This window comes from Streptomyces sp. NPDC091416 (assembly GCF_044756845.1).
In the GTDB taxonomy this organism is placed as follows: Bacteria; Actinomycetota; Actinomycetes; order Streptomycetales; family Streptomycetaceae; genus Streptomyces.
The window spans coordinates 55,601-110,551 of the sequence record NZ_JBIVTU010000014.1; the positions used below are offsets into that span (position 1 = coordinate 55,601).

Below are 54,951 nucleotides of genomic sequence, written 5' to 3' on the forward strand. Positions count from 1 at the left end.
CGGCCCGCGTCGACGCGTGCGTGAAGCTGCTGGAGGAGTACGGCTACCGCGGCTACTACAGCCTGGAGCCCCATCTGGCCCACATTCCGCACCTCGGACTGTCGGGCGATCCCGCCGCACTCGCCGACGGCTACCGCGCGTACGCCCGGCGCTGCGCCGCACTGCTCGGCATCGACATCACGGACAGCCGTACGTACTGGGAGGAGAGCCACCATGGCTGAGACGGCCCGCACGACCCGGACCGAGGGCGGCCTCGCCGCCGCGGACCTCCGGTGGCTGACCGAGCTGATGGCCGTCGACTCGGTCTCGCCCCTGGAGGGAGGCCCGCTGGACGGGGCGGCCCGCGCGCAGCGGGTGTTCCTGGCCGGCGCCGCCGAGCGCGGCTTCCGCACCGTGCTGCACGGACCGCCCGCCGCCGAGCTGCTGGAGCGTCCCGAAGTGCCCGCCACGGTACGGGAGGTGGCCGGACGGGACCTGTCCGCGTTCCTGGCCGGGCAGCCCTCCGCGGTGGTCGCCTACGGGTCCCCGCAGCCGCAGGCGCGCCGCCTGGTCGTGAACTTCCACATGGACACGGTCGGACCGCACGTCGCGCCGCGCCTGGAGGGCCGGGTCCTGCACGGCCGGGGCGCCGTCGACGACAAGGGCCCGGGGGTCGCCGCCGCGGCCGGGATCGCCGCGGCCTTCGCCGAGGACCCGGGGCTCGACGGCCGGATCGAGGTGCAGATCGCGTCCGTGCCCGGCGAGGAGGGCGGCGCGATGGGCACGTACGGGACGCGTGCGCTGATCGACGCGGGACACACCGGGCGCCTGATGGTGTTCGCCGAGCCGACCGGCAACACCTTCATGGACGGCTGCACCGCCGCGATGACCCCGCGCATCACGGTGACGGGCCAGGACTCCACCGACGACCACCCCGCGGACGGCCACAACGCCACCGTGCTGCTGGGCTTCCTCGCGGACTTCCTCGCCCGCCGGCTCGGCCCGCTCGCCCACGGCATGGGAGCCAAGCTCTGCGTCTCGGGCCTGCACACGGGTACCGCCCACAACCGGGTCTACGGCTCGGGGCAGTTGCTGCTCAACATCGCCTACCCGGCGACCGAGCAGGCCGAGCTGCTCGCCGCCTCGCTCGAAGTGCTGATCGAGGAGGCCCGGACCGAGTTCGCCCATCTGCACGCCCACGACCCGTTCAGCCGCCGCACGGTGAAGGACTGGCGCCGGATCGTCCGCCTCGACTGGCTGAAGCAGGGCCTGCCGACACTCGACAACCGAGACCCGGAAGCCGAACTCCTGCTGAATGAAGCCGGGTTCGTCCGCCACGACGGGCTCGCCGACGGTTCCGCCTTCACCTGCGACGCCATCTGGGCGCCGGGGCCGGGCCGCTATGTCGTCGCCTGCGGTCCCGGCCGCCTGGACGCCAACGGGGCGCACACCGCCGATGAGTTCGTGCACCTGGACGACCTGGACACGTACGCCCTGCGCATCAAGGACCTGGTGCACGCGTTCGCCGCACACACCGCCTGACCTTCCGCCTTCTTTCCCCGTATCTCCTTCGAATCAGAGGACCTGCCATGACCGTCCGTGTTCCCCTCGCCGACCTCACCGCCTTCGTCCGCAACGTCCTCACGGAGTGCGGCCTGGACGCCGACTCGGCGCGTACCGCCGCCGACGTCATCACGTACGCCGACGCGAACGGCTTCACCACCCACGGCACCAACGGGCTGGTGAACATCTACGCCCCCCGCCTGCTCGACGGCCGCATCGATCCGGGCGCCGCACCGCGCATCGTGCAGGAGACCGCCGGGGCGGCCCTGCTCGACGGGGACCGCGGGCTCGGTCTGGTCACCATGGACCTGGCCATGGACATCGCCATGGCCAAGGCGCGGCAGACCGGCATCGGCATGGTCGCCGTCCGCAACAGCACCCACTTCGGCAGCGCCGGCTACTACACGCAGAAGGCGGCCGCCGCCGGGCTGATCGGCCTGGCCATGACGAACTGCGGCGCGCAGGGCGTCGCCCCGCCGCTCGGCGGCACCGTGCGGATGCTCGGCACCAACCCGCTGAGCGCGGCCGTGCCGGTGACCGAGGGCGCGCCCTTCGTCCTCGACATGAGCACCACCGTCGTCGCCACCGGAAAGATCAAGGCCGCCCACCGGGAGGGCCAGGAGGTCCCCCAGGAATGGCTGGTCCGCCACGACGGCACCCCGACCTCCGACCCGGCCGACTTCATGGCCGAGGAGGCGGACGTCGCCTGGCTCGGCGGGCCCGCCGCGACCGGTGGCGCCAAGGGCTTCGGGCTCGCCCTGCTGGTGGACCTGCTGTGCGGCCCGCTCTCCGGCGCCGCGTACGGCCCCCGGCCCGGCGTGCTGAAGGGCGAGCCGGCGGGCGACGACAACGTCGGCCACACCGCGATCGTGATCGACCCGTCGGCGTTCGGTTCCGCGCACGCCATCGCCGCCGAGAACCGGATCCTGCTCGACACGGTCGCGAACTCCCCGGCCGCCGCGTACGCGACGCGCGGCGTCACCTACCCGGGCGCCCCCGAGGCCCTGCGGTACGCGCAGTCGCAGCGCGAGGGCGTCGAGCTGCCGGGGCCGGTGGCCGAGGGCCTGGCCGCGCTCGCCGAGCAGCTGAGCCTCCAGGCACCCGCCGCGCTGACCGGGCGCAGCCTCCAGCCGGTCGCCTGAAGCACCGGGGGCCTCGCGGCCCCGCCACCCGAAACCACCACGGACACGGAGAGGACCGAACCATCATGCGTATCGGAGTCATCGGAGTGGGCGTCATCGCGCCCTTCTTCCTTCAGGCCATCGAGGACGACCCGCAGCTGCGCCTGACGGCGGTCTGCGACCTCGACCAGGCGAAACTGACCGGATTCCCGCCGGGGACCGTCATGTTCACGGACCACCGCGATCTCCTCGCGTCCGGTCTGGTGGACGGTGTCGTCGTCACCCTGCCCAACCACGCGCACGCGCCGGTCGTGGCCGACGCGCTGCGGGCCGGTGTGCACGTCTGCTGCGAGAAGCCGCTGACCGTCCACGCCGAGGACGCGCACCGCCTGACCCGGCTGGCCGACGAGCACGGCACGACCCTGTTCACCGCGTTCCACCGCCGCTACAACACCCATGTCCAGGACCTGGCGGAGCGGCTGCCCGAGCCCGCGCTCATCTCGCACGTCACCAGCCGCTACCAGGAGAAGATCGAGGAGCACACCGGCGCCGACCGCTGGTACCAGGACCTCGACCGCTGCGGCGGCGGCTGCATCATCGACAACGGCCCCAACGCCCTGGACGCCCTGGAGACCGTGCTCGGCCCGCTCACGCTGACCGACGCCACGATCGGGGACGTCAGGTCAGGCGTCGAGTTCTGCGCCGAACTCGGCCTGGTCACCGCCGGCGGCATACCCGTCCACGTGGACCTGGACTGGGCGCTGGAGACCGGTGAGCGCAAGGACATCACCGTGCACCTCAAGGACGGCCGGGAGCTGCACGCCGACATGCTGGACGGCTTCGAGGCGTTCAAGTCCTCGCTCGACCACGAGTACGCGGGCATCATGGCGGACTTCCACCGGGTCGTGCGGGACGGACGCAGCGGACCGGACCGGGGCCCGCACATCGTCGACCTCGTCGAGGAGGCGTACGGCATCGGGCGGACCAAGGAACAGCGGCTGAGGATGACCGTCAAGGAGCCGGTTTCGGCCCACTTGGTGAAGCTGCTCTTCCACCGGCGCACGGACCGCGGCATGCGGCTGTCGCCCTGGCAGTCGCGCTGTGTGCGGGCCGGCGACGTCCACGAGCTGGTCACCACCACCGACCGGCCGTCCGCCACCGGGGACCGGGTCGACCACGTGGGATTCCTGGGCTTCGCCGAGTTCCCCTCCGGCACGGTGATCGACCGGGGCGACGTGGTGTCCGGACCCCACGGGCCGATCGGACGGGTGGCCGGATTCGACGAGTGCCACGCGCCGAACCACTACAACATCCTCATCGACACCGAACGCGTCCTCACGGCCGAGGACCTGGATCTGCAGACGCTGGACACCTTCACCTTCTCCGGAGGAACCCGATGACCACGCCCACCTTCCGCAAGGTCGCCGTGACGCCCGAGGCCCGCGCACTCGTGCCCGGGGTCCAGGTGCTGACCCTTCAGGCGCAGATCCCGGCCGCCGGCCCCGCACCGGCCGACGACGTCTGGGCCGAGGCGCACGCGCGGTGGACCGGGGCGAGCCGCGCCGAGGTGCGCGCGGCCCCGAACGTCGCCGCCTACCGCGAGCTGAGCCGCCTGCTGGGCAGCCACCCCGACAAGCGGCCGCCGTCCGTGCAGGCGCTGATCGACCGGGGCCTGCGCGCCAAGCCGCTGGGTGCCTGGCCGAGGATCAACCCGGCCGTCGACGCCGTCAACGCGGTGGCGGTACGCGACCTCGTCGCGCTCGGCCTGTTCGACCGGGACATGCTGGAGGGCGAGGTGGCGCTTCGGCTGACCGACGGCACCGAGGAGTTCACCGCACTGGGCGCGGACGGGCCGGTGACCCTGGAGGCCGGCGGGCTCGTGCTCGCCGACGAGAAGCGCGTGCTGTCGCAGTTCGCCCACCGCGACGGCGTCCACCAGGCGGTGACCGCGCAGACCCGCAGGGTGCTGCTGCTGGCCTGCTCGGTCCCCGGCGTCGACGAGGACAGCTGCCGGGACGCGCTGCTGGCGGCTGCCGCGCTCCTGGGCGCGTCAGCGCGGTAGGGCGGGCCCGAGGGTCCCGGGCAGGGCGGCCAAGTGGTCCGCCGCCGGCCCGGAACAGTGGACTGCCCGGCGGGTACGCGCCGTTGGTTGGCTGGGAGCAAGCCGCTGACCGACCCTCGTACCGAAATGAGACCGCCCACGATGACCATGACCGCCGTCGAGCCCGCCGCAGCACCACCCGGGACGGCCGCCGAGCCCGTGCGGGTGACCGTGGCGCGCATCCCGTTGCCGCCGCACGCCCCGCTCGCCCTGGGCGCCGAGCTGCGCCGGCTGCTCGGCGAGGACCAGGTGTTCCTGTTCGAGAGCCTGGCCGGCCCCGACGAGGACTGCCGTTTCGCCGCGGTCGGCGCCGAGCCGCTGGCCCGGATCACCGTGCGGGACGGACGGATCGCGCTGGACGGGATCCCGGAGCTCGTGGAGCGGCTGCGCCCGCTCACCGACCGCGCCCGCGGCGACGTCCGGCGTCTGCTGGAGGCGGTGAACGGGGCCTTCGCCGTGGAGACCGACGTCCCGCTCGACACCTACGCCTTCGGGTTCCTGGCCGTGCTCGGCTACGAGGCCGCCTGGCACCTGGAGCAGCTGCCGCCCCGCGCCCCCGGCCACGACCCGGAGATCACCCTCACCCTCTTCCGGTACGTCGTCACCTACCACCTGGAGAGCGGCGAGAGCCACCAACTCCTGGCGCAGGCGTCCGAGTTCGGAGGTCCCGGCATCCTGGGCGCCGATCTCCCCGCGTTCGTGTCCACCCTGCCGCCCGAGCCGGAGGCGGACCCCGTGCCGCCCGCCCCGCCGGCGTACAGCGTGCGCCGCACCGTGCGCCGGGGCGAGTTCACCGACCGGGTGCGGCGCTGCCTGGAGCACATCAGGGCGGGCGACGTCTACCAGATCCAGATCGGCCACCGCATCGAGGTGAGGACCCCGCTGCCGGCCATCGACGCCTACCGCCGGCTGCGCCGGAGCAACCCGTCGCCGTACATGTACCTGGTGCCCTGGGCGGGCCGCACCCTGGTCGGGGCCAGCCCCGAGCTGCTGCTGCGCATCGAGGGCCGGACCCTGGCGATGCGGCCCATCGCCGGCACCACCGCACGGGCCGCGGACCCCGCCGAGGACGCGCGCCGCGTCGCCGCGCTGCGCGCCGACGAGAAGGAACGCGCCGAGCACATCATGCTCGTCGACCTGTGCCGCAACGACGTGGCCCGGGTCTCCGTGCCGGGCACCCTGGCCGTCGAACGGATGCTGGCCGTCGAGCACTTCGCCCAGGTCCACCACCTCGTCTCCACGGTCCGCGGCGAACTGGCGGACGGCGCCGACGTCTGGTCCGCCCTGCGTGCCACCTTCCCCGCGGGCACCATGACCGGGGCGCCCAAGGTCCGCGCCATGGAACTGATCCAGGAGATCGAGGGCCGGCCGCGCGGCGCCTACGCGGGCGCGCTGGGCCTGATCGACGTACGCGGGCACGCGGCGACCCTCGCCCTGTGCATCCGTACCGCCGTCCACGATCCCGACACCGGGACGTACGCGCTTCAGGCGTCCGCCGGGGTCGTCGCCGACTCCTCGGCCGACGGCGAATGGCGCGAGACGCTGATCAAGATGAGCGCGGTGTACGCCGCCCTGACGGGCGAGGTGCTCACGGCATGAGGATCCTGCTCGTCGACGCACGCGACAGCTTCGTCCACATCATCGACCACTATCTGCGCGAGCAGGGCGCCCGTACGGACGTCGTCACCGCGCTCGCCCACTCCCCGGCCGAGCTGGACGCCCGCCGTCCCGACGCGGTGGTCCTCGGTCCCGGTCCCGGGCACCCGGCCGACTCCGGCCACCCGGAACTCGTACGCCACTTCGCCGGCCGGGTACCGCTGCTCGGGATCTGCCTGGGCCACCAGGCCATCGGGCTCGCCTACGGCGGGCGGATCGAACGGGCGGCGCGCATCGTGCACGGCAAGACCAGCCGCCTCGACCACGACGGCTCCGGGATCCTCACCGGACTCGCCGACGGCACCGAGGTCACCCGCTACCACTCACTGGCCGTCGCCGACCCGCTGCCCGCCGAACTCCTGGTGACCGCACGGGCCCGCGAGGACGGCTGTGTGATGGGGCTGCGCCATCGCCGCCTGGCCGTCGAAGGCGTGCAGTTCCACCCCGAAAGCATCACGACACAGACCGGATCCGCGTTCATCGCCAACTTCCTCGAAGGGATACAGCCATGGTCGACCACGGTCCCTGGGCGTCGATAGCCGCCCTGAACGGCTCCGAACGGCCCGACGGTCTCACCGGAAGGGTGCTGCGGATGCTGGCGGCCCAGGCCGCCGAGCACGGGGTCCACCTCGATGTGATCCCGCTCGCCGAGTACGACATCACGCCCTGCGGGCCGTGCGGCGACTGCAACGTACGCCCGCTGCCGTGCGCCCTGGACGACGACGTGCCGGCCCTGGTGGACCGGCTCGTGCGGGCCGACGGGGTGCTGTACGCGGCGCCGGTGCACGGCTTCGGGCTGGCGGGCGTCATGCAGAACTTCATCGAGCGGGCCGGCGTCGGCCACCTGCGCTTCGACCGCCCGCTCGCCAACAAGGTGGCCGGCGTCGTGGTCACCGGACGGCGCTACAGCCACGACCGGGTCTACGGGCAGCTCATCGACAACGTCCTGCTCAACCGGATGATCGTGCCGGGCAGCGGCTTCCCCGCCTTCGTGCACGACCAGTTCGCGCCGGGCGAGGACCAGGAGGGCCTGGCCGCCGCACGCGGACTGATGGACCGGATGATCGACCTGATGCGGATCCTGCTGCTGCCGCACGGCGGCCGCGGCGACACCGCGCGGCTGCTGTCACTGCCCCGCAACGAAAGGGCCGGGCTGCTCAGCCCCACGGGGTGAACAGCCCGGCTCCGACGCGCCTCTCAGGATGCGGGCGGCGCCACCGGACCCGCCGCGTGCCGCCCGCCGATCAGTACCGACCGCAGCGCCTGCTTGTCCTGGAGCACCGTCAGGTCCGCCGCCGGGTCGCGGTCCCACACCACCAGGTCGGCGAGCCGCCCCGGCGCCACCACCCCGGCCTCCGCACCGCGTCCGGCCAGCTCGGCCCCGTTGGCGCAGGCCCACTTGATGACCGTCTCGGGCGCGATCCCGGCCCGCTCCCCGTACATGACCAGCTCGTCCGCGTACGTACCGTGCGGGGTCCAGGCGAAGCCGAAGTCGTCACCCGGCACGATCTTCATGCCGCGGGCCTCGGCCGTCGGGAGGAAGCGCAGGGTGTTCTCGATCTCGTCCCGGAAGTCCAGCGACTCCAGATAGTCGGGAGCCTTGCCGAACCGCTCCCCGAGCGCCAGCAGCCGGTCCGGCTGGAACAGGCTCGGCACCACGAACACGCCGCGTTCGGCGATCTCGTCGAGCGCCCGGTCGTCCGCGTACGTGGCGTGGTCGATGACGTCGACCCCGGCGGCCAGCGCGTTGCGGATGCCGGCCAGGCCCCGCGAGTGCGCCCGCACCCGGGCGCCGCGCCGGTGCGCGGTCTCCACGACCGTGGACAACTCCTCGCGGGTGAAGAGAAGTTCGTCGGAGCGGGCGTTGGGGAACGTGTCGTCGCCCGACGAGAACACCTTGATGATCTCGGCGCCCTCGTCGATCTCCTCCTCGGTGTACTTCACCAGATCGCCCAGGACGTCCACGACCGGCATCAGCTCGCGCGGCATCCGCTCCTTGAGCTCGGGCGAACGCCGGCCCGGCGGGCCCGACACCATCAGGTCGCGGCTGCACGGAGTGATGCGCGGACCGGCGATCACACCGGCCTCGATGGCGTTCTTCAGCGCCATGTCGATGCCGGCGACCGATCCGGCCCCGACGAACGCCGTGTAGCCGCAGCTCAGCAGGTCCGCCGCGTGCCGGGCCGCATGCAGCGCGACCTCGGGCACCCGGTACTTGAACAGCGTCTCGCGGCCCGTGGTGACGTTGACGTACGCGATGTGGGTGTGGCCCAGCGTCATGCCGGGCAGCACGGTGGCCCCGGCCAGGTCCCAGCGGACGAAGCCGCCCTCGGCGGGCGCCTCGGCGGCCGGCAGCACGGCCTCGACGCGCCCGCCCGACACCAGGACGGAGCGGGCGGGCAACGAGGCGCGGCCCAGGCCCTCCTGGACGGTGACGTCATGCAGCAGCAGTCGGCGCTCAGTGGTCACGGCCGGCTCCCCACGGACGGACGGGCATCCTCGGAACGGGCGAGTACCGCGGGCCCGAACACCATCCACACCATGGGGACGCCCGGCCGTGAGACCTGGAACTCCAGCCGGTGCGCGGCGCGTCCGGGCTCGTTGGTGACGGCGGCGTCCGCGCGTCCCTCCGAGACCAGTTCGGCGGCGTGGATGGTGGACTCGGCGGGCACCCAGGCGATGTCGTAACCGCCCCGCCCGCCCTCGGCCCCGTCGAGCAGCTCCACCAGACGGCGGGTCTCGTGCAGGGTCGCGAGGCGCAGGATGCCCTCGCGCAGCCCCGAAGGACCGGTGGCGATGCCGTACTCGGGGGTCGGTGAGGAGAAGGTGGCGTCCAGCCGCAGCCGGGGCGACCAGAAGAAGCGGGTCGCGCACTCGGCGGCCCCCGGTACCAGGGCGTAGGCGGGACCGCCGCGGCTGCCGACGGCGGCGAGCAGCTCCTCGAAGGAGTCGTACGGCACGGGCTCCACCACGGGGCCGCCGAGGTGGGCGAGCCGGTAACCGAGACGGGAGAGGGCGACCATCGACGTGGTGCCGTCCGGGCCGAGCGTGCCGACCCGCAGGGTGCCGGGCCGCAGCAGCGGCGAGTGGGGTATCCGGGCGGGCTCCCACAGGATGGGGAACGGTGTCGTGTCGGCGTCGGCGTCGGAGCCGTCGCCGAGGACGGCCTGGGCGCGGAGCAGGGGCTCGGTCATGCGCGGTGCCCCCGGGCCCCGGCGAGCCGGCGGGCGGCGGCCGTCTCGTGGTCGACGGCGGTACGCCGGTCATGGATGCGGGCGGCCTTCCAGCTGACGAAGGCGCCGGTCGTGGTGACCGGGTCCAGCTCGTCCGGCAGCTCCACCCGGCAGCGGACCCCGAGCGCGTCGGCGACCCGGGCCGCGTGCGCGGCCTCCAGCCCCGGCACGCGTTCCCCGGGCAGGTCGAGCCGGACGGTGATCAGGTCCTCGCCGTCCTCGGCCCGGTCGATGACGACCTGGTAGCCGTAGCTGTGGTCGATCCGGCGCAGGACGGCCTGCTCGATCTGCCAGGCCTGGAAGCTGTGACCGCCGAGCACGATCCGGTCGCGGGTACGGCCGACGACCCGCATGACGGGGCCCCGGATCCCGCAGCCGCACACGTTGTCGGAGAGCTCGACCAGGTCGCCGGTCCGGTAGCGGATCAGCGGCTTGATGCCGTCGATCAGCATCGTGACGACCAGCTCCCCGGTGCCCCGGTCGCCGAGCGGGGCGCCGGAGTCCGGGTCGACGAGCTCGGCGATGTAGTTGGGCCGGGCCAGGTGGAGACGGCCGTGGGCGCAGGCCGAGGCGATGACCAGGGTCTCCTGGGAGCCGTAGAGCGCGTTGTACGTCCGGGCGCCCCACGCCTGGTCGATCTGGCGGGCCAGGTCGGGGGTGCACATCTCGCCGGTGACCAGGAAGACCTTCACGGCGAAGTCGCGGCGCGGGTCGAGCCCCTGCTCACGGGCGGCCCGCGCGAGCGAGAGCGCCACGTTGGGCGTGCAGAACACGACGTCCAGGGCCAGGTCCCGCATCAGCTGGAGGGCCTTGGGGAAGCCGATGACGGGGGAGTACGGCCAGATCTTGGCGACGGCCGAACCCACGTTGCGCGCCACGTCACCCAGGGTGTCGCCGAGCGAGTGCACCTCGGTGGGGCCCATCACGCCGACGCGCGGGGCCCGGTCGCCGAAGACGTCCGCGAAGATGTTCCGCCAGCTCTCCGTCACATGGGCGTTGGAGGCGATCACCTCGCGCGGATCGCGGGGACAGGGCGTGGCCGGTCCGGTGGTGCCGGTGGTCTCGTAGAAGAAGCAGGCCTCGTCGAGATCACGGCTCAGGACGTCGGACATGGCCGTGCGCAGATGGTCCTTCGTGGTGAAGGGCAGCGAGCGCACGTCGTCGAGGGTGAGCCGGCCGGCCGGCACGCCGGCCAGGTGCCGGGCGTAGAAGGGCGAGCCGTCCTGCGCGAGCGCGACGACCTCGCGCAGCTGCCGCTGCGCCCACGTACGCCACTCCTCCTCGCCCAGTTCACCCGCGGTGTACCGGTCGTGCAGCGTCAGATAGCGCTCGATGAAGTCGCGGTGCTTCCCGGATGCGGGCAGCCACATGGATCCCCCAGGTGATTCGGCGGGTGCGGTGGACGTCAGTGCCGTGCACCCGGCCCAGGGCCGGGTGCGCCCGTACGCGTCCGGGAAGCGGCTATCCGATACTGCGGGCCGCACCGATGCGCCCTCAATTCGCCTTAGGAGGCAGTGGCTTCACTCTTGGTGGCAGTGCGCCGGGACCGGTCCGGTCAGGCGGCCGCCGCTTTGGCCGCGGCGACGAACCGCCTGATCAGCTCCGGGTCCTTCACGCCACGGGTGCGCTCGACGCCGCTGGAGACGTCCACGCCCCAGGGCCGCAGTCCGGCGACGGCCCCGGCGACGTTGTCCGGGGCGAGACCGCCGGCCAGGAGCCACGGACCGGTGGGGGAGACGCCGAGTGCGGCCGGGTCCCAGCGCTCGCCGGAGCCGGGCCGGGGCGAGTCGATGATCAGCAGGTCCTCGCCGTACGCACCGGTCTCCAGCGGCGCCCCGCCCTCCGGGGACGTGGCCCGGATCAGCCGGAACCCGTCGGCGCGCAGCGCGGCGAACGCCTCGGGCGGCTCCGCCCCGTGCAGCTGGACGGTGTCGACGCCCGCCTCGGCGGCGGCCCGGCGCACCTCGTCGAGCGGCTCCCCGCGGAACACGGCGACCGTCGCGGTGCCCGCGGGCACCAGGGCGGCCAGCGCGCGGACATCGGCGGGGGCGACCCGGCGGGGGCTCGGCGTGAGGACGAACCCGATCGCGTCGGCGCCGGCCTCGACCGCGGCCGCCACATCCTGCGGGCGGCTCAGACCGCATACCTTGACGTACATGTCTTCTCCTGGATCCGGAACGGGGACATCGGTGCTGTCGGGGTCGTCCATGCTGTCAGGGCCGGCGCTCATGACCGGACCGCGGTACGGGAGCACAGGAAGACCAGCGCCGCCGCGGTCAGCCCGCCCGCCGTCACGGCCAGCGCGGTCCGCGGACCGGCCGCGGACGCGAGCAGCCCGCCGAGCAGTCCGCCCACCGGGATCACCGCCCAGGTGAGGAAGCGGAAGGTGGCGCTGACCCGGCCGATGAGTTCGGTGGGCACGGTGGCCTGGCGCAGCGTGATCGAGTGGATGTTGAAGATCGCGATGCCGAAGCCGTTGAGGACGTAGCCGGTGGCCAGGAGCGCGTATCCGGGCCCGGTGCCGGCACCGGCCGCCAGGGGCAGCAGCAGCGTCGCGAACGAGGCGACGGCCATGCCGGTCACCATGGCGCGGCCCACTCCGAGCCGCTTCCCGAGCCGGCCCGCGGACAGCGCGCCGCCGAACGCGCCGACACTGCCGACCGCGATGACCAGGCCGAGGCCGGCCGGGCCGAGGTGCAGGACGCGGATGGCGTAGAGCGGGAAGACGACCAGGACGACGTCCCAGAGCAGGTTGTACAGCGAGGCGTGCAGCATGATCACGCGCAGCAGTCTGCTGTTCAGCGTCATGCGCAGCCCCGCGGCGATGTCCTTGCGCACCGAGGACCGGGCCCCGGCCGCGCGGACCGGCCGGGCCTCCGGGGTGCGGATCCGCAGCAGCATGGCCGCGCCGAAGAGGTAGCCCAGGCAGTCGACCAGGATGGCGACGGGCGCGGTGAGCACCTGGATCAGTGTCCCGCCGAGCCCCTGGCCCGCCGTCTCCGCGACCGAACGGCTGCCCTGGAGCTTGCTGTTGCCCTCGACCAGCTGCTCCTTGGCCACCAGGGACGGCACGTACGCCTGGTACGCCACGTCGAACAGGGCGGTGAGCACCCCGGTCGCGAACGCCACGGCGCACAGGGCCCAGACGCCGAGCCCGCCCAGCCAGGCGAGCAGCGGCACCGCGGTGAGGATCGCGGCCCGGCCGAGGTTGGCGGTGATCAGGAGCGGACGGCGGCGCACCCGGTCGGCCAGCACCCCGGCGAACAGGGTCACGCACAGCACCGGCAGGTACTGGGCGCTGTTCAGCAGTCCCAACTGGGCCGGGCTCGCGTCGAGCAGCACGATCGCGGTGACGGGCAGGGCCAGTTCGGTGACCCGGGAGCCGAGCAGGGAGACCGTCTGTCCGGCCCACAGCCGGCGGAAGTCCCGGTGGTGCCAGAGCCCCTGGGGCGGCGGCTCCGGGGACGGGGGCCCGGCCCGGTCGAGGAGCTCAGCCGACGACATGGAGGGCCTCCCGGGCCGTCGGCCCTCCGGCGTCGGCGGGCTGCCCGCCCTGCGGGTGCCAGTCGAGCCGGTAGGCGGCGAGCGTCTGCCGGATGGCCTCCTCGACCTGCTCCGAGCGGTCGGCCCGGTAGCGGAACGTGCCGGCGGTGTGGACGGCGCCGCCGTTGCCGCTGAGCACCGTGCCGGGAGGCGGCAGGGTCTCGGAACAGAGCGCGGGCACCCGGCCCACCAGCGAGGTCACGGCGTCCACGACGGCCGGGCGCACGGGCGGCTCGGGCATCATCAGATACCCGGCGACCGGGCCGTCCAGGTCCATCGGCGCGATCGTCAGGTCCTCGCCGAGCTGCACCCGTGCGGAGGCGGCGACCAGGTCGACCCCGTAGACCTCCTCCCAGACGACCCGGACCTGACCGCCGCCGGCCCGGGCCCCGATCTCCAGGAACACCAGGTCGTCGCCGTCGCCCGAGGGCCGCGCGGTCCGGAAGACCTCAAGGTGGAAGACGTCGTCGGTGAGGTCCAGGGCGGCGCACACGCGCTCGGCGAAGCCGGTCACCCGCTTCTCGAAGTCCGGGTCGTCGTTGGCGACCGAGCTGAAGGCCGTGCCGGTGGCGAAGTCGAGGCAGCTGCCGCCGCAGCGCCAGGCCCGCGAGGTGAGCAGCCTGCCGCCCTGCACGACCCCGTCGATCTGGTAGAGCGCCCCGTCGATGAACTCCTCGCACTGGGCGTCGGCGAGGCCGGTGCCGTCCAGCAGGGTCTCCAGCTGCTCCTCGGAGCGCACCACGTGCACGCCCTGGCTGTCGGCGCCCGCGCGCGGCTTGAGGACGAACGGATAGCCGTGCCGTGCGGCGAATTCCCGTACCCGGGCGGCCGTGGGCGTCTCCTGGAAGGCGGGCACCCGCAGGCCGGCCGCCGCGACCAGGCCCTTCATCACGACCTTGTCCCGCACGGCGGCGACCTCCCCGGGGCCGCGGCCCGGGATGCCGAAGTGCCGGCGGATCTCGCCCGCGGGCTCCAGGTCGAATTCGGAGAGTGCGAGGACATGGGTGAACGGGCCGTACAGCTCGATCAGTTGAGCGGTCTGCGCCAGGACGTCGGCGGTGTCGGAGAGATCGGACAGCACGCGGATGTCCTCGGCCAGCTCCCCGTCGAGCGGCGGGCGGCCCGCCGCGGTGGTCAGATAGGCGACGCGGTCGACCGTGTGGTCGAAGTAACGGTGGTACTCGGCGAAGGAGTTGGTCCAGCGGTTGAGGATGAGGACATGGCGGTTCATCGGGTCTCCGGATGGTTCGTGGACAGTCCTGCGGATGGCTCAGCTGAAGGTCACGGCACGCTCGGCGCGTCGCAGCACCCCCGCCGTCTCCCGGTACGAGGCGCCCGCGGCGAGCACGTAACCGAGCCGGCCCGCCGAACTGCCGGGGTCCGGCAGGGCGCTTCCCGGCGGCAGGAGGACGCCTATCTCCCGCACCCGCGGATCGGACTCGATCACCGGGTCGACGCGGAACTCGCGGTAGGTGTCGAGGCCGGGCCGCAGGAAGTAGCGGATGCCGGCCCGGGCGCCGGTACGGGACACGGCCGGTTCGGGGTTGGGAAGGCCCAGGTAGCAGCGCAGCATGATCTCGTACAGATCGTGGCCGCAGGCCAGGCGCAGCAGGTCGGGGATGCGGTCGCCGGGCAGCCGGGCCGCGACCTCCATCAGCAGCGGGCCGCGCGCGGACATCCGCAGCTCGGCGTGGAAGGGCCCGATGCCCAGGGCGACGGCGTCCAGGACGCGGGCGATGTACGTCCTGATCTCCCGGGCCGCCGATGTCCTCAGCTGGGCGGGCACGATGTGCCCGACCTCGACGAAGTGCGGTTCGGCCCCGAGGATCTTCTCGGTGATGCCGAGGATGTGCACCCGGCCGTCCTCGACGTAGCCCTCGACGCTGTACTCCGGCCCCTCGACGTACTCCTCGACCAGCACCAGTCCGAGGCCGCCGCGCGAGCCGTCGGCCCGGCCGGAGCGCAGCGCCCTGCGGAACGCGGCCACGGCCTGCGCCTTTGAGCCGGCCCGGCGGACGTCGAGGCTTCCCGACTGGTCGACCGGCTTGACCACGCACACCGGTCCGAGCTCCGCGTAGGCCGCGGCGGCCGACCGTGCGCCGGAGACGATCCGGTACCGGGGCTGGTCGAGCCCCGCCGCGTCCACGGCCCGGCGCATCCGGTGCTTGTGGCGCAGGAACTCCACTCCCGCCGGGTCGATGCCGGGCAGGCCGAGCGCGGCGGCGGCGTGGGCGGCGAGCGAGACGAAGTGCTCGAAGCCGGGCAGGACCGCGTCCAGCGGTGTCTCGGCGTGCAGGGCGCGGATGAGGCCGAGCACGGCGGCCTGGTCGGAGGTGTCGGCGGTGATGACCCGGTCGGCCTTCGCGGGGGCGGTGCCGGGCCCGGTGCCGGCGGTCAGCACCAGGGCGGTGTGCCCGAGTTCATGGGCCCGGGTCACCAGCTCCAGTCCGGAGGAACGGGGCTCGATGATCAGAACGGTGCTCATGCTGCTTCCTGCGGGGCCGGGGTGGCGGAGTCGGCGAACGCGGCGGCGCGGGCGGCGTCGAGGAGTTCCATGGACTCCAGGTGCAGGGCGAGATCGCTGCGCGGCGCCGGGGACTCGTCGCGGAAGTGGGCGTACGCCTGCTCGATGAACCGGGTCAGCGGGGCGTCCTGGACGACCTTGCGGACCGGCCGTCCGGCGATGCGCACCTGACCGAAGTCGTCGTCGCCGGAGACGGGGTAGTCCGCCACGAGCGTGCCCTCGGTGCCGTGGATGTGGAGCCGCCGCCGGCGTACCGGCGAGGCCAGATCGGTGTACAGCGTGGTCCGTACGCCGGAGGCGTGCCGCAACGTGACCTCGGCACCGCCGAGGCGGGCGAGCCGGCCGGACGGCAGCGGCAGGTCCCAGCCGCGCGAGCCGGTGACCTCCGCGACGGGCCCCGCGAGATGCAGGGCGAGCAGCAACTGGTGCGGCAGCTCCACCTCGAAGGCGCTGCCGTGCCCCTGGGTCTGGAGCGAACGGCGGAAGCGCGGCTTGCTCTGCTCCATGTGGTACGAGACCGGCTCCCCGATCGTCCCCGAGGCGACGAGCTCCTCGGCGGCCTCGGTGACCCTGCTGGCCGGCCAGACGCTCATCGGCAGCACCACGGCCCCGGTGGCCTCCGCGAGTTCCACCAGATGGGCGGCCTCCTGCACGGTGTGCGCGATCGGCTTCTCCAGGATGAAGCGCTGCGCCCCGGCGTGCAGGAGCTGCTCCAGGCAGTCCCGGTGGGCGTCGGGCGGCACCGCCACGTGGAAGACGGCGTCGGCCACCCGGTGACCCTCCGCCCACAGCGCCGTCACGGCGCCGCGGACGTCCGGCACCCATTGCCCTCCCGCCACCTCGGCGGGACGGGGATCGACGGCGATCACCGTCGACCGGCCGCCCGTGAGGTCCCGCAGCGCGCGATGGTGCAGATCGCGGCCCGCGTGTCCGTATCCGACGATGACGGAAGGTGAACTGCCTTTCTTCCTCATCTTTTTACCGCCCTTCGCTGTCGTAGTGAAAGGAGCTTCGCAGCGGGCCGGGAACGAGTTCCAGGCCAATTCCCGAGACCCCCGGCGGACCACTTGAACGACGTTCCCGCGGCCGGTCGTGCCTGGTGGTGCCTCGAAAGGAACATCGTGGGCGGCCGAGGTGGTATCGGTCGGCGGCAAGGTCGACAGGCATGCTGAATAAGCGTGTTCGGCGTATTCGGAATTGCGGCACGCATCCCATTCGCCTGGAGAAGGAGTCCATTGATGAGCCTCGAAGGCCGGGCCGCCCTGGTCACCGGTGGTTCCCGCGGCATCGGACGGGCCATCGCGCTCCGTCTCGCGGCCGACGGTGCCGCGGTCGCCGTGAACTACCGCTCCCGCAAGGACGAGGCCGAGCGGACGGTCGAGGAGATCACCGCCCTGGGAGGGCGGGCGATCGCCCTGCGGGCCGACGTGTCGGACCCGGACGCCGCCCAGCGGCTGGTGGACGAGACCATGGCCGGGCTCGGCGGGCTGCACATCCTGGTGAACAACGCCGGAGTGGCGCGGGACGGGCTCATATTCGACCAGTCGCCCGAGGACTGGTGGGAGGTGCTCAAGGTCAACGTCGGCGGCGTCTACCACTGCACCCGGGCCGCAGCCGGCCACTTCATGTCGCAGCGCGAGGGCAACGTCATCAACATCTCCTCGGTCATGGGCGAGGGCGGCTGGGTCGGGCAGTCCAACTACTCCGCCTCCAAGGGCGCCGTCAACGCCTTCACCCGGGCCGCCGCCGTCGAACTGGCCCGCTTCGAGGTCCGGGTCAACGCGGTCCTCGCCGGGTTCACCGCCACCGACCTGATCGGCGGACTGCTGGAGAAGGACGGCGGCAGGGCCATCAAACGGCAGCTGCCGCTGCGCGAGTTCGCGACCCCCGAGCAGGTGGCCGGCGCGGTGTCCTTCCTGGCCGGCGAGGACTCCACGTACATCACCGGTGAACTGCTGCGCGTGGACGGCGGCTGGGCGGGCCAGCTCGGCCTCGGCCGGGCCAAGTAGGACGGTTGTCCCGCGCGGACGGCGCGGGAACGCGGGAAGCCCCGGGGATTCGCTCCCCGGGGCTTTACGCGTTCCGTCCATCAGCCGATCCGGGCCAGTCCCCGGGCGCCCTGCCGGGCGGAGCCGCGGGAGACGGCCAGCGGGTCCCAGCCCTCCGCACGCTCCGGAAGGAGGTCCGGGTCGCCCAGGAGCGCGCCCCGGTGGACCTCGGCCATCAGACCGCGGCCCAGGAGCTGCCCGGCCAGCGCCATCCCGCCGGCCGCGGAGCCCGTGATGCCGGTGCCGTGCCGGGTGTTGGTCCCCACCATGTGGAGGCCCTCGATGCTGGTGCGGGTGTCGGGACGGCTGCCCGTACCGCCCCACTCGGCCAGCCCGTACGGTGTCCCGCCGGTGGCGAGCGTGTAGCGCTCGTGGGTGATGGGGGTCGCCGTCTCCAGATGCACGATGTGCTCCCGGAACGGGCCGAGCGCCTCCTCCGCGGTGCTCAGCATCGCCTCGGTCAGCTCGGCCTTGCGCCGCTGGTAGCCCTCGTTGCGCCGGTAGCGCTCACCGGCCGCCGGGCCCCGGTCCACACCCCAGTACTCGTATCCGGGCGGACACAGCGTCATCACCTGGAAGTTGCTGTGCCCCGGCGGGCAGACGGCCGCCGTGCCCGGGTCCTTCAGCGAGGCGAACGACGCGAAGAGGAAGGGAACCGGGCTGATGGTCTCCTTCGCCACCTGCTCGTAATAGGCCTCGATGTCGTCGTCCCGGTACCACCACAGATTGGCGTTCGGACGGGCCGGCAGCTCCGTGTCCGTGGCGATGTAGAGCGTGGCCAGCGGCAGCGCCATCTTCGCCTGCCGGGTCCTCGACACCACCCTGCGGCCGAAGTGCTCCTCTCCCACGAGGTCGAACACGGTCCGCGAGTAGTCCGCGTTCGACACCACCAGGGGAGCGCGGTGGACGTCGCCGTCCTTCATCCCCACCCCGGTGACCCTGCCGTCCTCGACGAGGATGCGCTCCACCCGGCTCCTGGTCCGCAGCTCCCCGCCGTGCGCCTCCAGCGCCTCGACCAGCGCCGCGGCGAGCACCTGGCCACCGCCCTCGGGGTAGTACGCGCCCCGCAGATAGTGGTCGGTGACGGCCGCATGGGTGGAGACGGTGGCCTGGCGCGGACCCATCCCGTAGTTGGGCGACTGGGCGGCGAGCACGGTGCGCGCCCGCGGGTCCAGCCCGCAGTGGTCGAACAGCTCGGAGAGCGTACGGCGGCCCCACTCGGCGGTGACCGGGGTACGCGCCAGCAGCTCGGCCAGGGACGGCTCACCGTCCGACAGCATCATCGAACGGGTCTCCGCCCCGACGGCCGCGCAGATCCGGGTGAACCGCTCGATGCCCTCGCGCTGCGAAGGCAGCGCCTGCGTCAGCCGTTTCGTGTACGCCTCCCAGCCCACGGGCACATCGACCGTGAGACCGGGCAGCACGATCCGGTCGAAGCCGCCCCGGTCCATCTCCCGGTAGGTCACCCGGCCGTCGAGGCCCAGCCCCGAGAAGATCGCCGGGAGCAGCCCGCCCGGACCGCAGTCACCCAGGTAGTGCACGCCCACGTCGAACTCGTAGGCCCGGCGGCGGCGGAACACATGGCTGTTCCCGCCCGCCACGTCGTGCTGCTCCAGTACGAGGACGCGACGGCCGCTCACAGCCAGGTACGCCGCACACACCAGGCCGCCCATACCGCTGCCGACGACGACGGCGTCCCACTCATCCCGCTTCACCATGCGGTTCAACCGTCCTGTTCCTGTAGGTCCTGTCTGGAGTTCCAGCACGGGAGAAGGCGGGACTCACGTTCCTGTCGCGGGCCGGACCCGCTCGCGTACGACCAGCGCACCGGCGTTGCCGTCGTGGCCGACCGAGGTGATCAGACCGATGCGGGGCTCCCCGCCGCCCGGGGAGCTCTGCCAGCGGGCGAGGAGCGCCGCGAGCTGCATGGCCCCGCCGGCGCTGTACGTCTCGCCCAGCACCTCGGTGACCCGCACCGGGTCCGGCAGCCGGCCGAGGGCGAGCCGCACGGCCCGCTCCTCCACCCGGTCCAGCCCGATGTGGTCACCGGCGCCCAGGGACACGTCGGCCACGTCCCCGGCCGCCACTCCGCTGCGCTCCAGGGCGCGGCCGATCGCGGTGACCAGGCCGTCCGTCAGGCCGCGGCCGAGCCCGGCCCGCCGGTTGACCCCGGTCCAGCCGAAGAAGCCGACCTCGCAGGCCAGCAGCTCCGCGAGGACCTGCTCACCGGCGGACTCCTCGGCCCTGACGACGAAGACGGCGCTGCCCTCGCCGACCGGAGCGGTCTCCCGCAGCGTTCCCGCGTGGTGCCAGGCCCAGGCCGCCGGGGCGCTGAGCTCCTCGGCGCCGCCGACGAGCAACTCGTCGGCACGGCCCGCCGCCATGGCGAGCCTCGCGTGCCGGAAGGCGTAGAGGCCGGCGCTGCGGCCACCGGCCACCGTGGCGTTCAGGCCCTTGAGCCCGTGCCGGATGGCCATCTGCCCGGCGCTGCAGTTCATGACGCTGCCCGCGAACTTGCCCGGATTGATCAGGTAGGGCTTGTCGAGGGTCAGGGTCTCGTACAGCAGGTCGGAGTAGCCCGCGATGGAGCCGGTGTTGGTGGCCAGCACCACGCCGGTCCTGGCCGGGTCCGTACCGGCCGCCGCCGGCCCCGCCGCTTCGAGGGCCTGCTTGCAGGCGACCAGGCTCAGCTGGGCGAGCCGGTCCAGGTTCTTGATGCCCTTGCGGCCCAGGTGGTCGGCGGCCCTGAAGCCGGGGACGGGCCGCAGCGGACGCGGCGGGTAGGCCTCCGCCCCGGCGACGGACTCCGGCCCGGACACGACGTCGCTGTCCGGCTCTCCGGCCAGGGACGCCAGTCCGTAGCCCGCGCTGGAGACCACTCCGACGCCGACGACCGGCAGGGGCTGGACGGGCGCGGCCGTGGTCACAGGTACCTCCCGAGGATGGTGATGACGTTGTTGCCGCCGAAGGCGAAGCCGTGGTTCTGGACGATCTCCACCCGGGCGTCCCTGCCCCGGCCCGGGACACAGTCCACGCCCGGCCCGAGCTCCGGGTCCGTCTCCACCAGGTTCGCGGTCGGCGGCAGGAAGCCCTCTTCCAGGGCGGTGCAGCAGGCGATGGCGCCGAAACCGCTGGCCGCGCCCATGGTGTGGCCGAGCATCGACTTGATCGAGCTGATCGGGGGCAGCCGGTCGCCGAAGACCTGGCGGACCGCCCGGACCTCCGTCGCGTCGTTGGTCGGCGTGCCGGTGCCGTGGGCGCAGATGTAGTCGATCTGGTCGGGGACGACCCCGGCGTTGCGGTGCGCCTGCTTGATGCACTCCGCGATGCTCGTGGCGTCCGGGTGCACCATGTGGGAGGCGTCGCAGTTCGCCGCGTACCCGAGCACCTCGGCGTAGATACGGGCCCCGCGGGCCAGGGCGTGCTCCAGCGGTTCGAGCAGCAGCGCGGCCCCGCCCTCGCCGGTGATGATGCCCGAACGGTTCGCGTCGAACGGCTGCGGCAGGTCCTGGGCCATGGCGCCCAGGGCGTAGAACCCGGCATGGGTCAGCCGGTTCACGGAGTCGGCGCCGCCGGCCAGCATGAAGTCGGCCTCGCCCAGGCGCACCATGTCGAAGGCGTACCCCAGCGCGTAGTTGCTGGCCGAGCAGGCGGTGGGGATGGTCTGCGCGTCGCCGCTCAGGCCGAGTTCGGCGTTGACGGCGCCCGCGATCTGACCCGCCGGCAACTGCCCGACCAGACGGGGCTCCAGACCCTTCAGGCCCTGGGTGACCCACTGGCCGCCCAGGCTCTGGGCCACCGCGGACTCGCCGCTGGTGGTGCCCATGATGGAGCCGGACCGGCCGGCGGAGAGCAGCAGCGGGTCGATGCCGGAGTCCTCGACCGCCAGCCGGGAGGCGGCGGCGGCCAGGAGCGCGCTGCGGCCCCAGCGGTCCGGTTCGAGGTGGTGCAGGAGGGCGGCCGGGTCGAAGTCGTCGACCTCGGCGGCCTTGCGGCTGGGGAAGGGAGTGGCGTCGAAGCTGCGGGCCGGCCCGATGCCGACCCGGCCCGCCCGGAGGGAATCGGCGAAGTCCCGCACGCCGATTCCGACCGGGCTGACCGCTCCGAGCCCCGTGATGACGACTCGGCGCAAGGTGGGCTCAGGCATTCCGCGCGCATCCCTCGACGGCGAGCAGCAGCGTGCGGAGCGTGGTCAGGGACTCCAGCTCCTCCTTGGGCAGGACGAAACCGAGTTCCTTCTCTATGCGGGAGACCACGGTTATCAGCGTGAGCGAGTCGCTGTCGTAGTCCTCGATGAACAGACCGTCCTCGGTCAGCTCACCGTCTTCCAGTTCCAGTTCCTCGTTGACGATGTCGATGACGCGGGTCCGCAGCTCGGCATCCAGTTCCACGGTCTGCACGGTCATGGTGGGTCCTTTCGTAAGGAGCGAACGTGAAGGGGTGGCGCGACAGGTCTCAGGAAACGGGCCGGAAAGGCCGGGTGGTCAGACGGCGGCCGGGGTCGGCGGCACGAGGGTGATGGCGCCGATCTGCGTCAGCAGCAGCAGGTCCTGGCGGAAGCCCCAGTGCTCGACGACCTTGCCGTTCTCGATCCGGTAGATGTGGGTCTGCTCGACGTCCACGTTGCGTCCGCTCGGCGCCATGCCGAGGAAGTCGCCGGTGTGCTTGCCGGTGAAGCGCAGCCGCAGGACGGCGCGGTCCCCCTCGGAGAAGCTGTCCAGGTGCTCCCACTTGGCGCCCTCGAACGCGCTGTGCACCCAGCGCGCGGTGCCCAGGTAGCCGTACGGGCCGTTCGGGACGCCGGCCTGCGCCTCGTAGTCGACGAAGTCGTCCGCGACGTACTTGAGCGCGGCCTCCTCGCTCAGGTCGTTGAAGATCAGGCCCATGTTGATGGAGAGGTCGAGTGCTTCGGTGCTCATCTGTTTGCTCCTCGAACGGTGGGTGGGAACCCGGGGAGATACCCCGGAAATCTGCTCTTGGCCTGCCGGGCGCGGCTGTTCAGTGCCCGGCGCCCAGGCCGCCGGTCACCGGGATGACCCCGGCGGTCACGTACGAGGCGTCCTCGCCGGCGAGGAAGCGCACGGCCGCGGCCACCTCCTCGGGGGTGCCGGTGCGGGCCAGCGCGGTCCGGGCCAGGGCGGCCTCGCGGCGCGCGTCGGTGACGTGCTCGACCATGTCGGTCTCGATCATTCCGGGGGCCACCACGTTCACGGTGACGTTGCGCCGGCCCAGCTCGATGGCCAGCGAACGGGCGAACCCGATCAACGCGGCCTTCGCGGAGGCGTAGTTGGTCTGCCCCGGTGCGCCGGACATGCTGTTGATGGACGACATGTAGATCAGCCGGCCCCAGCGGGCCTTGATCATCGCCGGGACGACCTCGCGGGTGACGGTGACCGCGGCCTGGAAGTTCGTCTCCATCACGGACCGGAAGTCGTCCTCCGGCATGCCGATCAGCAACTGGTCACGGGTGATGCCCGCGTTGGAGACCAGGATCTCGACGGCCCCCTGCTGGATGGAGACCTCCTCGACGGCGGCCCTCACCTGCCCGGGGTCGGTCACATCGCACCGCACGGCGAAGAAGCCGGGCGGGGGCGGCGTGCTGTGGTAGGTGACGGCGACCTTGTGTCCCTCGGCCGCCAGGGCCCGCGCGGTGGCGAGCCCGATGCCCCGGTTTCCGCCGGTGACGAGTACGGAGCGGCTCATGTGCACTTCCTCCTGGTGAGCTGCCGCGGGACGGCCGGACGGGGCCGGACCGCGGTCGGGTTCGGCGGACGCCGCCTCATGAGACGTCCTCCCACAGGGACGCGAGCTGCTCGCCGGCGCTCGCGGCGTCGACGAAGAGCACCGACTGCCAGCCGGCCGCCTCCGCACCCGCGCAGTTCTGCGCGAGGTCGTCCACGAGCACACAGCGCTCCGCGGGCACGCCCGCCCGTCGCGCGGCGAGCTCGAACATGCCCAAGGACGGCTTGCGGTGGCCCACCTCGAACGACAGGATCACGTCGTCCCAGAGCCCGTCGGGCTCGATCATGCGCCGCCAGTACGGGTCCCAGGCGGGCACCATGTTGGAGAGCATCCCGACGAACGCCCCGCGCTCGCGCGCCTTGCGCAACTCGGCCAGCCAGGCGTGGTTGGTCTCCCGCCCGTCGAACCAGGCGTCCGCCATCGTGGTGAGGCGGAGCGTCACACCGTGCTCGGCCTCCAGCACATCGCCGACCTCCTGGAGCCACGCCTCCTCGGTCACCACCGGGGTGTCGATCGGCTCCATGATGTCGCTGGTGCCGTAACGGGCGGTGACCGTGGCCAGCGCGCGGCCGAGGACCTCCTGATCGAGGCCCATCGAGGCGCAGAACGTCTTCATCGTGTGGGCGAGCGGCGGGGTGAGGACCCCGCCGAAGTCCGACCAGACGGCCAGACGCGGTGGTGCGGTGTCAGACATGACGGCTCCTGGAGGATCCGTGGAGGTGGGAGACATCGGCCACGGTGACGGTGAGCTCCGCGATCTCGGCTGCGTCCTGGTGGAATCGGACCCGCACCGCGTGCTGCCCGGCATCCGCCGGAGCCGGCGTCGCGGTCGCCGTCAGGGGCACGTCCAGCTCCGCGAAACGCTCGAACCCGCCCTCGTAACCGACGGCACACAGCGCACCCGAGCCGGACGCCGCCCGGCCGGACCCGGCGGACGCCACCGTCAGCAGCGCCAGCTGGCGCGCCGCCTCCACCAGCGTCATGGCCGGCAGATGGTCGTAGACGTGGTCGAACAGCGCCGGGTTGTCGAAGCGCGGCGCGACCCGGGCCGTGACGGAACCCGCGGTGAACTCCGGCTCCGCGAGCACGACGTTCAACGGGTTGTCACGGCCCACCAGCTCCGGCGCCACCCGCACGGCGACACCCGGCACCTCGGTGAAGTCCGAGCTCAGCGGCGCGGGCGTGCCGCGCTGCGCATGACGCAGGATCTCGTTCTCGTCCCCCTTGAGGAAGAGGACGTCCATGGAGTGATCGGCCACGTGCACGTCACCCATGAAGACCCGCTGCTCCAGCCGGCCCTTGCGGTAACGCCCGCTGTGCCGGGCGGTCTTGCCGAAGAAGTCCGTGTCGACCCTCGGCGGGCCCGGCTCCCCGCCGATCCGCAGCGCGTGCAGATTCCGCAGGGAGAACCGGAAGGCGTGCACGATGGCCAGGGTCCCCGCCGGAACACCGGCGTTCGTGTGGGAACCGGCGATCGCCGACTGCCGGCCCGCCTCCAGCAGCAGCAGGGAGTCGTGCAGCTTCGGCTGCTGCCGGTGGTCGCTGTAGTAGAGGTGGGTGAGCGGCAGGTGGATGCCCGCGGTCACCGCCATCGGCCGCAGACTCCTGACGTCCGTGACGAAGACCTCGGAGATGGCGGAACGGTGGGCGAGCGAGCGCTCGATCGTGCGGCCGTACTCGATCGCCGGAGCCACGGACGTCGCGGCGTCTTCCAGCACCTGGGTGGTCATCGGTTCCTCCGAACCAGATCTCGGGGTGGTCTGCCGGGCCTCGGACCGGTCAGCCGACCGGGACCGACACCTGGCTCTCCTCGGCCGCCTCGTCGCCGGCCCGTTCCGCGCTGCGGCGGATGAGCATGCCGCTCACCGCGCCGACCATCACGACGGCCACACCGATCCACAGAGCGGCCACCAGACCGTCGGTGAACGCCGCGGCCGGATCGCCCGAGGTGTTGTCGGCGAACTGACGGCTGAACACGGTGGTCAGTGCCGCCACACCCAGCGCGCCGCCGAACTCACGGCTGGTGTTGTTGGCGCCGGACGCCTTGTTCTGCTCGTTCTCCGGCACCGCCGAGATCACCGTGGCGGGGTTGCCCGCGAAGACCAGGCCCATACCGATACCGGCAAGTGCCAGCGCCGGCACCAGGGCGCCGTATCCGACGTCGGGCGTGGCGACCAGGGCGATCCAGCCCAGCCCGACGCCCTGGAGGGCGCAGCCCGCCGCCTGGAGCACACCGCCGCCGATCCGGTCCACGAACTGGCTGGCCACCGGCACCACGAACATCGGCGCCAGCGTCCACGGGATGGTGCGCAGCCCCGCCTCGAACGGCGAGTAGCCCATGGGGCCCTGGAGGAACTGCGTGAGGAAGAAGATCGACCCGAAGACACCGAAGTACATCGTGATCGACACCACGTTGCTCAGCACGAACGCCGGCGCGCGGTACATGTGCGTCGGAATGAGCGGGTACCTGCTGTTCCGCTCGGACAGGATGAACCCCACCGCCAGGACCACCGTCAGGGACAGCCCGGTCAGCGTGTTGGCGTGCGTCCAGCCGTGGTCCGCGGCCGAGACGATGCCCCAGACCGCCGACACGACCGACGCGGTCACCAGCACCATGCTCGGGACGTTCAGGCTCCGCTCCTTGCCGCGGCTCTCACCGACCGCCCACAGGGCGAGCGGCAGAGCGATCACGCCGACCGGCACGTTGATCCAGAAGATCCAGCTCCACTCGATCTTCTCGGTCACCAGACCGCCCGCGAGCGGACCCGCCGCGATCCCCAGACCGTTGACACCGCCCCACACACCGACGGCCAGATTCCGCTGCGCCCGCGACACCGCGCCCACGGCCAGCGTCAGCGAGACCGGGAGAATGGCCGCCGCACCCGCGCCCTGGAACACCCGGGCGATGACGAGCGTCACGACCGAACCGGCCATCGCACACGCCACGGACGACAGCGTGAACAGGGCGATGCCGCCCAGGAACACCCGGCGGCGCCCGAACCGGTCACCCAGCGCCGCACCCGCCAGCAACAGACCGGCGAAGGCCAGCACATAGCCGTTCATCACCCACTGCAGCTCCGACTGCTTCACGTCGAAGTCCTGGCTGATCTCCGCCAGCGCGTTGGTGACGACGAGATTGTCCAGCGAGACCATGAACATGGGCAGGGACGTGGCCACCAGCGCCCACAGAACGCCTCGGCTCCTGGTTGTCGTCATCGGAGGATCCCCTTACCGCTCGTGGAGGTGCTGCTCGTGAAGTGGCCCTGGGCGTCGCGGCCGTGGAGCACCGGGCCCGGGCAGGGAAGGCGGCGCAGGACGATACGGTCGGAGGTCTCCCCGACCAGCACCGTCCCCACCTCACCGCTGAGCACGTAGTCGCCGTACGGCGTCACCGCCACCGTCGTCGGGCCGCCGACCGGCCACGGGTCCACCCGCGAGCGGACCGACGCACTGCGCCAGCCGTCACGCGAGCCCACGACCTTGACGGCGTCCACACCGCCGGGCGCGCCGACGGCGGCACCGATGGAGTTGGTGACGACCACCAGGGAGCCGTCGGCACGCAGACCGAGCCCGTCCGTACCCACCAGCGGCTCGGCGAGGTCCACCTCGGCGACCTTGCGGCCGGCCGGGGCGTCGGGACGGATCCGGAACATCCGGCCGTCGTCGTAGCGAACGGCCAGCAGGTAGCCGTCCGGATGCCACACGATGCCGTTGAGGCCGACGATCTGCGCGGCGAACCGGGGGTCGCTCACCACCGGGGTGACATGACCGGCGAGGTCGATCCGCTGCAAGATCTGCGACACGGAGTCCGTGACGTAGATGTTGCCCTGCGGATCGAACGTCAGGTCGTTGGCGAACGTCCGCGGGAGCCCTTGGGCGACATCGATACGGCGCTGCAGCTTGCCGGTGTCCAGGGCGAAGACGGCCACACCCGAGGTCGGGGGCTGGTCGCCGACCTCCAGGCGCTGGCGGATCCAGAAGTCGCTGTACGCGACGAGGATGCGGTTGCGCGCGGTGTCCACCCGGACGCCGAGCGTGGACACCATGCCGATGCTCGGCGCGAGCTCCTCGACGGTGCCGTCCAGCCGGATCACCGAGAGGCTGCCCTTGAGGGCGGAGCCGACCAGGAAGGCACGGCGCGTGGGGTCCCAGGCGACGCCCTCCGGGTAGACGTCGGCCGCCCGGGTGTTGATCACGTCCGGCCCGGTGTGTCGGCCGGCGGCCGAGGACGCCGGGGCGGGCGAATGCGCCAGGGCGGGGGCCGGGAGGGCCATCGGCGCGATCGCCGTGAGAACGGCCGCGGAGGCGAGCACGGCTCTTAGCGGAAGGGCGCGGGACACGGGGTTCCTCTCATGGTGGGCCGGCGGAATCCGGATTCCGTGAAGCGAGGGGAAACGGGGACACGGAGCGGACGAATTCCGGCGGCGCGACGGACAACGCGAAATCGATTGATTTCCGTGCCGTGCGAATCGCCGGGGGCGTTTCCACTGCGGCACACCATCGAATCTAGGTCGGCCGCCGCACGATATGTAGAGGACCTAGGACGTACCGGGAATGCCTCTTTCGAGACATTCCCGGGCCTCGGTGATCCGCGTGGACCTGCACAAACGAGAACGGCCGAGGGCCGTCACCCCGGTGATACGGGGGACGGCCCTCAGCCGTTCTCGGTGCTTTTCCCGACGCCGTTCTCCGGCCGGGTCACGCGATGTGGTCGGCCTCCAGCTCGGCGTGGTAGCGGTTCTTGAAACCCTGGATCAGCTGGCGGAGCAGAGCCGCACTGCGCGGGTGCCGCACGTTGTGCCCGTCCGACAGATGTATGTCGAGAACCTCGATACTGGGATACGTGCTGTGCTGGGTCACGAACGCGGCGAAGACCTCGTACGCGATCTCGCTGAACTCCGCGTCCTCCTGCGCCCACTCCTCGGCCCACTCGTCGGCGGCCTCCACGACGGGCCTCGGCTGCTGCTCCTGCACCGGGAACTGCTCCTGCACCGGCTCCTGCGCCTCGGCGGCCTCGCCGGCCGCGGGGGCCATCGGCATCTGCTCCGTACGCTGGCCGGGCACCGCACCGATCGTGCCGACGTTGCCCAGCGGCCGCGTACGGCCCCCGGGGCCCGACGGGATCATCACCGGCGTGGGCTCCAGGCCCTCGACGTACATCGGGTTGTACGAGCCCTCGTACGCCCCGTCCGGAACCTGCGCCGCGAACCACGGGCTGTCGTGCGCGCCGGGACCCTCCGGGAGCTGCTGCTCCTCGGCCCACTCCCCGGGCACCGTCTTGGCGTACTGCTCCTGCTGACCCGGCTGCTGCGGGTCCTGCGGGTCCTGCTGGTCCTGTGCGTTCTGCTGCGGCGCGGACGTGAGCTCCGGCTGCGGGGCCGTCTCCGCGACGGCGGCCTGGGCCGTGGCGGGGGCCGGGGGCAGCAGGGCCGGTTCGATGCCGGCGGCGGCGAGTCCGGCGGGGCCGGTCTCGGCGAGCGGGACGCCGTACTTGGCGAGACGCAGCGGCATCAGGGACTCGACGGGTGCCTTGCGGCGCCAGTTGCGGCCGAAGCGGGCCTGGAGGCGGGCCTGGTAGATCAGCCGGTCCTGTTCGAGCTTGATGACCTGCTCGTAGGAGCGCAGCTCCCACAGCTTCATCCGCCGCCACAGCCGGAACGTCGGCACCGGGGAGAGCAGCCAGCGGGTGAGGCGGACGCCCTCCATGTGCTTGTCCGCGGTGATGTCGGCGATCCGGCCCACCGCGTGACGGGCGGCCTCGACGGAGACGACGAACAGGACCGGGATGACGGCGTGCATGCCGGTGCCCAGCGGGTCGGGCCAGGCGGCGGCGCCGTTGAACGCGATCGTCGCCGCGGTCAGCAGCCACGCGGTCTGCCGGAGCAGCGGGAACGGGATGCGCAGCCAGGTCAGCAGGAGGTCCAGCGCGAGCAGGACGCAGATGCCGGCGTCGATGCCGATCGGGAAGACGATCGAGAAACTGCCGAAGCCCTTCTGCTCGGCGAGCTCGCGCACGGCCGCGTACGAGCCGGCGAAACCGATCGCCGCGATGAGCACCGCACCGGCGACCACGAGCCCGACGAGTATCCGGTGAGTGCGTGTCAGCTGCATCGCGGCCACCCGCGACCCCTCCCCAATTCTTTGTCCCCGACGTCCGTTCCAGCAGGACGACTTCGAGATCCGGCGGGCACAGCCTGGCACATGCCGGAGCGGGGTGTCGCGCGGGGAGGGGCGAAGCCCGGTTCCCAGGGCGAGGACCGGGCTTCGTCGCAGGAGAGGGCGGGGGCGGTCAGTCCGTCTTCGTGGCGGAGGCGGAGGCCTTGGCCGAAGCGGACCGGGACGGCTTCGGCGAGCCGCTCGGCTCTCCGGCGTCGTTGGCGGCGGCCACCGAGGCGACCGCTTCGCCGGCGGCCTTCTCGGCGCCCTTCAGGATGTCCGCGGCGGACGGGGTCTTGGCGCCCGCGTAGCCGGCACCGTTGTAGTTGACGGTGACGACGACGTTGCCCGTACGGGCGATGACCGTCGCGTACTTGAAGTCCTCACCCGTCTTGGTGAGGTCGTACGTGACCTTGGTGGCCTCTTCGCCGATCGAGCCGGCGGGGGCGGGGGCGGTGGCGAGCTTCTTCGCACCCTCGGCGGCCTGGGCCTTGCTGACCTGCTTCGTGTAGTCCGCCTGGGCCCGGTCCGCGCCGCTGCCCAGGGCCTGGTCGGACGTGAAGCGGGTGAAACCGACGTCGAGCCAGCGGTACTGGGAACCCTTGACGCCGTTGTCGTCGAGGCCGTTCCAGGAGCAGCCGCCGCGGGCGGCGGTGTCGCTGGACTTGCCGCGCGTGCCGCTCTTGTTCTTGGCCGACGGGACCAGGGACTTGACCGTCTTCGCGGTGATCGACTTGCACGGGTCGGGCAGCTCGGCGAACTTCGCCGGCGCGACGGCCGCTTCTGTCTTCGTCGCGTCCGGTGCGGCGGACGACGAGGAGGCGTCGTCCTTCTTGCCGTCGGAGTCCGACGAGCAGCCGGCGACGACGAGCATCACCGGGACGGCGGCGCAGGCGAGTATGCGGGTGAGTCGCGGGGCTGATCGGTGCATGGTTCCTTCACTCGGGTGGCGCGGCGGTCGGGCGGGTGGTCCGGAGGGCCACGGTACGACGGACGGGTCCCGGATGCCGCCTCGGCCGGGGGACCCGGGGGCGGCCCGTGGCGGCCGGGGGCGGGGCTACTCGCTGAGTCGGTCGACCAGCTTCTCGCCCAGTGCCTGGGCCTTCTCCTGCAGTTCCTTGCTGTCGGGGACCTCGGTGGGGACGGCGGGCTGCGCGGTGTACCGGATGGTGACGATGACGTTCGATGTGCGGAATACCACGCTCACCGTGCGGTGCTGTGCGGTGGAACCTGCCGGGGTGAGCAGATCGTCCAGGAACGCGCTGTCTCCGAGCGTGTCGAGGACGCGGGGCCGGAGGTTCTCGGCGGGGCTGCCGGCCGTGCCGCCGTCCGCGGCGTCACCCGTGCCGGCGCCCGTGTCGCCGCTCGGGCTGCTGCCCGGATCGGCTCCGGCGACGGACGTCGCGTCCGTCTTCCCGTCGGCGCCCGGCTTGCCCGTCGGGGGACCCTCGGGCGAGACCGCGCCCTTCCCCGGCTCCTTCTCCGTGTCGTCGGGCGGCAGGGAGACCGAGGGAAGGTCCGCGGCCTCCTCCTTCTTCGCGTACACCTCGCGGGCGCGGTCGTCGTCGCTCACGGCCGGGTCGTACGAGACGACCCGCTCGAAGTCGACGGTGACGCTGCGGGAGGCGTCGGCCGCCTCGGACTTCCAGCTGCAGCCGACGCGGCGGTCCGTGTCGAACGTTCCGGAGGGCGTGCCCTCGTACACCTGCTCCTGCTGGGCCTCGGGCAGTTGCGCGGCGCCCGGCAGCAGGTCCTTCAACGTGGCGAGCGGGATGGCGCGGCAGGCCTCGGGAAGGGTGCGGTACCTGCCCGGGGGCGCGGCGGAGGCGGCCAGGGTGCCGGGCTTGCTGTCGGTGGCGGATGCGTCGCCTTCGGTGCCGGCACTGCAGCCGGCAACGAGTGCCGCGATCAGCACGGCGCCTGGTACGTACGCCATTCGTCGCACGGTCCTGGGCTCCCTTCGCGCGAAAAACGGTTGCCGCTCGATGGCGGCCGGTGGACACAATGTGTATCGCACGCGCCGCCGTGAACGCCGGTCGACCGACTCTTTTGCCGACCTTGGCACCGGTTTTGCGCTTTCAGTCTTTTCGGGGGAATCGAGGGGTTATGTCGTATGTAGAGGTGCCGGGAGCGAAGGTCCCCATCCGCATGTGGGCCGATCCGGCTTCGGTCGAGGACGTCGCCATGCAGCAGCTGCGCAACGTCGCCACCCTGCCATGGATCAAGGGCCTGGCCGTGATGCCGGACGTCCACTTCGGCAAGGGCGCCACGGTCGGCTCGGTGATCGCGATGCACGGAGCGGTCTGCCCGGCGGCGGTGGGCGTGGACATCGGCTGCGGAATGTCCGCGGTCAGGACGTCGCTGACCGCCAACGACCTGCCCGGGGACCTGTCCCCGCTCCGGTCGAGGATCGAGCAGGCCATTCCGGTGGGCCGGGGTATGCACAGCGACCCGGTGGACCCGGACCGGCTGCACGACCTCGCGGTGCCGCGCTGGGACGACTTCTGGGCGCGGTTCGACGGGGTGGCCGATGCGGTCAAGTTCCGTCAGGAACGTGCCATAAAGCAGATGGGAACGCTTGGCGGGGGGAATCACTTCATCGAGTTCTGTCTCGATGAGGAAGATTCGGTCTGGCTGATGCTGCACTCCGGGTCGCGGAACATCGGCAACGAGCTGGCCGACTTCCACATCGGCCGGGCACAGCAGCTGCCGCACAACCAGGACCTGGTAGACCGTGACCTGGCGGTCTTCCTCGCGGACACCCCGCCGATGCAGGCCTACCGAAACGACCTCTTCTGGGCGCAGGAGTACGCGAAGCTCAACCGTGCGGTCATGATGGCGCTCTTCCAGGACGTGGTCCGCAAGGAGTTCAAGAAGGCCAAGGTGACCTTCGAACCGGTCATCTCCTGTCACCACAACTACGTGTCGGAGGAGCGGTACGACGGCATGGACCTGCTGGTCACCCGCAAGGGTGCCATCCGGGCAGGCTCCGGTGACTTCGGCATCATCCCGGGCTCCATGGGCACCGGCTCGTACATCGTGAAGGGCCTCGGCAACGAGAAGTCCTTCAACTCGGCCTCGCACGGCGCGGGCCGGAAGATGAGCCGGAACGCCGCAAGGCGTCGCTTCTCCACGAAGGACCTGGAGGATCAGACACGGGGCGTGGAGTGCCGCAAGGACTCCGGCGTCGTCGACGAGATCCCGGGCGCCTACAAGTCGATCGAGAAGGTCATCGACCAGCAGCGCGACCTGGTGGAGGTCGTCGCGAAGCTGAAGCAGATCATCTGCGTGAAGGGCTGAGCGCGGTGGCGCGGGAGCGGTGTCCGGGAACCGGAATGCCGGGTGTCTCACCGACCCCTTACTATTCGGGCACTTCGGCTGCGCATCAGTGAGTGGTGCGCAGGCCGCTCTGCACCATTTCTGGGGGGAAACCGAGTGCGTAGCCAACTTTCCCGCGCCCTACGCGGCGTGCTCACGACCGGTGCTGTCGCGGGCGTGTTCGCCGCGGCCGTCACCGTGCCGGCCGAAGCGGCGAGCGGGTACGACCGCTGTCCGTGGGGAGACCTGTGTGTGTTCAGCGCGCCCTTGGGCCAGGGCCAGATGCTCGTCGTCAAGCAGAGCAGGCTGACGCTCGGCTCGTGGGACAACCGCATCCGTTCGTTCGCCAACTACACCGACTGGGCCGTGTGCTTCAACACCCTGCCGAACCTGGACCCGAGGGGCGAGGCCACCCACTCGTACGCGGGCAGTGAATCCTTCGACGAGAGCTCGACGCCCCAGCTCGACAGGACCGTCAGCTCCCTGGACGTCGGGCCGGAGGCGGACTACTTCTGCGGCGCGGGCGAGAGCCGGTACGCCACGTACAACTGGGACTACGGACCCAAGGCCCGCCCTGCGGGGCAGCCGGCCTCCGCCGCCTTCGGGGACGTGAACTCCGACGGGTTCGCCGACCTGCTGTCCCGTAACAAGTTCGGACAGCTGTGGTCCTCGCACACCTACGAATCGGGCAGCCGGGACCGGCTGGTGGGCGCCGGCTGGAGCGCCATGAACAAGCTGACCCGGCACGGCGACCAGAACGGCGACGGCAAGGAGGACCTGTTCGCCCGTGACACGTCCGGCGTGCTGTGGTTCTACCCGGGCCGCGGCGACGGCAGCTTCGGCGTACGGTCCCGGGTCGGCGGCGGCTGGAACACCATGCGCGACCTGGTCGCGGCCGGAGACCTCACGGGGGACGGCAAGGGGGATCTGCTCGCCTCCGACGGGGCGGGCACGCTGTGGACGTACCCCGGCAACGGCAGGGGTGTCCTCGGCGCCCGCAAGAAGGTCGGCGGCGGGTGGAAGGCCATGAACGAACTGGTCGGCGCCGGAGACATGAACAGCGACAAGCGGGCCGACCTGGTGGCCCGGGACACCGCTGGCCGGCTCTGGTTCTACCCGGGCAACGGCAAGGGTGCCTTCGGGGCCCGCAAGCTCATCGGGACCGGGGGCTGGAACGCGCTCACGGAACTCGCCGGACTGGGCGATGTCACCGGGGACGGCCGGCCCGACCTGATCGCGCACGCCCCGTCGCAGACCGGCATCCGGGTCTACCCCGGCACCGGTGCGGCGAACGGTGGCCTCAAGACCGCGAAGACCTTCGGTGAGGTCGCGAAGGCCACCTTCGTCTTCTGACCGGTCCCCCGGCCCACTTCCCAACGAAACGGAGTCCGCTCGCATGCGTGGAACCATCCCGGGCCGCCGTGCGGCCGCCACTGCCGTGGCCCTGGCAGCATCACTGGCCGCCCTGGTCACCGCGGCCCCGCAGGCCGCCGCGGCCGACGGAGAGGCCCGCTGCCCCTCGGGGAAGCTCTGCCTCTTCCAGTACAGCTACTACACCGGCCAGATGAAGACGCTCACGGGCAGCCAGTCCAGCCTGGGGACCTTCAACGACAGGACATCCTCGCTCGTCAACAACAGCCGGATGTGGGTCGTCGCCCACACCGCGGCGAAGTTCGGCGGTGACACCCTGCTCCTGGAGCCGCACGCGGGCGGGCTCGACCTCACCGGTGGCAGCTTCGGCAAGGTCTGGGACAACAACATCGGCTCCGTGCGCATGGCGACGACGGAGTACGAGGTCACCCAGGGCGTCGCGTGGCTCGACTGGGGGCCGAAAGAGAAGCGGCCCGCCGGGCTGCCCGCCGCCGCCCAGTTCGGCGACCTGAACAACGACGGCGTCTCCGACGGGCTGGAGCGTGCGGACGACGGCCGTCTCTGGTCCATGTCCGGGGTGACCGGCGCGGACTGGCAGACCAAGGGCAAGCTCGTCGGCGGCGGCTGGAACGTCATGACCCAACTGGTCCGGCACGGCGACTACAACGGTGGTGGCAAGGAGGACCTGTTCGCCCGTGACACGTCCGGCGTGCTGTGGTTCTACCCGGGCCGCGGCGACGGCACGTTCGGCGCACGGGTCAGGGTCGGCGGCGGCTGGAACACGATGTACGAGATCAGCGCCGCGGGTGACCTGAACGGTGACGGCCGCCGCGATCTGCTGGCCCGCGACAAGGCGGGGGTGCTGTGGCTGTACCCCGGCAACGGCAAGGGCGCCTTCGGCCACCGGAAGGTGTCCGGCACCGGCGGCTGGAACGCCATGAACCAGCTCGTCGCACCCGGCGACTTCAACGGTGACGGCAGGAGCGACCTGCTGGCCCGCGACAAGTCCCGGGGTCTTTACCTGTACCCGGGCAACGGCAGGGGCGGATTCGGCGTACGCAAGAAGCTGCCGTACGCCTGGCCCTCCGACGCGCCCGTCATCTCGACCGGTGACGTGACCGGCGACGGCCTGTCCGACATCATGCGGCCCATCGATTACCAGGTGCACGTCTACCAGGGCAACGGCAAGGGCTCCATCAGCGGCCCGTACCCGGACATGTCCTGGGACACCGCACCGCGTGTCCGCCTGTTCTGACCCCCGGTGTGAGGGCGCACCCGTTGCCGGTGAGCCCTCACACCGTGCGGTGCACCTTCGAGTTGGAGGCCTGGGCGCGGGGGCGGACCACCAGGAGGTCGATGTTCACGTGGCTGGGGCGGGTGATGGCCCAGGTGATCGTGTCGGCCACGTCGTCCGCGCTGAGCGGGGCGTCGACGCCCGCGTAGACCTTGGCGGCCTTCTCGGTGTCGCCGCGGAAGCGGGTGGTGGCGAACTCCTCCGTCTTGACCATGCCGGGGGCGACCTCGATGACGCGGACCGGAGTGCCGACGATCTCCAGGCGGAGGGTCTCCGCCAGGACGTGCTCGCCGTGCTTGGCGGCCACGTAGCCGCCGCCGCCCTCGTACGTGGAGAGGCCGGCGGTGGAGGACAGGATGACCACCGTGCCGTTCCCGCTCGCGGTGAGGGCCGGGAGCAGGGCCTGGGTGACGTTGAGCGTGCCGATGACGTTGGTCTCGTACATCTGGCGCCAGTCCGCCGGGTCCCCGGTGGCCACGGGGTCGGCGCCGAGCGCGCCGCCGGCGTTGTTGACGAGGACGGCGAGGGTGCGGAACGCGGTGGCGAACTCGTCGACCGCGGCGCGGTCGGTGACGTCCAGGGCGTAGGCGGTGGCCTCGTGGCCCGCCTCGGTGATCTCGGCGGCGAGCGCCTCGATGCGGTCCTTGCGGCGGGCGGTCAGCACCACGCGGAATCCGGCTGCCGCCAGCTGCCGGGCGGTCGCGGCACCGATGCCGCTGCTCGCTCCGGTGATGACGGCGATGGGGGATGCGGCGGCCATGGCGGGCTCCTCGGGCAGCTGATCGGTAGGGGCCCAGGATAGGCAGGGGCGTGGTCAGTGGTTGCGGGGGGCGTACATGATCACGGCCATGCCGGCCAGGCAGATCAGCGCACCCGTCACGTCCCAGCGGTCGGGCCGGTAGCCGTCGGCGGCCATGCCCCAGGCGATCGACCCCACGACGAAGACCCCGCCGTACGCGGCGAGCACCCGCCCGAACTCGCCGTCGGGCTGGAGGGTGGCGACGAAACCGTACGTGGCCAGGGCGATGATGCCCCCGCCGATCCAGGCCCAGCCGCGGTGTTCCCGGACCCCTTGCCACACGAGCCAGGCGCCGCCGATCTCGAACAGGGCGGCGACGACGAAGAGGGCGATGGAGCGGAGGACGGACATGGGGGAAGCGTGCCATGGGTGCGGAGCCGAGACGCGCCGAACCAGTGGGTAAATATGGATAATTCGTGATGATCTGTATCTTCAGGGCATGGTAGTGACGCGTAAGGCTCTGCTGGGGGTGGCCGCTGCGGCGGCGATGGCGTCGACGGTGGCGCTGGGTGTGGGCGGGACGGCCGCGGCCGTCGGCGCGCCCTTCGGTACGCCTGCGGCGCGGAACATCGCGCCGGAGGCGGATGTCTCGCTCCACGGGCATGTCTCGCTGTGGGGCACCGGCCTCGGGATCTGGCTGCGCAGCGAGAACCGCGGGCCGGCGGATCTGGACGGAGCGACCGTGCGGCTGCGGATCTCCGTACCGCTGGCGGGCCGCCAGCAGCTGCCGCAGGAGTGCCTGCGCTCCGGCCCGGCGACGGTGCTGTGCCGGACGGGCGCGCTGCACGCGGACGGCTCCGAGCAGCGGCAGCTCGCCCTCGAACTCCAGCTCGCGGGCCGGCCGGCCGAGGTGGTCGTCCGCATCGACACCGTGTGGAACGGCGGGGCGACGGACCGGAACGCGAAGAACAGCCGGCACGAGGTGCTTGCTCCCGCCACGGGGGACGAGTACGTGTTCTGAGCGGTCTGAGCGGTCTGAGCGGTCTGAGCGGTCTGAGCGGTCTGCGCTGCCTGTGCTGTCTGCGCTGCCTGAGTGGTCTGTGTGCTTTGTGCGGTCTGCGCTGCGTGTGTGGTCTGCGCGTGGGTCTGTGTGCGCGGGCCGGTTCATCGGGCCAGGGCGGCCGTGAGGACCGCGGGGTCGGTCCGGTCGCCGGCCCAGGCCACGTATCCGTCGGGGCGGACCAGGAGGGCTGTGGTCCGGTCGCCCGTCCAATGGGCGTGCACGATCCGCGCCGGTGACACGGGCGTGGGTACTCCGGCAGGAGTGACGAGCACGAAGGCGCCCTCGCCCAGCAGTTGGTGCAGACGTCCCTCCATCAGGCCGAGGTCGGGGGCGCGCTTTCCGGTGAGCCGGTGCGTACCGTGCGGAGCCGCATAGCCGATCCCGATGCCGGAGATCATGCCGATGGCCCGGTCGGAGGCGGGGCGGACGGCGGACAGCCCCCGGGTGACCAGAGCCCTGACGGTCCGCTGGAGCGGGCTGTGGGCCATCGCGAGGCGGACGATCGCGCCGCTGGCGCGGAGCACCTTGGCGCCGACCGGGTGCCGTTCGGCGTGATAACTGTCCAGGAGCGCCTCGGGCGCTGCGGTGTGCCCCCGCACTACGGCGGCCAGCTTCCAGGAGAGGTTGGCGGCGTCCTGGAGGCCGGTGTTCATGCCCTGTCCGCCCGCGGGTGAGTGGACGTGCGCGGCGTCCCCGGCGAGGAAGACCCGTCCGCTGCGGTACGCGGGCACCTGGCGTTCGTCGCTGTGGAAGCGGGAGATCCAGCGCGCGCCGTGCATCCCGTAGTCGGTACCGAACGCACGGCGTGCGATCTCGCGGAGCTCGCCGAGCTCGACCGGGTCGCTGTCGGCCGCCTGATGGGTGCGGTCCCAGCCCATGACGCGGTACCAGCCGTCGCCGAAGGGGGCGATGAACGCGAAGGCGTCCCCCACCCCGTTGACGGTCAGGAGGGCGGCGGGCTCTTCGGCGAGGCGGACGTCGGCCAGGACGATGGACCGGATCACGGACTCGCCCGGGAAGGGGAGCCCCAGAGCCTGGCGCACCGAGCTGCGCACCCCATCGGTGCCCACGACATAGCGCGCCGTGAGCGTGCTCCGCGTGCCGTCCGTCTCGCGGATGCCGGTGGTGACCGTGTCCGCGCTCGCTGCCTGGTCCAGGTCCGTCAGCTCCGCCCCGTACCGCAGGTCCGCCCCGGCGGTGCGGGCGCGGCGCTCCAGCAGGCGCTCGACCTCGTACTGCGGAGTGATCAGGAGGAACGGGAACCGGGTGCGCAGCCGGGAGAGATCGAGGCCGAGCCGGCCGAAGAGGCGGAGCGAGGTGAGGGTGGTGCCGGTCTTGATCAGCTCGTCGGCGAGTCCGCGGGTGTCGAGCAGTTCGAGTGTGCGGGCGTGGACGGCGAAGGCCCGGGTGACGTTTCCCGCCTCGTGGCGCCGGCGCTCGACGACAGTGACCGACAGGCCTTGGGCGGCCAGGTCGCCCGCGAGCAGCAATCCGGTGGGGCCGGCGCCCACGACGAGTACGTCGACGCCGGGGGTGGGGGTGGAGGTGAAGTCGCGGTCCGTGCTGGTGCGGGTGCCGGAGCTGCTGTTCATGGCGGTCTCCCTGATACCAATTGCCAACGCTTGTGGGTCAACGGTTGTTGGCAATTCTGGACTCGGTCGAGCTGGCATGTCAACAGCTGTTGGCCTACAGTTGTTGACGTGACGAAAGCCTCCGCAGCCCCTCGCCGCTCCGACGCCACCAAAGCCGCGATTCTCGAAGCGGCCCGCGAGCGCTTCGCGGCCGACGGATACGAGCGCGCCACCATCCGGTCCATCGCCCGCGACGCGAACATCGATCCGTCGATGGTGATGCGGTACTACGGGAACAAGGAGGGCCTGTTCGCCGCCGCGTCCGTGATCGACCTGCGGATGCCCGGGCTCGGGGCGATGCCCGGCAAGCACATCGGAGCCGTCCTCGTAGGCCACTTCCTGGACCGCTGGGAGCAGGACGACGTGCTCACCGGCCTGCTCAGGGTCGGCGTCACCAACGAGGCCGGCGCCGAGCGGGTGCGGGCCGTGTTCGCCGAGCAGCTCGGGCCGATAGCCGAGGGGGTCTGTCCCGACCCTGCGGACGCGCCGCGCCGGGCCGCTCTCGTGGCCTCGCAGATCCTGGGTATGGCGCTCGCGCGCTACGTCCTGCGCATCCCGCCCGCGGTGTCGATGGAACGTGACGACGTGATCGCCTGGCTCGCGCCCACCGTCCAGCGCTACCTGACGGCCGAGCAGCCGTAGCGCCGGGCGGTCGTGGGGCGGGGCGGTTGTGGGGCGGGGCGGCTGTGGAGCCGGGTGGCCGTGGCGCCGAGCAGCCGTGGTGCCGAGCAGCTGTGGTGCCGAGCCGTCGCCGCGACCCGGTGTCTGCTCCGTACACTCTCTGCATGCCGCAGAAGTCCCCCGCCCCCCGCCGCAGCGCCCTGCTGGCCGAGCTGACGGTCGCCTCGCGCCGCTACATGGCCTCGTACGCCCTGTTCAACCAGGCGGTGGCCGACCATCTGCGGCTGCACCCCACCGACCTGCAGTGTCTGAACCTGCTGGGCCTGGAGGCCGGCCCGGTCACCACGGGCCGGGTCGCGGAGCTGACCGGGCTCACCACCGGGTCTGCGACCCGGCTCGTCGACCGGCTGGAGCGGGCCGGCTATGTGACCCGCGCACGGGACATGGCCGACCGGCGGCGGGTACTGGTCACGACCGTGCCGGAGCGGATGGCGGAGTTCGGCGCGGTCTGGGAACGGTTGAACGGCGGCTGGGCGGCCCTGTTCGAGGCGTACGACGACGACGAGGTCGCCTTCCTCATCGCCCATATGCGGCGGACCGTGGAACTGAGCGCGACGCAGATCGAGAAATTGCGCGACGGCGACGCGCCCTGACGCGGGGCGCGGACTCAGTCGCCGGACGGACCGGAACCGGCCGGGGGGCTGCCGAAGTCGCGGACGGCCTCGGTGACGATCGCCTCCAGCCGGGCGTGATGGGCGCCGCGCCAGTACACCCGGTCGCACTCCGTGCACTGCGCGAAGACGTCGTAGGACTTCTGCGTTCCGTGCTCCAGCTGCCCGCTGACGGAGTCCTTGTCGGCTGCCGCCAGCGGTCCGTTGCACGCCGTGCACCGCGTCCACGGGGCGAGGTCCGGCGCGAACCGCTCCAGTACGTCGCGCAACTGCGCCTCGGGGCGGTCGCTGTAGACGTACGCCCCCGCCCAGATCTCGCGCCGGTGCAGCAGTCCCCGGTCCCGGGAGAGCAGGACCCGCCGCTCCTTCGCCGAGCGGGTGGCCAGCGCGGGGTCGCCGATGTCCTCGCTCTCGTACGCCGCGTCGACCCCGAGCAGGCGCAGCCGCCGGGCGAGGGTGCCGAGGTGGACGTCGAGCAGGAAGCGCAGGGGCGCGCCCGGCACGCGCTGCGGGCGCTCGACGGCCCGGACCTCGACCCGTTCGCCCGCTGCGGGGATGTGCGACACGGGCACGGGGTGTCCGTCGACGAGGAGCTGCCCCGCCTCGGTGAGCGGGACCCCGAGCGATTCCACGACGTGGCCGAGGGTGGACGAGCCGTCGGTGGTCACGGCCGTCCGGCCGCGGCGGCGTTCGTGCGCGACGAAGAGGCGTAGTCCAGGGGCGACTTCGAGGTGGATCTCGGGTCCGTTCACCTGGTCAGGATGTCATCGGGGCGGGTGGACCGGCCACGGGTTTCGGCCCGGGAGCGCGGGTGTCAGGCGCGGAAGGCGGCGGCGTGGTCGGCGGCCCAGGCGGCGAACGTACGGGCCGGACGGCCGGTCAGTTTCTCCGTTTCGCCGGTGACTTCGGCGGCGGCGCCGTCCGTGGCGGCCCAGTGGTCGAGCAGGCCCTCGGCGATCTCCTCCGGCACGAAGGGGGACACGGCGTCCTTCCAGGCGGCCCTGCTCACCGTGCGGAAGGCGGCGCTGCTGCCCGACGCGGCGGCCAGGAGCCCGACCTGCTCGGCGGCGGTGAGGGACTCGGGGCCGGTCAGGTGGTACGCCGTGCCCCGCAGCCGGATGTCGGTGAGGACGGCGCGTGCGGCTTCGGCGATGTCGGCCTCGTCGATGGGGCTGGTCCCGCTGTTCGGGTAGGGCAGTTCCACGGGGCGGCCGGACCGGATGGACTCCGACCACTGGTAGGCGTTGCCCGCGAAGGCGCCGGGGCGCAGCAGGGTCGTGGTGAGGGGCGAGGCGATCAGCGCCTGCTCCACCGCGTGGTGGGAGGCGGCGATCGGGTTGGCCCCGGGGTCCGGGTCGAGGACCGAGCTGGAGGAGAGCAGGACGATGTGCGCGACGCCGGCGGTCTGCGCGGCGGTGAGGAACTCGTCGACATGGGACGGCTCGGCGTAGAGGAAGACGGCGTCGACGCCTTCCAGGGCGGCGGCGAAGGTGCCGGGGTCGCCGAGATCGCACAACACCGACGGGACGCCGCCGGGCAGCGGGAGTTCGCCGGGGTTGCGGGAGCCGGCACGCACGCCGTGGCCGTCCCGGTGCAGGAGCGTGACGAGTGCGGAGCCGACGCGGCCGCGGCTGCCGGTGACGAGGGTGAGCACGGAGAGGTCTCCTCGGTGAGAGTCGGTGAGAGGGCGGGACGGATCATGGGCCGGCAGTGGCTGCGAAGCGCTGAAGTCGCTGTGCACAGCAGCTGCTGAGCACAGCAGTCGCTAGGCGCAGAAGCTGCGTGACGCAGATAAATATCCAAGAGCGGCCCACGTCCGTCAAATGCTTTGCGCGCTCCGTGCGGGCGCCCGGTGCTTTGCACGCCCCCGTGCGGGCGCCCGGTGCTTTGCACGCCCCCGTGCGGGCGCCAGGCCCCGGCCGCTCAGCGATCCGGGTGGAGGTCCAGCCGCCAGTCGTTGGTCAGCAGCGGGTGCCCCGGCGGGTACTCGATCTCGCACTCGCCCCGCAGCAGGAAGCCCGCCCTGCGGCACACCCCGTTCGACGCGGCGTTGTCCACGGACGGGTAGGCGTGCAGATAGCGGTGCTTGCGCGCGGCGCGCGCCTGCGCGGTCACGGCTGCCGTCGCGGCCGACGCGATGCCCCGGCCCTGGAACTCCGGGAGGACGGCCCAGCCCGTCTCGTACACCTCCCGGCCCTGCCAGGTGCGCTCCCAGAAACCGATGGTGCCCACGGCATCGGCTTCGCCGGGCAGCGCGATGCGGTACATCCTGCCCCGGCCCTCCCGGTCCGCGCTCAGGGTCACATAGCGGCCGTGACGCCCTATGAGCTGCTCCTCCGACTCGGGACCGCCCAGGTGGTCCATCAGCTCCGGGACGTTGGCACGGCGGAGCAGTTCGAGGTCGCTGTCCGACCAGGGCTCGATACTCACGGATGGTGCTTCGACGCGGTCCATGTCCGAACTGTAGGGCGGGCCGCTGACATTCAGCGGGCACCCAGCACGGTCGGCGGGACTCCGACCGTCGCGGTGAAGTCTCTGACCAGGTGCGCCTGGTCGCTGTAGCCGAGATCCGCGGCGAGTCCCGCCCAGTCCACCGCCGGGTCCGACTCGGCGCGCTCCAGCGCCTCGTGGATGCGGTAGCGCAGGATGACCCACTTGGGGCCGACGCCCACGTACGTGGCGAAGAGCCGTTGCAGCGACCGCGCCGACAGGCCCTCGGAGCGGGCCAGTTCACCGACGCGGCGGACGGTGCGGTCGGTGCGTACGAGATCGACCAGGGCCATCGCCCGTTCGGCCTGCGGATCCGGTTCCGGGCCGAGCGCCAGCAGGTACGCGTCGAGCGCCGCGACCCGTGCGTCCTCCTGCCCGGGGTCCAGCACGGCCGACGGCGGCGCGGGCGGCGTGAACACCTCGGCGGCCGGGACCCGGCGGCCCGTCCAGTCGGACACCGGCCGGTCCGGCGCGAACGGCCGGAAGCCGCCCGGCCGGAACTGCACACCGCAGACCCGTCCCCGTCCCTCCAGCTTCTGCGTGAAGAGTTCCAGGCCGATGCCCGAGACCTCCGCGAACCCGGCCTCCTCGTCCCCGCAGCCCGCGTACCGCTCGAAGACGAGGTTGACGCTGGGGTGCGGGACCAGATGGGAGGCGTACGGCTCGCGCAGATCCCAGTCGATCAGCCAGTAGTGCTCCAGATACGGGCGCAGCGCGGGGGCGGGCTCGCGGCGCCGGAAGCGTACGTGCGTGAACAGTTCCGGGGCGTCGACGATGCCCCGGGTGTCGCGTCGGGGACCTCGGGAGCCGGACATGGCTGCCGATCCTATGACCCGGTTCGCTTTCGCGTCCCGGCTGTCGCGTTTGTTCAAGACACCGGACGCCGCCGGATGGATGGTCGGAGCATGAAGACGATCAGTGAATTGCTGGATGCCGCGGCGGGCAGCGCGCTGCCCGTGGTGCGGGGGATCGACGACCGACGGCTGGACGATCCCACACCGTGCGCGCAGTACGACGTCCGTGCCCTGGTCGGCCACCTCTCCCGGGTGGTCGTCAACTTCACGGAGCTCGCGGCCAGGCGGGACGCGGACTTCGGTGCTGCCCCGGACGCGGTCACCGGGGACTGGCGGGGTCGTTTCGGCGAGGAGACGGCCGCCCTGGTCGAGGCGTGGGCGGCGCCGGGGGCGGAGGAGGGGACCGCGGGTTCCATGGGGTTCCCCGCGCGGACGGTCGGGCACATGGTGCTCGGCGATCTGACGGTGCACGCGTGGGACCTGGCGCGGGCCACGGGTCAGGAGTTCGTGCCGGACGCCGACGTGGTGGACGAGCTCGGCCCCGCCATGGCGGGGATGGCCCCGAAGGCCCGCGAGGCGAAGGTGTTCGGCGAGCCCTTCCCCGTACCGGACGGGGCTAGCCCCTTTGAGCGGGTGCTGGCGCTGACCGGTCGTGATCCGGGCTGGCAGCGGCCCCGGGCGTGACGCCGGTGGCCGGAATGCGCGTGTCCGGCGCGGCCGGGCCGTCGTAGAGCGTGCCGAGGCTCTCGTAGGCGTCGTCGACGATCTGCTCGGCGTCCACGAGCATCGCGCGCTCGGCGAGCCGGGCGGCCTGATGGGTGTACGGGGACGGCGGCGCCGGGTGCCGGCGCCGCCACCAGGTATCGCAGGCCGCGTAGATGCCGGAGGCGAAGACCAGCAGGGGGATGGACAGAGCCAGCAGAGTGTCGCCCATGGCAGGCTCCTTCAGTGTCGATGCCTCCTGCATCGGCAGGTCCGGCAGGTCTACTGAAGATCATTCTTCGGCCAATGAATGGCCGGATAGGGCTGGCCGACGGACGCTCTTCGTGCAGGTCAGCGCCTGGGGTGACGCCGGCTGGACCGCGTGTTCGGCGCCGGCCGGGTCAGCGGTGTGCGTGTTCGGCGGGCGTGTGTTCAGCGGCGGAGGAGCCGTCGTCGCGGGGGTGCCCGGCGTCGCCGGGGGAGCCGGTCGGAGGCGGGTGCGGCGCCCGGAAGGTGAACGCCCCGGGCCCTTCCCCCTTCTCGCGGATCAGGGCGATGCGGCCCATGGCCTCCTCCACGCTCGGGCGGTGCCCCGCGGGGACCCACCACAGCGCGACGGAGACGTCGGCCAGGCGCTCGAACCAGTCCCGGCGGCGTGCGAGGACCTTGAGGTGGTCGCTGCGGTACGTGTAGTTCCGCAGTGCTTCGACGGATTCCCAGACAGAGCAGTTGATCAGGAGCAGGTCGTCGTCGCGCTCGGGGCGCAGGTTCGTCGCGTCGGCTCCGCTGTCGTCGACCATGCGCCAGACGAAACCGGGAGCCCGGTCGGCGACGGCGTTGATCTCCTGGAGCTGGGCGACGAAGCCGGCCAGCTGGGGGCTGTCGAGTGGGGCGAGCATGCGCCCGACGTTGACTTGGGCAAGGTGGAAGTCGCTCACGGGGCAAGCATGCCCGGGTGAGGCTTCTAAAGTCAACGGATGCTGTTTTTAGACTTCGGGTGCGGCTTGGGGCGTGGCTTCGGGTGCGGTTTGCGGTGCGGCCTCCTCCGCGCCCTTGGCCCCCTCTGCCCCCTTCGTCCCCTCCGCGGCCTCGAGCGCGACGCAGCACCCCTGCGGAAGCGGATCCATCGCCGCGTTCCAGCTCTGGCCGCCCGGCAGTCCCTTGAGCAGGCCCTCGATTCCGGCCAGGTTCATCCCGCAGACCAGGGCGGGGAACTGATCGGCCAGCGCATGGAAGGGGCAGTTGTTCAGCCGTACCGTCCCGCCGTCCCGGAACGGCTCGTAACCGCGCGCCCGCAGGACCTCGACCGGATCCGCCTCGCACCCCGGATCGCTCCCCGAGGCCTCCCCGGCCGCCCTCGCCGCCGCCTGGAGTTCCCCGTCGAGCCCGGCCCGCTCCACCACCTCGGCCAGCAGCCGACCCGCGGAGTCGTACGAACGGGGCGGCACCGAAACCGTGCGCTCGCCCTCGGCCCTCCGGTACAGCTTCGAGGGCCGCCCGGACCCCGGGCCGCTGCGCCCCGAAAGCCGCCGGAAGCACACCTCCAGCAGGCCGGCCTCGACCAGCTTGTCCAGGTGGAACGCGGCCAGTGAACGGGACACCCCGACCGCCTCGGCCGCGGCGTCCCGTCCCACGTCGCCCGGTGTCCCGGCGACGTGCCGGTACAGTCCCCGCCGCACCGGGTCCCCCAGTGCGGCCAACGCCTCCAGGGCGGCATCCTCGCTGCTCACGGCGTAATTCTATAACTAACGACGATTGACGAAGGGGTCGCCGACGGGCCCCTCGACGGGGTCGCTCCGAAAGGGACGGGTCAGGGCCAGACCAGGCAGTACGCCTGGTGTCCCGCGTCGTGCAGACGGTGGCTGAAGTCCTGCCACTCGTGCAGCAGTTGGTAGACGTTGAACGCGTCGCGCGGGCCGCCGCGGTCCGGGACCGTCGACCAGATGAAGGCCGCGGCGCCGACGGACTCCTCGCCCACGCCGCGCAGCGGGTCCACGACCGTCATGGGGAGCTTGACCACCGCGTAGTCGGGGTGCAGGACGACCAGCTCCAGCGGCGGGACCTTGTGCAGGGGTATGCCCTGTATGCCGGTGAGGACCATCGCGGCGACGGTCTCGGGCTTGATCTTGGTGAACATGCCGCCCATGCCCAGTTCGTCGCCGCCGAGCTCCTCGGGGCGCATGGAAATGGGCACCCGTGCGGCAGTGGCGCCGTCGGGAGCACCGAAGTACTTGTAGGTCACCCCCATCCCGCCACTGCTCCTGCTTCCGGCTCCGACCTGCGCACCGCCGGCCTGTATGCCCTGCTTGCGCTCAGCCTCGCGCCGGTGCCGACCCCGCCGGGCAGGCTCGGGCCCCAGGTCGTCGGTCCCTTCGCCCACTTCGCCACCGCGATGCATATCTCATCCACCCGACTACTAACTAGGAGACACAGCCCCCGCCGCGCAACCCGATCATCGTGTCAGTGACCTCCCCCACGAACGTGCGGTGAAACACCCGTCCGCAAGTCCGTCCGCGGCTCTGACACCATGGCATGTGTGAGCTTTCCCTATGACGCCCCAGTTTCGCAGACGCTTTTCGACCGCGCGTCCCTCGTGACGCCCGGTGGCGTGAACTCTCCCGTGCGTGCCTTCCGGGCCGTGGGCGGTACGCCCCGCTTCATGGTCTCCGGTACCGGTCCGTACCTCACCGATGCCGACGGTCGTGAGTACGTCGACCTCGTCTGCTCGTGGGGGCCGATGATTCTCGGCCATTCCCACCCCGATGTCATCGCCGCCGTCCAGGAGGCCGTCGCCCGCGGCACCTCGTTCGGTACGCCCGGCGAGGGCGAGGTCGCGCTCGCCGAGGAGATCGTGGCCCGGGTCGAGCCCGTCGAGCAGGTACGGCTCGTGTCGTCCGGCACCGAGGCGACCATGTCCGCGATCCGCCTCGCCCGTGGCTTCACCGGCCGGGCGAAGATCGTGAAGTTCGCCGGCTGCTACCACGGCCACGTCGACGCGCTGCTCGCCGCCGCCGGGTCCGGCCTTGCGACCTTCGGGCTGCCGGACACGCCGGGTGTCACCGGCGCCCAGGCCGGCGACACGATCGTGCTGCCGTACAACGACCTGGAGGCCGTCCGGGCCGCGTTCGCCGCGCAGCCCGGTGAGATCGCCTGTGTGATCACCGAGGCGTCGCCGGGCAACATGGGCGTCGTACCGCCCCTGGACGGCTTCAACGCCGGGCTCAAGGAGATCTGCGCCGCCAACGGTGCGCTGTACATCTCCGACGAGGTCATGACCGGGTTCCGCACGTCGAAGGCCGGCTGGTTCGGCGTCGACGGGGTGCGGCCCGACCTGATGACGTTCGGCAAGGTCATGGGCGGCGGCTTCCCGGCCGCGGCGTTCGGCGGACGTGCCGACGTGATGGCGCACCTGGCCCCCGCCGGCCCCGTCTACCAGGCGGGCACCCTGTCCGGTAACCCCATCGCCACCGCCGCCGGTCTCGCGCAGCTGCGGCTGCTGGACGACGCCGCGTACGCGAAGGTCGACGCGGTCTCCGCGGAGATCCGGGGGCTGGTGAGCCAGGCCCTCGACAAGGAGGGGGTCGCGCACACCGTGCAGGCCGCGAGCAACATGTTCTCCGTCTTCTTCACGGACGGTCCGGTGCGCGACTACGAGGACGCCAAGCGGCAGGAATCCTTCCGCTTCACCGCGTTCTTCCACTCGATGCTGGCGCAGGGCGTCTACCTCCCGCCGTCCGCGTTCGAGTCGTGGTTCGTCTCCACCGCCCACGACAGCCGGGCCGTCGAGCGGATCGCCGCCGCGCTGCCCGCCGCAGCCCGCGCCGCATCGGAGGCCACCGCATGAGCGAGACCAGCAGCAACGCCGGACGCAAGGACATCACCGTCGTCCACCTGATGCGCCACGGAGAGGTGCACAACCCGGAGGGCGTGCTGTACGGGCGCCGCCCCGGCTACCACCTCTCCGAGCTCGGCCGGCAGATGGCCGACCGGGTCGCCGAGCACCTCGACAAGCGCGACATCACGCATGTCGTCGCCTCCCCGCTGGAGCGGGCCCAGGAGACGGCGACGCCGATCGCCAAGACGCACGGTCTGGACCTCGCCACCGACGAGCGGCTCATCGAGGCCGCCAACGTCTTCGAGGGCAAGACCTTCGGCGTCGGCGACGGGGCGCTGCGCAAGCCGGACAACTGGAAGCACCTGACGAACCCGTTCCGGCCCTCGTGGGGCGAGCCGTACATCGAGCAGGTCGTACGGATGATGGGCGCCCTGGACGCGGCGCGCGACGCGGCCCGCGGCCACGAGGCGGTGTGCGTCAGCCACCAGCTGCCGATCTGGATCGTCCGCAGTTTCGTGGAGCGGCGGCGGCTGTGGCACGACCCGCGCAAGCGCCAGTGCACGCTGGCCTCGCTGACCAGCTTCACGTACCAGGGCGACAAGATCGTGTCGGTCGGGTACTCGGAGCCGGCCCGGGACCTGGTGCCGGCGCATCTGCTGGCGGGAGCGAAGCCGGTGAAGGGGGCGTCGAAGGGGTTCGGCGCGTAGCCGGCCGTTGACCGGGGGGCGGGGGCCCGTTCGGGGTGGGCTGGGGAAGCGCCCCGGGCGCGCCCGGTGGCCGTTCGTCCTCAGTCGCCGGACGGGCTTGACGGGGCCGCCCCGGCCATGAGGCCGCCCCGGGCTCCTCGCTGATCGCCTGTGGGCCGACCGGGCGGAATTTCGCCGTCCGGGGTTTTGGCCTGCCGTTTTGTGGGCGGGTTCGGGGTCGATCTTGTGTTCGGCCATGGCTGGGTCTGGTTCCGTAAAGAATTGTGTGCTAATTCGAGGAACCCTCGTGTTGCTTCACTCATCTAAGTCTTTGTCAGTTTGTATGGACTTGAGGCAAAACGACCGCAGATGGGAACAGCATGCGCGACATCAGCCGAAGGGGTTTGCTCGGAGCTGGACTCGGAACCGCGGCCGCCATCGGGATGGCGGGCTGCAGTTCCTCCGGCGGGTCCGGTACCGGCGGTACGGTGCCGGACAAGGGGGCCAAGGGGGAGAAGGGCGCCGACGGCGCGGTCAAGGGCAACGGGCCCGCGAAGAAGAGCGTCCGTCTCATCGGGGACGGTTCCACCGCCGACACCGGGAAGCAGCCGAACCAGCCGTCCGCGCCCGTGCCGCTCGAACCCGGGCAGAAGCCGCCGCAGTTCGTGATCTTCTCCTGGGACGGCGCCGGCGAGGTCGGCAACGGACTCTTCCCGCGTTTCCTCGAACTTGCCAGGGAACACGACGCGAAGATGACCTTCTTCCTCTCCGGCCTGTATCTGCTGCCCGAATCGAAGAAATCCCTCTACCGTCCGCCCAACAACCCCATCGGCGCCTCCGACATCGGTTATCTCACCGACGGCCACATCAAGGAGACGCTGAAGGGCGTGCACCAGGCCTGGCTCGACGGCCATGAGATCGGCACGCACTTCAACGGGCATTTCTGCGGCGGCTCCGGATCGGTGGGCGACTGGACGCCCTCGCAGTGGCAGAGCGAAATCGATCAGTCGATCTCCTTCGTCACCGAATGGCGCACCAACACCGGCTGGACCGACCTCGACCCGCTGCCTTTCGATTACCGCAAGGAACTCGTCGGAGGCCGCACCCCCTGTCTGCTCGGGCAGGACAATCTGCTGCCCACCGCGAAGAAGCTGGGCTGGCGCTACGACGCCAGTTCGCCCGGCGGCACCCAGGTGTGGCCGACCAAGCGCATGGACGTGTGGGACCTGCCGCTCCAGGGCATCCCGTTCCCCGGGCACAGCTTCGAGGTCCTCTCCATGGACTACAACATCCTGGCCAACCAGTCGCAGAATTCGACCAGGGGAATGCCGTCGCGCTATCCGGGCTGGCGGAACCAGGCCACCCAGTCGTACCTCAGCGGTTTCCAGCGCGCGTACGAGACGAACCGTGCGCCGTTCTACATCGGAAACCACTTCGAGGAGTGGAACGGCGGCATCTATATGGATGCGGTCGAGGACGCGCTCAAGCACATCGCGGGGAAGCCGGATGTGCGCCTCGTCTCCTTCCGGCAGTTCGTCGACTGGCTCGACGTCCAGGACCCGGCGGTGCTCGCGAAGCTTCGTACGCTGGAGGTCGGGCAGGCCCCCGAAGGCGGCTGGAACACGTTCTTTAAACAAGCCTGACAACGGGCTTTACGGGCACCGAGGGGGGTGCCCAAGATCCCCGAAACCGCCATGCGAAACTTTTCACATGAGCTATGGCCGCGCATCCCGACGCCGCTTCACCCTGCTCGCCGCACCCGCGGCGGCCGTCGCGCTCGCACTGACGCTGAGCGCGTGCAGTTCGGGCGGCACGAGCGGTGGCGGCGGCGACACGAACTTCGTCACCGGCAACGGCGGGATCTCGACCGCGGCCAAGGGCGAGCGGGCCGACGCGCCGAAGCTCGACGGCGAGAGCCTGGACGGCGGGAAGCTCGACCTCGCCGACTACCAGGGCAAGATCATCGTCCTCAACGTCTGGGGCTCGTGGTGCGCCCCGTGCAGACTGGAATCGAAGTACTTCAACAAGGTGGCCAAGGAGACGAAGGACCAGGGCGTCCAGTTCGTCGGGATCAACACCCGCGACCCCGAGCGGGCCCAGGCCATCAGCTTCGAGAAGGACTTCGGGGTCACCTACCCCAGCTTCTACGACAAGACCGGCAAACTCCTGCTGCGGTTCCCCAAGGGAACCCTCAAGCTGCAGTCCATCCCGTCGACCGTCGTCATCGACCGGAACGGGAAGCTGGCCGCCCGCTTCGTGGGCCCGGTCGACGACACCAATCTGCACAAGATGATCGACCCGCTGATCGCGGAGAAGTGATCAGGTGATCACCCTCGCCGCAGCCACCCAGAACGAGACGGTCCTGAGCGGGGCACTGCTGGTCGCCCTGCCCATCGCCCTCCTCGGCGGGCTCGTCTCCTTCTTCTCGCCCTGCGTCCTGCCGCTCGTCCCCGGCTACCTCAGCTACGTCACCGGCGTCAGCGGTGCCGACCTGGCCGACGCCCGGCGGGGGCGCATGGTCGCGGGCGCCTCGCTGTTCGTGGCCGGCTTCACCGCCGTGTTCGTCTCCGGCGGCGCGCTCTTCGGCTACTTCGGCGACACGCTCCAGGAGAACAGCGGACCGCTCACCAAGATCCTCGGCGTGCTGATGATCCTGATGGGGGTCTTCTTCATGGGCCTGATGCCGTGGATGACCCAGCGCGAGTTCCGCATCCACAAGAAGCCGGTCACCGGCCTGGTGGGCGCCCCGCTGCTCGGCGCGCTCTTCGGGATCGGCTGGACACCCTGCCTCGGCCCGACGCTGAGCTCGGTGAGCATCCTCGCGATGGACCAGGGAACCGCCGGCCGCGGAGCGATACTGACCGTCGCGTACTGCCTCGGCCTCGGCATCCCCTTCGTGCTCGCGGCCGTCGCCTTCCGCAAGGCGCTCGGCGCCTTCGGCTGGGTCAAGCGCCACTACGCATGGGTCATGCGCATCGGCGGCGGCATGATGATCGTGACCGGGCTGCTCCTGCTGACCGGCGTGTGGGGCAGCATGATGCAGGAACTACAGGGCTGGTCCGCCGGCTTCACGGTGGGGATCTGAGTACCGATGAGCAACACCACGTCCAACCCGTCCCAGGAGCGCGAGCACCCCGATGAGCGGGAGGTGCGCGCCGAGCAGGACCGGGAGACCGCCCGGGAGCTCGGAGCCGCCGGCTCCCAGCTCTCCACCGCGCCGCGCGAGGAGGTCCTGGCGAGCCTTCCCGCCATGGGGATCATCGGCTGGGTGCGCTGGTTCTGGCGTCAGCTGACCTCGATGCGGGTCGCGCTGATCCTGCTCTTCCTGCTGTCGCTCGGCGCCATTCCCGGCTCGCTGATCCCGCAGAACAGCGTCGACGAACTCAAGGTGCAGACCTTCAAGGGACTGCACACCACCGTCTCGCCGATCTACGAGAAGCTCCAGTTCTTCGACGTCTACAGCTCGGTGTGGTTCTCCGCGATCTACATCCTGCTGTTCGTCTCCCTCATCGGCTGCATCGTGCCGCGCACCGGCACGTTCATCGGCCAGCTGCGCAGCCGCCCGCCGGGCGCCCCCAAGCGCCTGGCCCGGCTGCCCGCGTACACCACCTGGCGCACCGAGGCCGAGCCCGGGCAGGTCCACGAGGCCGCGCTCAGGATGATGCGCAAGCGCCGCTACCGGGCCCACGTCGACGGGAACGCGGTCGCGGCCGAGAAGGGCTATCTGCGCGAGGCCGGGAACCTGATGTTCCACATCGCGCTCATCGTGATGCTGGTGGCCTTCGCCTGGGGACAGCTCTACAAGTCCGAGGGCGCCAAGCTGATCGTCGAGGGCGACGGGTTCTCCAACACGATCACGCAGTACGACAACTTCAAGTCCGGCTCGCTCTTCGACGAGGACGCGCTGGCGCCCTTCAGCTTCACCCTCGACGACTTCATCGGCACGTACGAGCGCAACGGCCCGCAGGTCGGCACGCCCCGGACGTACGAGGCGCGCGTGACGTACTCCGAAGGCGCCTACGGCAAGCCGAAGAAGAAGGTCATCAAGGTCAACGAACCCCTGGTCGTCGACGGTACGAAGGTCTACCTCAACGCCCACGGCTACGCGCCCGTCGTCTCCGTCAAGGACGGCAGGGGCAAGGAGGTCTACAAGGCCGCCGTGCCGCTGCTGCCCCTCGACAACAACGTCACCTCGTCCGGTGCGATCAAGGTGATGGACGGGTACCGCGACAAGAACGGCAAGAAGGACCAGCTGGGCTTCCAGGCCTTCTTCGTGCCGACCTTCGCGGGCAGCGGCAAGGGCACGATGTTCTCGCAGTTCCCGGCCGCCGACATGCCGGTCCTCGCGCTGAACGGCTTCCACGGCTCGCTGGGCGTCGACTCCGGACTGGCGCAGAACGTCTACCAGCTCGACAAGTCGAAGATGAAGGAGTTCAAGGACTCCAAGGGCGAGCAGCTCAAGCAGCGGCTGCTGGTCGGCGAGACGATGAAGCTGCCCGACGGAGCCGGCTCCATCACCTTCGAGGGCCTCCAGGAGTGGGCGAGCTTCCAGATCTCGGAGCAGCCCGCCAGCGGCTGGGCGCTCACCGGAGCCATCGGCGCGATCGCCGGACTGGCCGGCTCGCTGTTCATCCAGCGCCGCCGGGTCTGGATCCGTGCCGTACGCGGCGCCGACGGCGTCACCGTCGTCGAAATGGCGGGGCTCGGCCGCAGCGAGTCCGCGAAGCTTCCCGAGGAGCTGGCCGATCTCGCGGTCACGCTCAACGCCGTCGCGCCCACGGCGCCCGGCCCAGACACCGACCCCGACACCGATCCGGATTCCGGCACCCACGTCGTCGCCGCGTCCTCCGCAGAACCTTCCGAAGGGGCTGAGAAGTGAATCTCGCCGCCGCAACCAACGAGAATCTGGCACACACCAGCAATGTGCTGATCTACTCGTCGATGGCCGTCTACACCCTGGCCTTCTTCGCGCACATCGCGGAGTGGGTGTTCGGGTCCCGCAGCAAGGTCGGCCGCACCGCCGCCTCACTGACGGCCGAGCAGGCCGCCGCCGGCACGGTGAAGGTCCAGGTCGCGCAGAAGGGCGGCAGCACCGCCGTCCTGGAGCGGCCGAAGATCGTCACCCGGTCCGCGGCCGGATCACGCGACGTGCCGGACGGTCCCGGCGCCGCGGGCGGCACCTTCAAGGGCGACCTCTACGGGCGGATCGCGGTCTCCATGACCGTGCTGGCCTTCCTGATCCAGGCGGGCGGGGTCGTCTCCCGTGCCCTGTCCGTGCAGCGCGCCCCCTGGGGCAACATGTACGAGTTCTCCATCACGTTCTCCACGGTGGCGGTCGGCGCGTACCTGGCTCTGCTCGCGCTGAAGAAGAACGTCCGCTGGATGGGCCTGATCCTGGTCACGGCCGTCCTGCTGGACCTCGGCCTCGCGACCACGGTGCTCTACACCTCCAGCGACCAGCTGGTGCCCGCGCTGCACTCGTACTGGCTGTGGATCCACGTCTCCACCGCCATCATCTGCGGCGCCGTGTTCTTCATCGGCGGCATCGGCACGCTCATCTACCTCTTCCGCGACAGCTACGAGAGCAAGATCGCCAACGGCGGTGAGCCGGGTGCGTTCGCCCACTCCGTGCTCTCCCGGATGCCGTCCGCCTCCAGCCTCGACAAGTTCTCGTACCGGATCAACGCGGCGGTCTTCCCGCTGTGGACGTTCACGATCATCGCGGGCGCGATCTGGGCCGGCGACGCCTGGGGCCGCTACTGGGGCTGGGACCCCAAGGAGGTCTGGTCCTTCATCACCTGGGTCGCGTACGCGTGCTACCTGCACGCCCGCGCGACGGCGGGATGGAAGGGCCGCAAGGCCGCCTACCTGGCGCTGATCGCCTTCGGCTGCTGGATCTTCAACTACTACGGCGTCAACATCTTCGTCACCGGCAAGCACTCCTACGCCGGCGTCTGAGACCCGTCGCGGACACCACGGCTGCCCGTTCCCGCTCCGGCGGGGCGGGCAGCCGTTCGCGTATCGCGGGTCAGGGCGCCGAGGCCGGGGGCAGGCACTGCTCCTTCGGCGG

The 54,951-nt window shown here is 71.6% G+C and carries 56 protein-coding genes (2 of these 56 only partly in view); 23 read left to right on the forward strand and 33 right to left on the reverse strand.

Annotated elements, in window-relative coordinates:
- From ACIQMX_RS33050 to ACIQMX_RS33085, 8 genes are all read left to right on the forward strand, one after another.
- On the forward strand, nt 1-221 hold the final stretch of the coding sequence (locus ACIQMX_RS33050) for a sugar phosphate isomerase/epimerase family protein (protein ID WP_363068889.1). The gene continues 682 nt to the left of window position 1, outside the view; 221 of the gene's 903 nt are visible here — the last part of the coding sequence; its start codon lies beyond the left edge, outside the window; the stop codon is at nt 219-221.
- A complete protein-coding gene (locus ACIQMX_RS33055) occupies nt 214-1,521 on the forward strand; it encodes a M20/M25/M40 family metallo-hydrolase (protein ID WP_402483690.1) in 1,308 nt (435 codons plus the stop codon). Before ACIQMX_RS33050 ends, ACIQMX_RS33055 begins: the two co-directional genes overlap by 8 nt.
- Before the next feature lie 47 nt (nt 1,522-1,568).
- Nucleotides 1,569-2,684 carry an Ldh family oxidoreductase gene (locus ACIQMX_RS33060; RefSeq protein WP_363068893.1) on the forward strand — a complete coding sequence of 372 codons (1,116 nt, stop codon included), beginning with the start codon at nt 1,569-1,571 and terminating at the stop codon, nt 2,682-2,684.
- A gap of 65 nt (nt 2,685-2,749) precedes the next feature.
- Nucleotides 2,750-4,063 (forward strand): Gfo/Idh/MocA family oxidoreductase, encoded by a 1,314-nt coding sequence (locus ACIQMX_RS33065; protein ID WP_363068895.1) that lies wholly within the window; start codon nt 2,750-2,752, stop codon nt 4,061-4,063.
- The gene (locus ACIQMX_RS33070; protein ID WP_402483692.1) at nt 4,060-4,725 is read left to right on the forward strand and encodes a phenylalanine--tRNA ligase beta subunit-related protein; all 666 of its coding nucleotides are present in this window, start codon (nt 4,060-4,062) and stop codon (nt 4,723-4,725) included. Before ACIQMX_RS33065 ends, ACIQMX_RS33070 begins: the two co-directional genes overlap by 4 nt.
- A gap of 141 nt (nt 4,726-4,866) precedes the next feature.
- Complete coding sequence (locus ACIQMX_RS33075) at nt 4,867-6,363, forward strand: anthranilate synthase component I family protein (RefSeq protein ID WP_402483694.1); 1,497 nt, start codon at nt 4,867-4,869, stop codon at nt 6,361-6,363.
- Complete coding sequence (locus ACIQMX_RS33080) at nt 6,360-6,959, forward strand: aminodeoxychorismate/anthranilate synthase component II (protein WP_363068901.1); 600 nt, start codon at nt 6,360-6,362, stop codon at nt 6,957-6,959. The genes ACIQMX_RS33075 and ACIQMX_RS33080 overlap by 4 nt, the downstream gene beginning before the upstream one ends.
- Entirely contained in the window at nt 6,929-7,594 is a 666-nt protein-coding gene (locus ACIQMX_RS33085; protein WP_148020091.1) for a flavodoxin family protein, read from the forward strand. The genes ACIQMX_RS33080 and ACIQMX_RS33085 overlap by 31 nt, the downstream gene beginning before the upstream one ends.
- A gap of 23 nt (nt 7,595-7,617) precedes the next feature.
- Here the strand turns inward: ACIQMX_RS33085 and ACIQMX_RS33090 are convergent, their stop codons facing one another.
- The 8 genes from ACIQMX_RS33090 to ACIQMX_RS33125 all read right to left on the reverse strand — a co-directional run bounded on the left by ACIQMX_RS33090 (nt 7,618) and on the right by ACIQMX_RS33125 (nt 16,694).
- Entirely contained in the window at nt 7,618-8,889 is a 1,272-nt protein-coding gene (locus tag ACIQMX_RS33090) for an amidohydrolase family protein (protein ID WP_363068903.1), read from the reverse strand.
- A complete protein-coding gene (locus ACIQMX_RS33095; protein WP_402483697.1) occupies nt 8,886-9,614 on the reverse strand; it encodes a hypothetical protein in 729 nt (242 codons plus the stop codon). The genes ACIQMX_RS33090 and ACIQMX_RS33095 overlap by 4 nt, the downstream gene beginning before the upstream one ends.
- Nucleotides 9,611-11,023 carry a phenylacetate--CoA ligase family protein gene (locus tag ACIQMX_RS33100; RefSeq protein ID WP_402483699.1) on the reverse strand — a complete coding sequence of 471 codons (1,413 nt, stop codon included), beginning with the start codon at nt 11,021-11,023 and terminating at the stop codon, nt 9,611-9,613. Before ACIQMX_RS33100 ends, ACIQMX_RS33095 begins: the two co-directional genes overlap by 4 nt.
- Before the next feature lie 185 nt (nt 11,024-11,208).
- A complete protein-coding gene (locus tag ACIQMX_RS33105; RefSeq protein WP_363068909.1) occupies nt 11,209-11,811 on the reverse strand; it encodes a phosphoribosylanthranilate isomerase in 603 nt (200 codons plus the stop codon).
- Between the two features lie 68 nt (nt 11,812-11,879).
- A complete protein-coding gene (locus tag ACIQMX_RS33110) occupies nt 11,880-13,157 on the reverse strand; it encodes an MFS transporter (protein ID WP_363068911.1) in 1,278 nt (425 codons plus the stop codon).
- The gene (locus ACIQMX_RS33115) at nt 13,144-14,427 is read right to left on the reverse strand and encodes a hypothetical protein (protein ID WP_363068913.1); all 1,284 of its coding nucleotides are present in this window, start codon (nt 14,425-14,427) and stop codon (nt 13,144-13,146) included. The genes ACIQMX_RS33110 and ACIQMX_RS33115 overlap by 14 nt, the downstream gene beginning before the upstream one ends.
- Nucleotides 14,428-14,466: 39 nt before the next feature.
- Complete coding sequence (locus tag ACIQMX_RS33120) at nt 14,467-15,681, reverse strand: ATP-grasp domain-containing protein (protein WP_363068915.1); 1,215 nt, start codon at nt 15,679-15,681, stop codon at nt 14,467-14,469.
- Nucleotides 15,678-16,694 carry a Gfo/Idh/MocA family oxidoreductase gene (locus tag ACIQMX_RS33125; RefSeq protein ID WP_363068916.1) on the reverse strand — a complete coding sequence of 339 codons (1,017 nt, stop codon included), beginning with the start codon at nt 16,692-16,694 and terminating at the stop codon, nt 15,678-15,680. The genes ACIQMX_RS33120 and ACIQMX_RS33125 overlap by 4 nt, the downstream gene beginning before the upstream one ends.
- Nucleotides 16,695-16,958: 264 nt before the next feature.
- Here ACIQMX_RS33125 and ACIQMX_RS33130 point away from each other — a divergent pair, with 264 nt between their 5' ends.
- Nucleotides 16,959-17,729: a 3-oxoacyl-ACP reductase family protein gene (locus tag ACIQMX_RS33130; protein WP_363068918.1), complete on the forward strand. Its 771-nt coding sequence runs from the start codon at nt 16,959-16,961 to the stop codon at nt 17,727-17,729.
- Nucleotides 17,730-17,809: 80 nt separating this feature from the next.
- Here the strand turns inward: ACIQMX_RS33130 and ACIQMX_RS33135 are convergent, their stop codons facing one another.
- The 13 genes from ACIQMX_RS33135 to ACIQMX_RS33195 all read right to left on the reverse strand — a co-directional run bounded on the left by ACIQMX_RS33135 (nt 17,810) and on the right by ACIQMX_RS33195 (nt 31,602).
- Nucleotides 17,810-19,486 (reverse strand): phytoene desaturase family protein, encoded by a 1,677-nt coding sequence (locus tag ACIQMX_RS33135; protein ID WP_402483703.1) that lies wholly within the window; start codon nt 19,484-19,486, stop codon nt 17,810-17,812.
- A 63-nt stretch (nt 19,487-19,549) separates the two neighbouring features.
- The gene (locus ACIQMX_RS33140; protein WP_402483705.1) at nt 19,550-20,695 is read right to left on the reverse strand and encodes a beta-ketoacyl synthase N-terminal-like domain-containing protein; all 1,146 of its coding nucleotides are present in this window, start codon (nt 20,693-20,695) and stop codon (nt 19,550-19,552) included.
- The gene (locus ACIQMX_RS33145) at nt 20,692-21,915 is read right to left on the reverse strand and encodes a beta-ketoacyl-[acyl-carrier-protein] synthase family protein (RefSeq protein WP_363068924.1); all 1,224 of its coding nucleotides are present in this window, start codon (nt 21,913-21,915) and stop codon (nt 20,692-20,694) included. Before ACIQMX_RS33145 ends, ACIQMX_RS33140 begins: the two co-directional genes overlap by 4 nt.
- Nucleotides 21,908-22,174 (reverse strand): acyl carrier protein, encoded by a 267-nt coding sequence (locus ACIQMX_RS33150; protein WP_148020103.1) that lies wholly within the window; start codon nt 22,172-22,174, stop codon nt 21,908-21,910. The genes ACIQMX_RS33145 and ACIQMX_RS33150 overlap by 8 nt, the downstream gene beginning before the upstream one ends.
- A 78-nt stretch (nt 22,175-22,252) precedes the next feature.
- Complete coding sequence (locus ACIQMX_RS33155; RefSeq protein WP_363068926.1) at nt 22,253-22,687, reverse strand: ester cyclase; 435 nt, start codon at nt 22,685-22,687, stop codon at nt 22,253-22,255.
- 79 nt (nt 22,688-22,766) lie between these two features.
- Nucleotides 22,767-23,471, reverse strand: a complete 705-nt coding sequence (fabG, locus tag ACIQMX_RS33160; RefSeq protein ID WP_363068928.1) for a 3-oxoacyl-ACP reductase FabG — start codon at nt 23,469-23,471, stop codon at nt 22,767-22,769.
- A 76-nt stretch (nt 23,472-23,547) separates the two neighbouring features.
- On the reverse strand, nt 23,548-24,204 hold the full coding sequence (locus ACIQMX_RS33165; RefSeq protein WP_363068930.1) for an HAD-IA family hydrolase: 657 nt from the start codon (nt 24,202-24,204) through the stop codon (nt 23,548-23,550).
- The gene (locus ACIQMX_RS33170) at nt 24,197-25,240 is read right to left on the reverse strand and encodes an AfsA-related hotdog domain-containing protein (protein ID WP_363068932.1); all 1,044 of its coding nucleotides are present in this window, start codon (nt 25,238-25,240) and stop codon (nt 24,197-24,199) included. The genes ACIQMX_RS33165 and ACIQMX_RS33170 overlap by 8 nt, the downstream gene beginning before the upstream one ends.
- A 49-nt stretch (nt 25,241-25,289) precedes the next feature.
- On the reverse strand, nt 25,290-26,726 hold the full coding sequence (locus tag ACIQMX_RS33175) for an MFS transporter (protein WP_363068934.1): 1,437 nt from the start codon (nt 26,724-26,726) through the stop codon (nt 25,290-25,292).
- Nucleotides 26,723-27,850, reverse strand: a complete 1,128-nt coding sequence (locus ACIQMX_RS33180; protein WP_402483708.1) for an SMP-30/gluconolactonase/LRE family protein — start codon at nt 27,848-27,850, stop codon at nt 26,723-26,725. Before ACIQMX_RS33180 ends, ACIQMX_RS33175 begins: the two co-directional genes overlap by 4 nt.
- Nucleotides 27,851-28,208: 358 nt before the next feature.
- Nucleotides 28,209-29,621, reverse strand: coding sequence for a DUF2637 domain-containing protein (locus ACIQMX_RS33185; protein ID WP_402483710.1), 1,413 nt, complete (start codon nt 29,619-29,621; stop codon nt 28,209-28,211).
- Nucleotides 29,622-29,799: 178 nt separating this feature from the next.
- Nucleotides 29,800-30,597, reverse strand: coding sequence for a DUF3558 family protein (locus tag ACIQMX_RS33190; protein ID WP_402483712.1), 798 nt, complete (start codon nt 30,595-30,597; stop codon nt 29,800-29,802).
- Nucleotides 30,598-30,723: 126 nt separating this feature from the next.
- Nucleotides 30,724-31,602 (reverse strand): DUF3558 domain-containing protein, encoded by an 879-nt coding sequence (locus ACIQMX_RS33195; protein WP_402483714.1) that lies wholly within the window; start codon nt 31,600-31,602, stop codon nt 30,724-30,726.
- A gap of 170 nt (nt 31,603-31,772) precedes the next feature.
- On the opposite strand from ACIQMX_RS33195, the gene ACIQMX_RS33200 reads away from it, so the two are divergent.
- From ACIQMX_RS33200 to ACIQMX_RS33210, 3 genes are all read left to right on the forward strand, one after another.
- Entirely contained in the window at nt 31,773-32,966 is a 1,194-nt protein-coding gene (locus tag ACIQMX_RS33200; protein WP_402483716.1) for an RtcB family protein, read from the forward strand.
- A 135-nt stretch (nt 32,967-33,101) separates the two neighbouring features.
- The gene (locus ACIQMX_RS33205; RefSeq protein WP_402483718.1) at nt 33,102-34,337 is read left to right on the forward strand and encodes an FG-GAP-like repeat-containing protein; all 1,236 of its coding nucleotides are present in this window, start codon (nt 33,102-33,104) and stop codon (nt 34,335-34,337) included.
- 43 nt (nt 34,338-34,380) lie between these two features.
- Complete coding sequence (locus ACIQMX_RS33210; protein WP_402483720.1) at nt 34,381-35,610, forward strand: FG-GAP-like repeat-containing protein; 1,230 nt, start codon at nt 34,381-34,383, stop codon at nt 35,608-35,610.
- Between the two features lie 37 nt (nt 35,611-35,647).
- Here ACIQMX_RS33210 and ACIQMX_RS33215 read toward each other — a convergent pair whose 3' ends face one another.
- Both ACIQMX_RS33215 and ACIQMX_RS33220 read right to left on the reverse strand, forming a co-directional pair.
- Nucleotides 35,648-36,409: an SDR family oxidoreductase gene (locus tag ACIQMX_RS33215; protein WP_326660829.1), complete on the reverse strand. Its 762-nt coding sequence runs from the start codon at nt 36,407-36,409 to the stop codon at nt 35,648-35,650.
- A gap of 54 nt (nt 36,410-36,463) precedes the next feature.
- Nucleotides 36,464-36,799, reverse strand: coding sequence for a YnfA family protein (locus ACIQMX_RS33220; protein ID WP_326660831.1), 336 nt, complete (start codon nt 36,797-36,799; stop codon nt 36,464-36,466).
- Between the two features lie 88 nt (nt 36,800-36,887).
- Between ACIQMX_RS33220 and ACIQMX_RS33225 the strand changes: the two genes are divergently transcribed.
- Nucleotides 36,888-37,409 carry a hypothetical protein gene (locus tag ACIQMX_RS33225; RefSeq protein ID WP_363068952.1) on the forward strand — a complete coding sequence of 174 codons (522 nt, stop codon included), beginning with the start codon at nt 36,888-36,890 and terminating at the stop codon, nt 37,407-37,409.
- A 143-nt stretch (nt 37,410-37,552) separates the two neighbouring features.
- Here ACIQMX_RS33225 and ACIQMX_RS33230 read toward each other — a convergent pair whose 3' ends face one another.
- On the reverse strand, nt 37,553-39,043 hold the full coding sequence (locus ACIQMX_RS33230) for an FAD-dependent oxidoreductase (RefSeq protein WP_402483723.1): 1,491 nt from the start codon (nt 39,041-39,043) through the stop codon (nt 37,553-37,555).
- 108 nt (nt 39,044-39,151) lie between these two features.
- Between ACIQMX_RS33230 and ACIQMX_RS33235 the strand changes: the two genes are divergently transcribed.
- Nucleotides 39,152-39,724 (forward strand): TetR family transcriptional regulator, encoded by a 573-nt coding sequence (locus ACIQMX_RS33235; protein ID WP_363068956.1) that lies wholly within the window; start codon nt 39,152-39,154, stop codon nt 39,722-39,724.
- A 143-nt stretch (nt 39,725-39,867) separates the two neighbouring features.
- Nucleotides 39,868-40,356: a MarR family winged helix-turn-helix transcriptional regulator gene (locus tag ACIQMX_RS33240; protein ID WP_402483725.1), complete on the forward strand. Its 489-nt coding sequence runs from the start codon at nt 39,868-39,870 to the stop codon at nt 40,354-40,356.
- A 14-nt stretch (nt 40,357-40,370) separates the two neighbouring features.
- Here ACIQMX_RS33240 and ACIQMX_RS33245 read toward each other — a convergent pair whose 3' ends face one another.
- The 4 genes from ACIQMX_RS33245 to ACIQMX_RS33260 form a co-directional block, all read right to left on the reverse strand.
- On the reverse strand, nt 40,371-41,126 hold the full coding sequence (locus ACIQMX_RS33245) for a Mut7-C RNAse domain-containing protein (RefSeq protein ID WP_363068960.1): 756 nt from the start codon (nt 41,124-41,126) through the stop codon (nt 40,371-40,373).
- A gap of 62 nt (nt 41,127-41,188) precedes the next feature.
- On the reverse strand, nt 41,189-42,028 hold the full coding sequence (locus ACIQMX_RS33250; protein WP_402483728.1) for an SDR family oxidoreductase: 840 nt from the start codon (nt 42,026-42,028) through the stop codon (nt 41,189-41,191).
- Nucleotides 42,029-42,297: 269 nt separating this feature from the next.
- Nucleotides 42,298-42,828, reverse strand: a complete 531-nt coding sequence (locus ACIQMX_RS33255) for a GNAT family N-acetyltransferase (RefSeq protein ID WP_402483730.1) — start codon at nt 42,826-42,828, stop codon at nt 42,298-42,300.
- 29 nt (nt 42,829-42,857) lie between these two features.
- Nucleotides 42,858-43,679, reverse strand: coding sequence for a helix-turn-helix domain-containing protein (locus tag ACIQMX_RS33260; RefSeq protein WP_363068966.1), 822 nt, complete (start codon nt 43,677-43,679; stop codon nt 42,858-42,860).
- Between the two features lie 90 nt (nt 43,680-43,769).
- Here ACIQMX_RS33260 and ACIQMX_RS33265 point away from each other — a divergent pair, with 90 nt between their 5' ends.
- A complete protein-coding gene (locus tag ACIQMX_RS33265; protein WP_402483733.1) occupies nt 43,770-44,342 on the forward strand; it encodes a TIGR03086 family metal-binding protein in 573 nt (190 codons plus the stop codon).
- On the opposite strand, the gene ACIQMX_RS33270 is transcribed toward ACIQMX_RS33265, so the two are convergent.
- The 4 genes from ACIQMX_RS33270 to ACIQMX_RS33285 all read right to left on the reverse strand — a co-directional run bounded on the left by ACIQMX_RS33270 (nt 44,275) and on the right by ACIQMX_RS33285 (nt 46,608).
- Nucleotides 44,275-44,592, reverse strand: a complete 318-nt coding sequence (locus ACIQMX_RS33270) for a hypothetical protein (protein WP_402483735.1) — start codon at nt 44,590-44,592, stop codon at nt 44,275-44,277. The genes ACIQMX_RS33265 and ACIQMX_RS33270 overlap by 68 nt on opposite strands.
- Before the next feature lie 169 nt (nt 44,593-44,761).
- The gene (locus ACIQMX_RS33275) at nt 44,762-45,298 is read right to left on the reverse strand and encodes a DUF3291 domain-containing protein (protein WP_402483737.1); all 537 of its coding nucleotides are present in this window, start codon (nt 45,296-45,298) and stop codon (nt 44,762-44,764) included.
- Between the two features lie 48 nt (nt 45,299-45,346).
- On the reverse strand, nt 45,347-46,090 hold the full coding sequence (locus tag ACIQMX_RS33280) for a helix-turn-helix transcriptional regulator (protein ID WP_402483738.1): 744 nt from the start codon (nt 46,088-46,090) through the stop codon (nt 45,347-45,349).
- An 80-nt stretch (nt 46,091-46,170) separates the two neighbouring features.
- Nucleotides 46,171-46,608: a hypothetical protein gene (locus tag ACIQMX_RS33285; protein ID WP_003968390.1), complete on the reverse strand. Its 438-nt coding sequence runs from the start codon at nt 46,606-46,608 to the stop codon at nt 46,171-46,173.
- A gap of 279 nt (nt 46,609-46,887) precedes the next feature.
- On the opposite strand from ACIQMX_RS33285, the gene hemL reads away from it, so the two are divergent.
- From hemL to ccsB, 7 genes are all read left to right on the forward strand, one after another.
- Nucleotides 46,888-48,204 carry a glutamate-1-semialdehyde 2,1-aminomutase gene (gene hemL, locus ACIQMX_RS33290; protein WP_363068975.1) on the forward strand — a complete coding sequence of 439 codons (1,317 nt, stop codon included), beginning with the start codon at nt 46,888-46,890 and terminating at the stop codon, nt 48,202-48,204.
- Nucleotides 48,201-48,902: a histidine phosphatase family protein gene (locus ACIQMX_RS33295; protein ID WP_219567288.1), complete on the forward strand. Its 702-nt coding sequence runs from the start codon at nt 48,201-48,203 to the stop codon at nt 48,900-48,902. The genes hemL and ACIQMX_RS33295 overlap by 4 nt, the downstream gene beginning before the upstream one ends.
- 359 nt (nt 48,903-49,261) lie before the next feature.
- Nucleotides 49,262-50,524: a hypothetical protein gene (locus ACIQMX_RS33300; protein WP_402483741.1), complete on the forward strand. Its 1,263-nt coding sequence runs from the start codon at nt 49,262-49,264 to the stop codon at nt 50,522-50,524.
- A gap of 67 nt (nt 50,525-50,591) precedes the next feature.
- Entirely contained in the window at nt 50,592-51,200 is a 609-nt protein-coding gene (locus ACIQMX_RS33305; RefSeq protein ID WP_363068979.1) for a TlpA disulfide reductase family protein, read from the forward strand.
- Nucleotides 51,201-51,204: 4 nt separating this feature from the next.
- Nucleotides 51,205-51,966: a cytochrome c biogenesis protein CcdA gene (locus ACIQMX_RS33310; RefSeq protein ID WP_328949138.1), complete on the forward strand. Its 762-nt coding sequence runs from the start codon at nt 51,205-51,207 to the stop codon at nt 51,964-51,966.
- A gap of 6 nt (nt 51,967-51,972) precedes the next feature.
- Nucleotides 51,973-53,760, forward strand: coding sequence for a cytochrome c biogenesis protein ResB (locus ACIQMX_RS33315; protein ID WP_402483744.1), 1,788 nt, complete (start codon nt 51,973-51,975; stop codon nt 53,758-53,760).
- Complete coding sequence (gene ccsB, locus ACIQMX_RS33320; RefSeq protein ID WP_363068983.1) at nt 53,757-54,839, forward strand: c-type cytochrome biogenesis protein CcsB; 1,083 nt, start codon at nt 53,757-53,759, stop codon at nt 54,837-54,839. Before ACIQMX_RS33315 ends, ccsB begins: the two co-directional genes overlap by 4 nt.
- 70 nt (nt 54,840-54,909) lie before the next feature.
- Here the strand turns inward: ccsB and ACIQMX_RS33325 are convergent, their stop codons facing one another.
- Nucleotides 54,910-54,951 carry the end of an ABC transporter substrate-binding protein gene (locus ACIQMX_RS33325; RefSeq protein WP_402483746.1) on the reverse strand. The gene runs 1,524 nt beyond the window's last position, so 42 of the gene's 1,566 nt are visible here — the last part of the coding sequence; the start codon falls outside the window, past its right edge — the gene reads right to left on this strand; its stop codon occupies nt 54,910-54,912.

Bases quoted from the DNA above. Each gene is read 5' to 3' on its own strand.
- ACIQMX_RS33195 (WP_402483714.1), bottom strand. From the start codon at position 31,602: ATGGCGTACGTACCAGGCGCCGTGCTGATCGCGGCACTCGTTGCCGGC.
- ACIQMX_RS33145 (WP_363068924.1), bottom strand. From the start codon at position 21,915: ATGCCTGAGCCCACCTTGCGCCGAGTCGTCATCACGGGGCTCGGAGCG.
- ACIQMX_RS33260 (WP_363068966.1), bottom strand. From the start codon at position 43,679: ATGTCCGGCTCCCGAGGTCCCCGACGCGACACCCGGGGCATCGTCGAC.
- ACIQMX_RS33080 (WP_363068901.1), top strand. From the start codon at position 6,360: ATGAGGATCCTGCTCGTCGACGCACGCGACAGCTTCGTCCACATCATC.
- ACIQMX_RS33095 (WP_402483697.1), bottom strand. From the start codon at position 9,614: ATGACCGAGCCCCTGCTCCGCGCCCAGGCCGTCCTCGGCGACGGCTCC.
- ACIQMX_RS33070 (WP_402483692.1), top strand. From the start codon at position 4,060: ATGACCACGCCCACCTTCCGCAAGGTCGCCGTGACGCCCGAGGCCCGC.
- ACIQMX_RS33155 (WP_363068926.1), bottom strand. From the start codon at position 22,687: ATGAGCACCGAAGCACTCGACCTCTCCATCAACATGGGCCTGATCTTC.
- ACIQMX_RS33115 (WP_363068913.1), bottom strand. From the start codon at position 14,427: ATGAACCGCCATGTCCTCATCCTCAACCGCTGGACCAACTCCTTCGCC.
- ACIQMX_RS33175 (WP_363068934.1), bottom strand. From the start codon at position 26,726: ATGACGACAACCAGGAGCCGAGGCGTTCTGTGGGCGCTGGTGGCCACG.
- ACIQMX_RS33230 (WP_402483723.1), bottom strand. From the start codon at position 39,043: ATGAACAGCAGCTCCGGCACCCGCACCAGCACGGACCGCGACTTCACC.
- ACIQMX_RS33220 (WP_326660831.1), bottom strand. From the start codon at position 36,799: ATGTCCGTCCTCCGCTCCATCGCCCTCTTCGTCGTCGCCGCCCTGTTC.
- ACIQMX_RS33265 (WP_402483733.1), top strand. From the start codon at position 43,770: ATGAAGACGATCAGTGAATTGCTGGATGCCGCGGCGGGCAGCGCGCTG.
- ACIQMX_RS33295 (WP_219567288.1), top strand. From the start codon at position 48,201: ATGAGCGAGACCAGCAGCAACGCCGGACGCAAGGACATCACCGTCGTC.
- ACIQMX_RS33285 (WP_003968390.1), bottom strand. From the start codon at position 46,608: ATGGGGGTGACCTACAAGTACTTCGGTGCTCCCGACGGCGCCACTGCC.
- ACIQMX_RS33185 (WP_402483710.1), bottom strand. From the start codon at position 29,621: ATGCAGCTGACACGCACTCACCGGATACTCGTCGGGCTCGTGGTCGCC.
- ACIQMX_RS33100 (WP_402483699.1), bottom strand. From the start codon at position 11,023: ATGTGGCTGCCCGCATCCGGGAAGCACCGCGACTTCATCGAGCGCTAT.
- ACIQMX_RS33125 (WP_363068916.1), bottom strand. From the start codon at position 16,694: ATGAGGAAGAAAGGCAGTTCACCTTCCGTCATCGTCGGATACGGACAC.
- ACIQMX_RS33075 (WP_402483694.1), top strand. From the start codon at position 4,867: ATGACCATGACCGCCGTCGAGCCCGCCGCAGCACCACCCGGGACGGCC.
- ACIQMX_RS33225 (WP_363068952.1), top strand. From the start codon at position 36,888: ATGGTAGTGACGCGTAAGGCTCTGCTGGGGGTGGCCGCTGCGGCGGCG.
- ACIQMX_RS33210 (WP_402483720.1), top strand. From the start codon at position 34,381: ATGCGTGGAACCATCCCGGGCCGCCGTGCGGCCGCCACTGCCGTGGCC.
- ACIQMX_RS33190 (WP_402483712.1), bottom strand. From the start codon at position 30,597: ATGCACCGATCAGCCCCGCGACTCACCCGCATACTCGCCTGCGCCGCC.
- fabG (WP_363068928.1), bottom strand. From the start codon at position 23,471: ATGAGCCGCTCCGTACTCGTCACCGGCGGAAACCGGGGCATCGGGCTC.
- ACIQMX_RS33165 (WP_363068930.1), bottom strand. From the start codon at position 24,204: ATGTCTGACACCGCACCACCGCGTCTGGCCGTCTGGTCGGACTTCGGC.
- ACIQMX_RS33060 (WP_363068893.1), top strand. From the start codon at position 1,569: ATGACCGTCCGTGTTCCCCTCGCCGACCTCACCGCCTTCGTCCGCAAC.
- ACIQMX_RS33300 (WP_402483741.1), top strand. From the start codon at position 49,262: ATGCGCGACATCAGCCGAAGGGGTTTGCTCGGAGCTGGACTCGGAACC.
- ACIQMX_RS33200 (WP_402483716.1), top strand. From the start codon at position 31,773: ATGTCGTATGTAGAGGTGCCGGGAGCGAAGGTCCCCATCCGCATGTGG.
- ACIQMX_RS33065 (WP_363068895.1), top strand. From the start codon at position 2,750: ATGCGTATCGGAGTCATCGGAGTGGGCGTCATCGCGCCCTTCTTCCTT.
- ACIQMX_RS33055 (WP_402483690.1), top strand. From the start codon at position 214: ATGGCTGAGACGGCCCGCACGACCCGGACCGAGGGCGGCCTCGCCGCC.
- ACIQMX_RS33270 (WP_402483735.1), bottom strand. From the start codon at position 44,592: ATGGGCGACACTCTGCTGGCTCTGTCCATCCCCCTGCTGGTCTTCGCC.
- ACIQMX_RS33130 (WP_363068918.1), top strand. From the start codon at position 16,959: ATGAGCCTCGAAGGCCGGGCCGCCCTGGTCACCGGTGGTTCCCGCGGC.
- ACIQMX_RS33110 (WP_363068911.1), bottom strand. From the start codon at position 13,157: ATGTCGTCGGCTGAGCTCCTCGACCGGGCCGGGCCCCCGTCCCCGGAG.
- ACIQMX_RS33255 (WP_402483730.1), bottom strand. From the start codon at position 42,828: ATGGACCGCGTCGAAGCACCATCCGTGAGTATCGAGCCCTGGTCGGAC.
- ACIQMX_RS33085 (WP_148020091.1), top strand. From the start codon at position 6,929: ATGGTCGACCACGGTCCCTGGGCGTCGATAGCCGCCCTGAACGGCTCC.
- ACIQMX_RS33315 (WP_402483744.1), top strand. From the start codon at position 51,973: ATGAGCAACACCACGTCCAACCCGTCCCAGGAGCGCGAGCACCCCGAT.
- ACIQMX_RS33150 (WP_148020103.1), bottom strand. From the start codon at position 22,174: ATGACCGTGCAGACCGTGGAACTGGATGCCGAGCTGCGGACCCGCGTC.
- hemL (WP_363068975.1), top strand. From the start codon at position 46,888: ATGGCATGTGTGAGCTTTCCCTATGACGCCCCAGTTTCGCAGACGCTT.
- ACIQMX_RS33105 (WP_363068909.1), bottom strand. From the start codon at position 11,811: ATGTACGTCAAGGTATGCGGTCTGAGCCGCCCGCAGGATGTGGCGGCC.
- ACIQMX_RS33135 (WP_402483703.1), bottom strand. From the start codon at position 19,486: ATGGTGAAGCGGGATGAGTGGGACGCCGTCGTCGTCGGCAGCGGTATG.
- ACIQMX_RS33240 (WP_402483725.1), top strand. From the start codon at position 39,868: ATGCCGCAGAAGTCCCCCGCCCCCCGCCGCAGCGCCCTGCTGGCCGAG.
- ACIQMX_RS33170 (WP_363068932.1), bottom strand. From the start codon at position 25,240: ATGACCACCCAGGTGCTGGAAGACGCCGCGACGTCCGTGGCTCCGGCG.
- ACIQMX_RS33120 (WP_363068915.1), bottom strand. From the start codon at position 15,681: ATGAGCACCGTTCTGATCATCGAGCCCCGTTCCTCCGGACTGGAGCTG.
- ACIQMX_RS33305 (WP_363068979.1), top strand. From the start codon at position 50,592: ATGAGCTATGGCCGCGCATCCCGACGCCGCTTCACCCTGCTCGCCGCA.
- ACIQMX_RS33215 (WP_326660829.1), bottom strand. From the start codon at position 36,409: ATGGCCGCCGCATCCCCCATCGCCGTCATCACCGGAGCGAGCAGCGGC.